Source organism: Mesorhizobium sp. RSR565B (genome assembly GCF_054719465.1).
Window position 1 is genome coordinate 443,011 of record NZ_JBTTIE010000001.1, and the last position, 54,869, is coordinate 497,879.

Genomic DNA, 54,869 nt, shown 5'->3' on the forward strand with positions numbered 1-54,869 from the left:
CCTGCGAGGCCTGCTGCATGGCGGCAGAGATTTCGGTCTTCACCTTCTGGCTGCGGCCCGACAGAAAATCCTTCGCCTCGCTGACCAGCTCGGCATAGTCGCTATGCGAGATCTCCCCGGTACATGGACCGGCACAGCGCTTGATCTGGTAGAGCAGGCACGGCCGGGTGCGGTTTTCGTAAAAGGAGTTGGTGCAGCTCCTGAGCAGGAAGGCGCGCTGCAGCGAATTGATGGTGCGCCCGACCGCGCCGGCCGACGCAAAAGGTCCGAAATAGTCGCCCTTGCGCGAGCGCGCACCGCGATGCTTGTAGATGCCGGGCGAGACGTGATCGCCGGTCAACAGGATGTAAGGGAACGACTTGTCGTCCCGCATCAGCACATTGAAACGCGGCCGCAAACGCTTGATGAGATTGGCCTCGAGCAGCAGCGCTTCGATTTCGGTGCGGGTGACGACGAACTCCATCGTCGATGTCTCGCGCACCATGCGGCCGATGCGGGCGGTGTGGAACCGGCCTTGCGCGTAGTTGGTCACCCGCTTCTTCAGGCTGCGCGCCTTGCCGACATAAAGCACGTCGCCGGCGGCGTTCATCATGCGGTAGACGCCGGGCGCATTGGGCAGCCGCTTGACCAGTGTCTGGATGACCTCGGCGCCGACCATGCCGTCGGCGTCGCCGGCATGCGGCGCCCAGTCTATCGCGGTGAAGGCGACATCGGGCCCGGTGGCCTCGGGCTCGACGATCTCCTCGACCGCCTCATCCTCAAGGTCGATGTCGGGCGGCATATCGTCAGCGGCGCCGGCGCGCGTCTTGTGTTTCTGGTCTGCGGGACTCATTCCACCATGCCTGTCACATCCGGCGTCTGCCATGCAAGATGCTGGCCGCCGTCGAGCGCGATCATCTGGCCGGTCACCGAGCGCGCCTCCCAGAGATAGCGGATGGTGGCGCCGAATTCGGCCAATTGCGGGCCGCGCTTCAGAATCAGGCCATCGACCTGCTTTTGGAAATCATCATCGTCCTGGCGGGCATTCTTCAGCGCCGGACCGGGACCGATGGCGTTGACGCGGATGCGCGGACCGAGCGCCTGTGCCAGCATTTCGGTCTGCGTCCACAAGGCCGACTTCGACAGCGCATAGGAGAAATAGCGCGGCGTCGGTCGCCAGACGCGCTGGTCGATGATGTTGACGATCAGCCCCTCCTGCCCCAACGGCAAGGCGCGGGCGAAGTTTTGCGCCAACAGCGCCGGCGTCTTCACATGGATGGCGAAGTGAAGGTCCCATGCCGCCCAGTCGAAGTCCTCGACGCTATCGTCGACGAACAGCGACGCATTGTTGACCAGAAGCGTGACCGGGCCGAGCGCTGCCTCGGCGCGGCCGACGAGATCGCCAACCGCATCCATGTTGGTCAGATCGGCGGCTACCACGCCGGCGCGGCCGCCTCCGTCCCTGATGCGCGCAGCCAGCGCGTCGGCCTCGGCGGTCGAGCGGTTGGCATGGATGGCGACGGCAAAACCGTGCGCGGCCAGATCCTCGACGATCGCCTTGCCGATCCGCTTCGCCCCGCCCGTCACCAGCGCCGTTCCGGCGGCTTCGATCATCTGTCAATCCTCAATCTGCGCCTCAATTCGGCTAGCGGCACATTGTGACGCGTCCAGGGGTTAAATGCCGTTTCCACCTGGGGCAGGAATGTGGCGAAACGGCTTTTTCGCCGCCGGCACCGCCCCGGATTCGGGTCGGCAGGACCGCAATATAGGACGCTGAACCCGTTGCACCAAGCCGAGTGCAGTGCAGCATCGCCTGCGTACTGACATTTCGCTGTTGCGAAGATGCAACGTCAAGCTTCGGCCTCATTCGTGCCGGGGAATGACCCATTTTCAGGTTCGCTGCCGCCGCATTTTGACACGACATTCGGAACCGTTGAGTGCCAGATCCGTTTCACCCCCCGGACGGGTTGATGGCGCTCAGGACAAACAAGCCTACGTGTCTTGTGGCTTAAGGAGTAAACAACAATGCAAACCAATCTCAAATTCGCGCCGCTCGCGGTTGCGCTCGGGCTCTTCGCCCTCAGCGGTACCGCTTTTGCTGCCGATGTCGTCTCGGAAGAGCCCCCGGCGCCAGCCCCGATCGCCGAGCTCCCCGTCGCTTCCTGGGCCGGCCCGTATGCCGGTCTCAGCGCCGGCTACGGCTTCAGCGGTCATGCCAAAGTCCAGGACGGCGGCCCCGACATCAAGACCAAGGGCTTTGTCGGCGGCGTTTTCGGCGGCTACCAGTGGCAGCAGGAAAACTTCGTGTACGGTGCTGAAGCCGATCTCGGCTACAATGGCGTCAAGGGTGACAGCGGCGGCGTCAATTCCAAGGGCGGCTTCGAAGGCTCGCTGCGCGCCCGTCTGGGTTACGCCGTGACCCCGGAAATCCTGCTCTACGGCACCGGCGGCGGCGCCCTGAAGAACCAGAAGGTCTCGGTCCCCGGCGACAGCGACAGCAACACCATGCTCGGCTGGACGGCCGGCGTCGGCACCGACATCAAGATCACCGACAATGTGTTCGGCCGTGTCGAGTACCGCTATACCGACTTCGGTTCCAAGAGCTTCGACAGTGTCGGCACCAAGGTCAAAGAGAGCGACAACCGCGTCACCTTCGGCGTCGGTATGAAGTTCTAACTGTCGTTCAAGCCACGACACAAGAAAGCCGGGCCTCGCGCCCGGCTTTTTTTGTTTCGCCCGTCAGGCCGGCACAGCCACCTTCAGCCCCGGAAACTTCTCATCGAAACGCGCTGCCCAGCGGGTCAGGCGGCCGCGGCCCTTTTCCCATTTGCCGGCGAAGCGCAGAGAGAGGTAGCCGAGGCAGGCACGCAACGCCAGTTGGCCAAGCGTGATCTTCTTCGGCAGCTTCGGCGGATTGGCGTTGAGGAAATCGAGTGCGGCGGTGATCTTGGTCCACTGGCGATCGAGCCAGGGTTGATAGACCATCTCCTCCGGACGCGTGCGCCGCTCATAGACCATCGACAGCGCGCAGTCGCATATGCCGTCGGCCAGCGCCTCCAGCACTTCGGCCTCGAGGCGCTTGTCGGCATTGCGCGGCAACAACAGGCTCTTCGAAGCGCGGTTGAGATGCTGGGTGATCGCGCGGCTGTCGTGGATCGAGCGGCCGTCGTCGAGCACCAGCACCGGAATCTTGCCGAGAGGATTGGCTGACATCAGTTCAGCAGGCTTGTCCTCGGTCTTGACCGGCACCAGCTCGACGGCAATGCCGGCATGGAGTGCTGCCATGCGCACCTTGGAACTGTAGGGGGATGAGGACGCGTAGAGCAGCTTCGGCATGATCGGTTCCCTGTTTTCGGACGGCCAGTGCATGTCGCTCAAAAATGCGATTCCGGTCTTGAGAACGACGCGCGTAAAACAAAGGTCTAGAGCGTGTCGCCTGAACCCCATCGAATGCGACCGCCTTAGTGTTGGCCGATCTTCCCTGAGGGAGCAACTGCCAGAAGGGCAAAACCAGGCGGCCAATCCGCCGACAATGAAATCGCCATGCATGTCTCACAGAAGTGGCGCCAATTTCGAGAGAACGACATGCATCAAAACAAGACCTAAATCACAACAAAAAAGCTCCCGGGAATCTGCCAGTCGGCAAAGTTCCCGGGAGCTTTGAGATGGACCGCTGTTACTTCTTCTTGGCGGCTGGCTTTTTGGCCGGTGCAGCCTTCTTCACAGCGGCCGTCGACTTGGCGGCGGCGGCCTTCATCGGAGCCTTGGCGGCGGGTTTTGCCGCTGCCTTGGCTGCCGGCTTCTTGGCGGCGGGCTTGGCTGCTGCCTTCGCAGCAGGCTTCGCCACAGCCTTGGCGGCCGGCTTCTTGGCGGCGGGTTTCGCTGCTGCCTTGGCGGCGGGTTTCGCTGCTGCCTTGGCGGCGGGTTTTGCTACTGCCTTAGCTGCCGGCTTTGCCGCTGCCTTGGCAGCCGGCTTTGCCGCTGCCTTCGGTGCTGCCTTCTTTACTGCTGCAGGTTTCGCGGCAGCTTTCGGTGCCGCTTTCTTTGCCGGCGCTTTCGCCGCCGGCGCCTTCGTCGTGGTCTTTGCCATGCGATGCCCCTTGCGTTTGTGCCGATGGCCGTGAGTGACCCGGCGAGCTAATGCATATCTGACTCGTGCGTATCTAGCCAGCGAAGCATTACATAGAATTTCGCAAATTAAGTTTCGGTTACGCTGAGAGCATTATCGCAATGATCGGCACAGAAATCGGCAAAGAATCTTCCCGCTTCGCAGCGAACTGTTGCGAGAGAAATCTCTGATATCGAGACTCACACGATCTTCTCGTCAAGCTCACATTCTCTTGCAACGCCGTCGATCTCACGCGGTCATCGGCGACCTATCGGATGGCAACAATCATCGCACCGCAGAGGCTGATCTTGCTTCATCCCAGCGGTCGCAGGAACAGCACTAAATTGAACGCGAGCTTTTTACTCGTATATTGCGAGTGGGTGGACGGAATCCAGGAAAGACAGCACTTGAAGGGACAGCCTGTTGTGTCGGACGTCTCCCCGACGAGAAGGGAGATCGCCAGCTTCGGCGCAAGAGATGCCAAACGGAAATGGGAAACGAAAGATCGGGAAATCCTCCTCCCGGGAAGCCGCGATCCCTTGGAAGCCAAGGGGTGCAGGCCCCTAAGCGCCAACCCGCTCGCGCACCTGCAGCCGGCGCAAGGCTCGGCGTGGTGGAGGTGGACGGCAAACGTATCCCACGGCGGCGCAATGCCGATCCGCATCAGGATCCGCCCGATCTCGCCGCGGTGATAGCCGCCATGCGTGACGATATGTGTCAGCATTTCCTGGCGTGACATCATCGCCCTGTCGCCGTCGGTGAAGGTGAAAGGCACAGGCTCTGACATGAGCTTTGGCGAGACGGCTTCGATATAGTCGAGATACCAACGATCCATCGCAGCGACATCAGCGCTCAATTAATCGAGTGCCGGTGTGTCCTCGGTGTTGTCGGACGCATAGCCATGACGCGTGCCGGAAAGATGCGCGGCGAATATCTTCGATACGACGAGGTTGTGGTTGATGAGACGGGTCGCTGTGTGACGCTGATCGACATGCTCCTGCTGGTCGAGGCCCGCAAGCTTCTCCAGCAATTCACCATTCGCCCAGGTTTGATAAACGTAGAGGCTGCGGAGCAAATCCAGCGCGTCCATGGTCTGTATCCTTTCCAAAAAATGTGAGTATGTTATCTATATTCTTGGCTGCTGGAGCAGACATGTCTACTCGCATTGCAAAGCCGCGCTCACGCATGCGCAAGCAGCCGCGCCAGGCGCGTTCGAGAGCGACGGTCGAGGCGCTCATCGAAGCCGGTGCTCATGTTCTGAGCGCGCTCGGCTGGGCCGGCTTCACCACCAACAAGGTGGCCGATGCGGCCGGCGTCAGCATCGGCTCGCTCTATCAATATTTTCCCGACAAGCTGTCGCTGGTCGAAGCAATTCGCCGGCGACATTTCGATCAGGTGCTGTCGGTGATCGCCGAATCAGCAGAAGGCGACAAGCCGCTCAAGCGATTCGCGCAGGAGCTGGTGCGCGGCATGATCGATGCGCACAGCATCCATCCGACGCTGCATCAGGTGCTGCTCGACGAGGCGCCGGGCGATCGCGGCTCACGCGCCGCCCATGCCTCGTTCCAATCGCGCTATCTCGATCACTACACGGCGGCGGTGGCGCAATATCGCAGGCGCAGAAAGGACAATGAGACCGTGGCCCGGGTGCTGTCCTCAGCGGTCGAGGGCGTCATCCACAATGCCGCGCGGCGAGACATGCTCGACGCGCCGGAACTGCAGAAGCAGTTGGTCGAGCTGATCTGCGCTTACGTATCTGGTGGGAAGGCGATGTGAGGCAGCGGCAGCAGTTCGGAGATTGGCGAAACCGGAGCGACATCAGATCTCCCCCTTGCAGGAGATGGCAGGTGCAACGGCGGTTCTTATCCGACCTTAGCGCAGGACGCGGCAGCGGCCGTTGTAGACCATCCAGCGGTCGAAGCCCGAGACGCAGAATTCGACATTGTCGCCGATCGAGGCAAAACCCTGGCCTTCCTCGATCAAGTACCAGATGGTGCGGGCGCGGCCGTCGGAAAGGCTGACGGTGGCGCCGCAATAGCGGCGGCCGATCGGCCATTCTTCGCTGGCCGGGAGATAGCGATGCTGGTGGATGCGTTGGAAATCGGTGATCGAAACATCCGGCAGATGCGGCACGTGATGCACCTGGTAGGAGAAGCGGCTGGAGATTTTGCTTAGCACCCAGGCCTCGCCGCAAACGCCGCTGTCCTCGTCGGAATAGACGGAAAGATCGGCGGCCTGCGCTGGCTGGCCAAAGGGTGCGGCCAGCGGCGTGCAAAGCGAAATCAGGGCAGCAACAGCGGATTTGGCAAAGCGAGTCATGGCAGCCTCTCAAAGGTCGACTGCGCCCACTTTGCGGATTCGGCGGCGCGCGGTCAAGCGGTCGCCCTGACGATGGTTTCCCGCTCCGCAACCGGTTTTGCCGGTGCGAAGCTGCGAAACCACGTCCTGACCTTCGAAAAAGCTCGCCTTGCCCATTAGGAAAAGCGGCCTGCCCATGGCCGGCGGGCCGCCGAAACCCGGTTCAGCCTTGCCAGGCTGCGATTGTACATGAAGCCATAATCCTGTTGGGCGTTGATGTCGGCGGCGCCGCCATTTTTAGCCGCCGCCTCATTCATCGCATCGACCGCCGCGCGGCTGTCGCAGGACACGGCCAGCATGACCTCGCTCGAGGTGGCCGGTGGGATGGGGCGATCGGTGAACTGACGCCATTTGGCATGGGTGAGCAGCATGACGTTGATCGTTTCGCTCAGCACCATGCAGGCTGCGGTGTCGTCGGTGAAGTGCGGGTTGTTGTCGAAACCGAGAGCTTTGTAGAAGGCCATCGACGCAGCGAGGTCGGCGACGGGCAAGTTGACGAAGATCATACGGGGCATAGGGTCTCCTTGACAGTACACAGTTGAAACCGGACCGGCGTTGCGCCGGACCATCCTCCGATGCCTTCTCTCAACGCACCGGTTTTGCTTTGCCGCGCAGCCTCTCGGTCTACGCCTTCTGCATCGCTTCGACCTCTTCGATGAAGCCGAGCAAAAACTGCATCTCGGCCACCGTGTATTTCTCCAGCAATGCGGCGCCTGCCTCGAAGATCGGATGGTAGCAGCGCCGGACGAGTTCCTCGGTCTTCTTGCCCGCCGCTGCCATGACCTTGCGCCTGTCATCGGGATCCGGCTGGCGGCTGACGAAGCCGCGCTTTTCCAGCCGGTCAATCAACGTCGTGACCGCCGCCGGCGTGAGATTTGTCTCCCTCGCTACGACGTTTGCCGGCCGCGGGCCGTGACTGATCGCGCCGAGACAGCGGCGCCCGGCAGCGCTCAGCACATAGATTTCGGCGACGGTCCCATCGAACGTTTCGACGGCATCCTGCCAGCGCGACATCGCGAAGCCTATCGCGTTGACCAGTTCCTCTTCTGTCGATCTTGGCATTCGATTCGAAATCTAATAATTAGATGTCTATCTATCTGATTTTGGGATTAGCGTCAACGCCGAGCCGATTAGATGTGCATCTCCATGGTTTCGGTTCGTTGAACACAGCTGAGCATTCGCGGATGGCGCCACCGTCAAAACCTCTAGCGACTTTGTGTCTTTGCCGCGGGCGTCGCCCGCTGCGAAGCGTCGCTACTCCCCGGCCAGCCATTCCAGCGACCAGTGCGCCGGCTTTTCGACCGCCAGCAATCTGTGCAGGACCGGCAGCACGATGCGCAGTTCGCGCTCCAGCGTGAAGGGCGGGTTGACCACCACCATGCCGCTGCCGTCGAGGCTTGGTTCACGCGATGCCGGCCGGATCTCGAACTCGATGTCGAGCAACTTTGGGACGCCGGATTGCTTGAGCGCCTTGCGGAAGGCGATGATCGCTTTGCGATCCTTGATCGGATACCACAGCGCGTAGATGCCACCCGGCCAGCGCCTGTGCGCTTTCTGCATGCCGTCGACCAGGCGGTCGAATTCGCCGGCTTCCTCGAACGGCGGATCGATCAGCACCAGGCCGCGCTTTTCCTTTGGCGGCAGATGCGCGCCAAGCGCCAGCCAGCCGTCGAGTTCGATCACCCTTGTCTGGAAATCGCCGGCAAACAGCGTCTTCAGCCTGGCGACATCTGCGCCGTGCAGTTCGATCGCCGACAACCGGTCCTGCTTTCGCATGAGGTGCCTGGCGATCAATGGCGAGCCCGGATATTTCTTCACCCCGCCATCGGGATTGAGCGAACGCACCGCTTCAAGATAGGGGGCAAGCAGCGCAGCCGCCGATTTTTCGATCGGGGCGTCGATGAGGCGGCCGATGCCGCCTTGCCATTCGCCGGTCTTTTGCGCTTCCGCCGACGAAAGATCGTAGCGGCCAAGGCCGGCATGAGTGTCGAGGACACGGAACGCCTTGTCCTTCTGCTTCAGATAGTCGAGCAGAAGGCTGAGCACGACATGCTTGACGACGTCGGCGAAATTGCCGGCGTGATAGGCGTGACGGTAGTTCATGCCGCGCTCATGTCGAGGAGCCTCTGCCCCAACGCGGCGGTGGCGGCTTCGAGTTCGGGTTCTCCGGCCGGCGACCGCCGAAAGCCAGAGTAAGCAGGAAGCCGATCAGGCCGACGGCCATCAGCCCATAGCCAACCGGCCGTGCGCGTTGATCGATCTCACCGGCGCCGGAGCGCAGTATCAGATCCACTGCGCGTATCGGGATATCGTCGGCGTCGCCCGGGCCGGCGGTGAAGAGATAGGCGCCGGGACTGACGGTTTCGATCACGCCGGCCTCGTCGCGAAAGATCTTGTCGGGCAGTTGCGGGCTGACCTGGCGCGGATTGTCGGCGTGGTTGAATTGCAGCGTCGAGGCAAGCACCGTGCGGCCGGCTGTGGCGGCAGTCAGCGTCAGCACAGTGCGCTGCTGCGAGACAATGCGCTCGGCCCTCGCCGTCAGGTCGACCAGCACTCTGACCGGCGCGTCGCCAGCTTTCAGCGTCACCGTCACAGGCCTAAACCGTCCCTGGTCGTAGACGCGCCAGGCGCCGATCTCGTGGCCGGAGAAATTGCTCATGGCCCAGGGATACACGAAGCCAATGGCGGCGCCGGCAAGCAGTATCAGGACAAACAGAAAGCGCATTGAGGAGATCCGGGTGTTCGACAGATTGCCAATAACGCCCCGAAGGCCAAAAAGCGATGGCTGACGCAGCGGAGCCACCTTTGTGGAGTGCGTTGGCGGCACGCAAGCCATGTGGCACTTATGGCGAATGAAGCCTTCCGCAGAAGCATCGACTCGTCTTTTCCAACCGATGCCGGTGGCTCATGCCCAATAGCACCGTGCTGATCACCGGTGCCCGCGCGCCGGTGGCGCTGCACCTGGCGCGGCTGCTGCATGGCGCCGGTCGCCGGGTGATCCTGGCCGACAGCCCGGCCCGGCCGATCGCCGCAGCGAGCACGGCCTGCGCCGCCTACCATCGCCTGCCGCCGCCGCGCTTTGCCGCCGACGCCTATGCCAAGGCGGTGGAAGCGCTTGTCCGCGCGGAAGGCATCGAACTCGTTATCCCGACCTGCGAGGAAGTCTTTTATCTCGGTCGTCTCTGGCAGCACCGCGCCATGCCGGCCCGCCTCTTCGCACCCGAGATGGCGATGCTCGCCCGCGTTCACGACAAGCATGCCTTCATCCGGCTGGCGCAGAGCCTTGGGCTCGACGTGCCGGAAACGATACTGCTGCAAAGCGAGGCCGATCTCGACGGCGTTCGTGGCCAATCGCGCGAATTGGTGTTCAAACCTGTGTGGTCACGTTTTGCCCGTGACGTACTGCTGCGGCCATCGCCGGACGAACTCGACGCCGTCCGCCCCTCGCCCGCCGCTCCTTGGGTGGCGCAGCGCTACGTCGCCGGTGAAGAGATCAGCGCCTATGCGGTGGCGATCGAGGGTGAACTCAAAGCGCTGGCGCTCTACCGTTCGCTCTATCGCGCCGGCAAGGGCGCCGGCATCTGTTTCGAGCCGGTCGAGGATATCGCGGCGCGGCGCTTCGTCGAAACCTTCGTCGCCGGCGCCGGCTGGACCGGCCAGATATCCTTCGACCTGATGCGCGAGAACAACGGCAGGGTGCTGCCACTGGAGTGCAATCCGCGCGCCGTGAGCGGCCTGCACTTCTTTCGCGATCCGCGGCGCTTCGCCGACGCGGTCCTGGAGGATGGCGCCGAGGTGAAGCCCGACGTGACGGCGCCGCAGACGGTGAGGCTTGCGATGTGGATCTACGGGATGCCGGCGGCACTGCGCTCCGGTGGTCTCGGCAGCTTTCGCCAGGCGATGCACGATGCCGATGAGCTGCTCGACTGGCCGGGCGACCCCGCGCCGAAGCGGGCGCAGTGGCGCACGCTGGCCGAGATCGCCGGCACAGCACTGCGCCAGCGCATCAGCCTTCAGGCTGCGTCGACGCGCGATATCGAGTGGAATGGGCCGGAGCAGGACTAGTCGAGTTGAAGCGGAACTTCCCGTTTTCAGCTGAGTGCGTAAGTCCTGCTAAGGTTGCCTAAACGGGATTAACTGGCTTTGCGGACAATTGCAGGCCAAGCGCCTTGGTTACGCCCAGCAATGTACTGAGGCGCGGATCGCCCTTTTCGCTCAGCGCCTTGTAGAGTGCCTCTCGGGTCACGCCGGCGTCCTTCGCTATGCTTGTCATGCCGCGGGCGCGCGCGACAATGCCGAGGGCGTGCGCAATATAAGTCGCGTCCCCGGTCTCGAACGCATCAGCGAGCAGTTCGGCTTGAGACTCAGCATCATCAAGATATTCGGCGGCGTCGAATGGTGTGGTTCTGAGGGTCATATCAAACTTCCTTTGCCATTTTCCTGGCTTTTCCGATGTCCCTGTCCTGCGAGCCTTTGTCACCGCCGCAGAGCAGGATAATGACCGTGTTGCCGCGCCGGACGAAGTACACGCGGTATCCCGGACCGTAATCTACGCGCAATTCTCCTATGCCATCGAAGAACTTGGCGTCTCCCGCCAGCCCAGCCTGAACGCGGACAATCCGTTGGGTGATCTTCTTTACGGCGCGAATGTCCGTGAGCCCTCTGAGCCATTTTCGGAATTCGTCAGTGGATCGAACTTCGATCATCCGTGAACTATAATTTACAGCAGAACTGGAATCAAGTGCCGTGAACTTTAGATTACAGCTCGATTTGGTGCACCCGCGGCTCTGCCGCCGCCGGTGGCATCTTGCCGTCGATGATCGCCGCTATGTCGCGGCGCAGGAAATCCAGCGGGCCGATCGCCGGCTGAACCTGCGGCGATATACGGGCGTTGTCGCTGGCCGATTTCAGCACACGGCGATCCTGCTGCAGGGCAAAGGCAAAGAGCGGCCGGAAAGCAAGCGCCTTGAGTTCGCCGAACAGGCCCTGTCGCGGGCCGATCAGCCAGCCGACGCCTTCGACGGTCCGTTCGTCCGCCTGACGCAAATGGAAAGTGGTCGCCAGCGCCAAGCCGCCCTTGCCCCAATATTCGAGTTCGACGATGCCGGGATGGCGGTAGCGGCCGATGGTCCTGGCGCGCTCGCCTTCCAGCAGCCGGCTGACCAGCCCCTGTTGGCGGTCCTCGCCGGTGTAGCAGCTTTCGACCCAGCCCTTGCCGCCGGTCACCTCGACGCGCACGAGATGGCGCTTTGCGGTCAGGCCGCGCAGCACACCCTTGTGGGTGAAGTGGGTGTGAGTGGCGTCGAGAATGTTCTCGGCGGCGTCGAGCACCGTCGATCGCGCCGAGCTTCGCACCCGCTTCACGACGACATCCTTGCCTTGCATGCAATGGAGATAGGGCTCGCCCTCAGGCGTGCCTGCCGAGACGAAGACGACGCCGTCGCGCTCGATCGCGCTGTAGCGGCGGACACGGTAATGCGGGACGTCGCCGACATGGCCGGGAATGGCGGTGCAGCGCCCTTCCCCATTGTAGCGCCAGCCATGATAGGGACATTCGATCTCGCCACCGACGACCTTGCCGGTCGAGAGTTCGACCAGGCGGTGAGCGCAGCGGTCGAAGAGGGCTGCAATCCCCTGCGCCGAGCGGAACAGCACCAGTGGCGCGCCGTCGAACAGGATGCGCTTCGGCTTGGCTTTGATATCGGCAGACCGCATCACCGCCTGCCAATAGTCTTTGTCTTTCTGCTGCCGGGTGTCGCTCAAAGTTCAAATCTCCTGAGCAGGGGAATGCCGATCTTCGCGAGCACAAATTCCATGATCCGCACCGCCATGCGTTGGCGGCGCGGCAGATGGGCAGCATAGACGGCGTTGTATTCCACCGTCGCCACGGCGCCGCGCAAGCGTTTGAAGGCGGCGGCACCGGCGCTCATGTTGAAGAACAGGCTGTGCGCCATCGCATGATCCTGCGCCAGCGCCATCATCATGCGGTAAAGGCCTTCGCTCACCCGGAGGCCGGTGTCGTAGCCGACGATGGGCTGCGTCAATGTCCTGCCGTTCTGAGACAAAGCGGCGACGGCGACCAGTTCACCGCCGGGACGACGCAGGCCTGCCAGTTGCAGGATGCCGCGACGGTGCGTCTCGCCGATATAGCGGGCCGTGTAGTGCGGGTTGAGCGGCGTGTATTTGTCGAGATAGAGCATCCGGTAGAGCGCTTCGGCGCGCGCATAGTCGGCCTCGGTGAAGTCGCCATTGCCGACCTGCTCGAAAGGCGTCGTGGGCAGCCGCTTGCGGTCGCGCTTCATGTCGTTGGTCATGGCCGAACCGTCGCCTGCGAAGATGTAGATCTGCCGCGCCGCCAGCATTCGAAAACCCTCCGCCTTCAGCGCTGCGATTGTCGAGGGATCGGCGATCTCGTTCAGGGAGCGGATGAGAACAGCGCGATCGGGAAAACGCGCGGTGAGATCGTCGCGCATCGCCGCGACCGCGTTGCGATCGAGCAGCGGCACCGGATTGGTCGAATAGAGCCAGTTGTTGACCTGAACCTGATGGTCGAGGCCGCTCATCCTGACCAGCGGCGCGCACAGGCCGATCAGCATCCGCATCGTTTTTTGCAGCAAGGGCGAGGAGACGAAATTGCGGGTCTCGTCGATGGCATAGTCGATATAGGCGCTGGACGGGCAGCAGATGTAGCAGTTCGGCGCTTCGCTTCTGTCGTTCAGCGTCAGCGGAAAGGAGCGGCCGGCGATCTCGAAGGTTTCGACAGCCACTGTCAGATTGCGCACGAGGTCGCGCACCGGCACCTCGTTGAATAGCTGAACGAAGGCTTCGACCTCACGCGGGTTGTTTTCAACCTGGTCCACTTGAGCGACCGGCAATGCGGCAGGCCGATTCACGTCCTCATCCCCAGTCGGCATTCTACACGGCGCAGTTTACGGCTGGTCTCCAGCGGCAGGCTCTTGCGCAGGAGGCTGACTCTCACCGTCGCCTGGCGCGCGGCCAGTAGCGTTCGCACGGCTGCATGCGCGGCAGTGGCGGCTTCGTCGGCGAGCTCGGGCGCAAGGCTAAGTTCGATGACGTCGGCAGCGGTCTGGACCAGGCGGAAATCGTCGATGCGCCGGTCGGCCTTGAGCACCGCATTGCGTAGTATGTCGGGCGTGACGAGGAGCTGCCCGTGCGGCGAGGCGAGCCGGAAAGCGTCGTCCATGCGGCCGACGATCTCGTCCAGCGTGCGCAGCGGCGAGCCGCAGCGGCATGGCTTTTCGGACAGCCGCAGCAGATCGTTCATCCGGTAGCGCGCCATGATCTGGGTCCGGCGGCGAAAGGCGGTGATCAGCGGCATGGCCAGGCCGTCGCCGGCCGGTTCGAACTCGAAGAACACCGAATCCTCGGCCAGATGCAGCCCGCCCTGGCGGCAGGTGACGGCGAACAGCCCTTCGGTCGCCATGTAGATCTGGTCGAGCTGACGACCAAAGAATGCCTGGATGACCGGCCGGTCAACCGGGTCGAGCGTTTCGGCGGCGCTGAAGACACGCTGCGGCTTGAGCCTAAAGCCCTCGACCGCGAAGTGCCGCAGCATCTTCGGCGGCGCGATGATCACCGTCGGCGCGAAACCTTCGAGAGCGCCGCGCCAGCTCTCCGGACCGCGCGTCAGATCGAAGAAGCGCAGGTCGATACGCCGCGATTTGCGCGCGCTATCGTAGAGCCCGGTGTTTTGCGGCAGGATCACCGCAACGCGCTGCCGGCGCCAGAGCAGATCGGGCACTGCTTTGGCCAGGATGGTGCCCAGCCAGCGGTATTTTTCCGCTTCGGAAATGATGAACAGGCCACGATTGCCCGACGTGCCGGTGCTGGCGCCGACTGTCAGTTCACCAATGCGGCCATCGCCTGCCTGCGCCTTCCAGGCCTCGGCGGCCGAGACGCCGCGGATGTTGAAGCGCTCGAAATTGCCCATCAGCGTCGCCTTGTCGGTCACCGGCAGATCGCCGAGATGACGCGGCGTCTTGCCGTAGAACGGCGCGCGCGGCAGGTCGCGGTCGAGAAAGCGGCGCAAGGCATGACCTTGCCAGCGTTCGAAATTCTCACGGCTCTTGCGCGAGAGCCATTGCGTCAACACAAACGAACGGGCCGCTTCCGTCGGCCCGTTCATGCGCTCTCTCCGGCCAGATCGTAGGCCGTCACCGCCGGATCATGACAAAGAACAACCTCGCCGCCGGTCGCCAGAAACCGGCGCAACATTACGCTGGTCGGCTCGATCGCGGCGGCATCCTCGGCCAGCAGGGTTGCCGGCAGACCGGGAGTTCGGTTTTCGACAAGGGCCGCGAACAACCATTGCGCGTCGACGGCGTAGAGCAGCGGCCGCTCGAGATTTGGGAACGAAAGGCCGAACTGGCCATCGGCATGGCCGGGCAGACCGACTGCGATGACGCTGCCGTCGCCGAACAGATCGGCGCCGCCTGGCACGCCGCCGCGAGGTTCGATCCGCCGCTTCGACGACAGCCCGTCGAGCCGGCTCTCGAAATCGGCCGGGAACAGTTCCTTGAAGACGCCATGGCGCAGATTCTGCCGGGAAGTCTTGGCCTTCGCCCGCGCCCAGGCGGTGTCATTGGCGATAAGCCGAGCGTTGGGAAACAGCGACAGGCCCGACATGTGGTCGGCATGGAAATGCGTGACAATGACGGTGCGCACATCCTGCAAAGACAGGCCGAAGCGCGCCAGTACCGCGAGCGGCTGCTCGGCTTCGTTGAGCTGGGGCCGGAGGATCGCACTGTAAAGACGCAGCGCCGTGCTGCGCTCGCTGCCTTGTGTCACATGCGGCGTGTAGCCGGTATCGATCAGTACGGGGCCGGCCTGCGGATGCATGATCAGGCCGTAGCGGACACGTAGCCTGACCTTCGCCCAGCTGCCGCCGCGCAGGATCAGGCGCTCGGCTGCGCTGACAGAGGCGCTGTTGGCGAAGACGATCTTCACGCAGCCTCCCTGCTTTCCGTCGCCTTGCCGAATGTGCGATCGAGCCCTTCCTCGAACGACACTTTCGGCGCCCAGCCGAGGATGCGGCCTGCCTTGGAAAGATCGAGGCTCTGCGCATAGGCGAACAGGCCAAGACCGTAGCGCGTCACCGGCGGTTCCGGGCGGCCGGGCAATATATTCGCTACCGTCTCCGCTATCCCGGCCGCCAGCATGGCGGGCCAGAGCGGCATTCTGCGCCAGCGCGGCTGCACGCCGGCGCGGGCGCAGGCCGCCTCGGCAATGCGGCGGACCGGCACCACTTCGCCGCCGGAGACGTTGAATATCTGTCCCTCGGCAGCGCTGCCAGCGGAGAGCGCGGCAAGCACGGCATCGACGACATCCTCTACATAAGTGAGATCGATGCGCGCCTTGCCGTCGCGAAACAGCGGCAGCGGGCGCTGCCGTGCCACCTGCAGCAGGCGCGGCAGCAGCGTGCGGTCGCCGGGACCGTAGAGGCCGCGCGGCCGCAGCACCACCGGGCTGATCTCAGGCGCCGCCAGCACGATCTCCTCGGCCTGCCGCTTGGTGCGGGCATAGTGGTTGACCGGAGGGGGCAAGGCCGCATTCTCGGAAACTCCGAGCTGGTCGCGATAGGCGAAACAGACCGTCGGGCTGGAGATATGGACGAAGCGGCGCACGCCTTGCCCGCGCGCGAAATCGCTGAGGTTGCGGGTAGCTGTGACATTTGCCGTCTGGAAATCCGCCAACCTGCCGAAGGGCGCGGAAAGTGCCGCGCAGTGGATGATCGCATCGACGCCGTCGAGAGCGCGCGCGGCAGCTGCATCGAATGGTTGAGACAAATCGAGCCGAACGACCCGATGACCAGCGGCTTCGAGCGCCGCGCAGCGTTTGGCGTCCCTGCCAAGACCCAGCGCCGGTGTGCCCACTGCCGCCAGCCGCGCCATGATATGCGCGCCGAGGAAGCCGCTGGCGCCGGTGACGAGGACGCGTCCCACGGTCATGCTTCCAGCGCCATGCCGCCGAACGACACGCCGGCCGAGGTGCCGAGGAACAGCACCTTGGCGCCCGGCCCAATGCGTTGTTCGCGGCGTGCGACATCGAGCGCAAACGGGATGGAAGCGGCGATCTGATTGCCGTAGCGCGCCGCGATGTCGACGAGCTTTTCCCTGGCGAAGCCGGTCTGGCGCGCCATGTGGGCGAGCGCCAAAGGGCTCGCCTGATGCGGCACGACGAGGTCAACATCGTCGTGCCGCCAGCCGGCGCGATCGAGCAACTCCGCTACAAAGCCGTTGAAATGGCGTGACGTGACGCGAAACAGTTCCTTACCCTCCATGTGGAACAGGCTGTGGCGGGCGAATTCCTCAGGCTCACGATGAAAGTCGAACCGGGTGCCACCGGAGCCGATGCTGCAGGCCTCATAGGCGGAAGGGTAGGTGCGCATCAGGTTGGCCGCGACCCGACCCTCGCTTGGGGCCTGTTGCAGCACGGCGGCCGCCGCGCCATCGCCGAAGAGGGCCGCAATTTCCGGCTGGTCCTGCCACGGCAGGGCGCGCGAGGCGATTTCAGACGAGAACACCAGCGCGGTGCGGCATTGCCCGGCCTCGATCAGGCGCGACGCGGTCTCGAAGGCTGTGAGGAAGCCGAGGCAGGTGCTGTTGACGTCGAAAGCGGCCGCCGACCCATCGGCAAGGCCGAGGCGCTGCATGACCAGCGGCGCCGTCGACGGCAACGGCTGGTAAGGCACGCCGCAACCGCCGATGACCAGATCGACACTGCCTGCCTCAAGTTCGGCATCGGCAAGCGCCAGACGGGCTGCGGCACAAGCAAGGTCGACCTGCGATTCGGCCTCGCAGACATAGCGTTCGATGACGCCGGTCGCGGCCTCGAAATGTCCATCGCCAAACCCCAGCCGCGCATCGAGGGCGCGCGACGTCACGCATCGAGCCGGCACGGCCCGCCCCGTTCCGATGATCCTGATCCGCATTCTCAGCCCGCCGCTTGAGTTGCGCTTTTCGCAATCCTTAGATCGGATCGTTCGGCGATAACAGCGTCGTTTTCAAGACGCGCCGGCAAAGCGCTTACGCCTTGCGTTCCCAGCGCCGGTCGGGCGTCTGCTGCCAGTAGGTGACCGCGTGGCCGGCCTCTTTCAACGTCTTCCAATGCATCCGCGCGCCTTCGACCTGGGCCGCATCGTGGCCGTCGAACAGGAACACGGCGCGTTCGTAGCCGGCGAGAGCGGCGGGAGCGGCGCCATCGACAAGGAAGCGTATCTGCGCCTGGTTGGGGTTGCCGTCGCTTGTGGTGAGCAGGATTGGCTGTTCGGCCGGATGGGCTTCACGGTCGGTCGCGTGCGCGAGGAACGAATCGTCCCTGAATGTCCACAGATGCAGGTCGAGGGCGTCGCGCCGCTCCTCGGTCCCGGTCTGCACCACGGCGCGCCAGCCGCGATCGATGCTGCGCTCGAGCAGGCCGGGCAGCGCATCCTCCAGCGTCGATTCGGTCAGGTGGTAGAACAGGACATCGGCCATTCCCTGCCTTATCCCTCGTAATTGTCGCGGACCAGCCGGTCGAGCAGCCTGACGCCGAAACCCGAGCCCCAGGACTGGTTGATCTCGCTCGGCGGCGAGCCCATCGCGGTGCCGGCGATGTCGAGATGCGCCCACGGGGTTTCCTTGACGAACCGCTGCAGGAACTGCGCGGCGATGATGGCGCCACCATAGCGGCCGCCGATGTTCTTCATGTCGGCGTTCTTGGAATCGATCAGCTTGTCGTATTCGGGCCCAAGCGGCATGCGCCAGAGCCGCTCCTGCGTCGCCTGGCCGGCCGCCGTCAACCTGTCCGACAGTTCGTCATTGTTGGAGAACAGGCCGGCATAGTGCTGGCCGAGCGCGACCATGATGGCGCCGGTCAGCGTCGCCAGATTGACCATGAATTTCGGCTGGAAGCGGTCGTTGCAGTACCACAGCGCATCGGCCAGCACGAGGCGTCCTTCGGCGTCGGTGTTGAGCACCTCGATGGTCTGCCCCGACATCGAGGTGACGATGTCGCCGGGGCGCTGGGCATGGCCGTCGACGGCATTTTCCACCAGCCCGACGATGCCGACGACATTGGCCTTGGCCTTGCGCGCGGCTAGCGCCTGAATGAGCCCGATGACGGCCGCGGCGCCGCCCATGTCGCCCTTCATGTCCTCCATGCCGGAAGCCGGTTTCATCGAATTGCCGCCGGTGTCGAAGGTGACGCCCTTGCCGACGAAGGCGACCGGTGCGTCCTTGGCCTTGCCGCCCTTCCATTGCATGACAGCCATCCGGGCGCCGCGCGGCGAGCCTTGCGCGACACCGAGGAGCGAGCCCATGCCGAGCTTCTTCATTTCCTTCTCGGTGAGGATCTCGACCTCGACGCCGAGCGCCTCCAGTTCCTTGGCGCGGGCGGCGAATTCGATAGGCCCGAGCGTATTGGCCGGTTCGTTGACAAGATCGCGTGCCAGAAGCACGCCATTTATGACCGCAACCTCGTCGGCGAAGGCCTTTTTCGCCGCGGCAGGATCGGCGGTGTGGATGGTCACCTTGACCGGTTTCTTCGGCTCGGCATCGTCCTTGTCTTTCCTGGTCTTGTATTTGTCGAAGGAGTAGCTGCGCAGAATGATGCCGGCGGCAAGGTTCGCCGCTTGCCTGCCGCCAATCTTTGCGCCCGGCACATCGAGGATGACGGCCACCTCCGCTGCCTTGCGCAGGGACGCGGCGATGGTGCCGCCAAGCTTCAGCCAGGCAAAGTCATCGAGGCCGGCGACCTTGCCGGCGCCGACCGCCACCAGTCGGTCGAGCGATGTTCCCTGCGGCGCCAGTACTTCGACGACACCGGCGAATTTGCCGGAAAACTCCGCCACCGGAAACGCCCGCGCCAGCGTTCCTGCCGGGTCGCAGGCCTTTGCCGGTTCGCCAAGACCACCATCGTCGGCCGCCAGCACGAAGATGCTGCCCTTTTTGGGTGCGGCAAATTTGGCGAAGGCGATCAATGGTCTCAAAGTCATCAGGTCCTGCTTTCGGGAAACGGCTCAGATTTTCAGGAAAAATGCATTCTCAGGGAAGATGCGCGACATTTGGTCGTTTTCCTTGATTTGGCAAGACTTTGCCGGAATCAGGGCTCATATGCGCAGCGGAATCGATAACGATTCGTCGCGGCACGGCCCCGCTTTCCTGCCGCAACCTGTTGTTAACCATTGATGTTCTCCCTTTCTTATCCATTGCCGCCGACACTCCGGCCTGCGGGACGGGCGATGTGGGACGGAGAATCGGATCGAACCGCCTGAAAGAAATGGCCAAACGCACCCAGTTGTACAGCCGCAGCCGGACGACTACCTTGTCCGCGGGCATGATGCCGTTCGGCAAATCGAGAAAAGCCTTACATGAAGGTCGTTGAACGCTACATCATGCGTCGCGCACTGGCGGTGTTTCTCGCTGCGCTGATCTGGACGCTGGCCATTGTCTGGACGACGCAGGTGCTTGCCCGCATCGACCTGGTCACCGACAGTGGCCAATCGGCGCTGACTTTTTTCGAGGTCGCGGGCCTCATCATCCCCACCATCATCCCGATCGTGGTCCCGTTCGCCCTGGTGGTGGCGGTTGCCCAGACGCTCAGCGTCATGAACTCCGATTCGGAATTGGCCGTCATCAACGCCGCCGGCGCCTCGCGCTGGACGATTGTGCGGCCGGTCCTGCTGATCGCGCTGGCGGCCAGCGTCTTTTCCTTCGCGGTCGACAATGGCGTCGAACCCTATGCCAGGCAGAAGAACCGCCAGCTGATCGCGTCCTCGCGCGCCGATCTCTTGTCGCTGATCATCCAGGAAGGCACGTTCCGCAAGATCGACGACGGGCTGTTCCTGCAGATAGGCGAGCGGCTGCCGGACAACCGGCTCGGCGGCATCTTCGTGGCCGATTCGCGCGAGGAAGGCGCCAATCTGATCTATTATGCCAAGAGCGGCAGCGTCGTCGAAAAGGGTGACGAGAAGGTGCTGATGATGAATGACGGCGTCATTCATCGCAAGACGCTGACCGGCGACCTGTCGGTCATCCGCTTCACGTCCTACGCCTTCGACCTTTCCGCCTTCATGTCGGCGGCAAACGATATCATGCTCCTGCCCAAGGACCGAACGACGCAATACCTGCTCAACCCGGATCCGAACGACAAGATCTTCCAGCGCAGGCCCGGCGCCTACAAGGCCGAGCTCGACCAGCGCTTTTCCGAATGGTCCTATTCGCTGGTGTTCGCGCTGATCGCGCTGGCCGTGGCAGGCGATGCGCGCTCACACCGCGAGGCGCGCATCCACCCGCTGATCACAGCCATCGCCATTGCGCTGTTCGTGCGCTGGCTGGGCTTCTTTGCCGCCGGCAAGGCCGACAAGATCCCGCAATACGCCTATATGGTCTATGGCGTGCCGGTCATCGCCTCGGCGGTCGCCATCTGGTTCATCGTCACCTCGCGAAGCATGGAACTGCCCGGCAGCTGGGCCGACTGGATGACTAATTTCGCCGGCCGCGTCAGCGATGGCTGGACGGCGCTCAAGCTGCGCCTCAATCGGCGCTACACATCCGGCCAGGGAGCCTGACGATGGGCTGGACCCTGGGCCGCTACTTCTTCTTTCGCTACGTGTCGATCACGATCTGGTTCTTCATCGGCCTTCTGGCGCTGGTGTTCCTGATCGACTTCACCGAGCTGTCCGGCCGCATCACCGGCCTGCCGGGCTTCACCTACGGCACGGCGGTCGCGATCTCGGCGCTGAGGATGCCAATGATCATGCTGCAGACGGTGCCGTTCGTCGGCCTGTTCTCGGCGATGGCGACGCTGGTGTCGCTCAACCGCAAATACGAGCTGGTGATTGCGCGATCGGCCGGAGTGTCGGCCTGGCAGTTTCTGTTGCCCTGCTGCATAGGTGCGCTGTTATTCGGCATACTATCGGTCGGCGTGCTCAATCCGATCGCCGCGCATGGCTTCTCATGGTCGGAGCAGATGGAAAACCAGCTGCGATCCGGCAATTCGAACGTGGTGGCGGCCGATGCCACGCCGTGGATCCGCCAGAAAACCAACTCGGGCGACACCATCATCGGCGCCCGCGCCATCCTGAACCAGGGCCTGGAAATGGCCGACACCGTGTTCTTCGTCCTCGATCCGCAGGGCAACATCGTCGAGCGCAAGGACGCCGCGCGGGCCTTTCTGCGCGACGGCTACTGGGAATTGCAGGACGTCAAGGTGTTCAAGGACGGCAACATCCGTTCCGAAACGACCGACCAGTTGCCGACCAACCTCAAGCCGGAATTCGTGCAGGAACGGCTGGCGCGCCCCGAAACCATCCCGTTTTACGACCTTCCCGGCAAGATTGAGGTTGCCCGCTCCTTCGGCCTCAAGGCAAATGCCTTCGCCATGCAGTTCGATTCGCTGGTGGCGTTACCGTTCCTGCTTGTGGCCATGACGCTGATTGCGGCAACAGTTTCAATGCGATTTGCGAGGATGGGGCAGTCGGCAACGATGATTCTGGGTGGCGTCCTCGCCGGCTTTCTGCTTTATGTCGTTTCGGTATTGGTCAAGGCATTCGGCGTGGCGGGATTCGTGCCCACAGCCGTGGCTGCATGGGTTCCGGTTGTCGTGGCTATGTTCTTTGGGGTGACATTCCTGCTATACAAGGAAGACGGCTAGTGAGGGAGGCGGCTTTGCGCAGCCATAGGCAGGCCGGTTTGGCGCGCCTCTATTCGGCGAGCGCCTTGGCATGCCTGCTCGCCTGCGGCGTGCTGACGGCTCCTGCGCTGGCGCAGGACGTCACCGACGTGGCAACGAAGGTTCCTTCCGGCTCCCAGATGCTGCTGGCGGCAGACACGCTCGTCTATAACAACGACAACCAGACGGTCACCGCCATCGGCGGCGTCCAGATCGACTATGGCGGCAACAAGCTCGTCGCCCAACGCGTCGTCTATGATCGAAACACCAAGCGGCTGGTTGCCAGCGGCAATGTCGAGATCGTCAACAGCGACGGCACCAAGATCAACTCGCAGCATATCGATATTACCGACGATTTCGCTGACGGTTTCGTCAATGCGCTGCGCGTCGAAACGCCCGAAAAAGCCTATTTCGCCGCCGAAAGCGCCGAGCGCATGGGCGGCGTGCTGACAACGTTCCACAACGGCGTCTATACGGCCTGCGAGCCTTGCGAAGACAAGCCGGACAAGGCGCCGACCTGGCGGATCAAAGCCAGGAAGATCATTTGGAACGGCGAAAAGAAGACGGTTCGCTTCGAGAACGCGAATTTCGAATTCTTCGGCTTCCCGCTGGCTTATCTGCCGGCGTTCGAGATCGCCGACCCTACGGTCAAGCGCAAAAGCGGCTTCCTGATCCCCAGCATCGGCTACAACAACCGTCTCGGCGTCGGCGTCAAAGTCCCCTACTATTTTGCCCTGTCGCCGACCTATGACCTCACCGTTACCGGCAGCGGCTACACCAAGCAGGGTTTCCTCGGCGAGGCCGAGTGGCGCCAGCGCTTCAACAATGGCCAATACACGCTGAAGCTTGCCGGAATCAACCAGCAGGACCCTGGCGCTTTCCGTGATTTCGCGGCTTTCCCCGGCGGCTACAATGTCAATTCGGGGCCAGCAGGCGATCCGAACAAATTCCGCGGGATGATGGGCACCAAAGGCCAGTTCGCCATCAATCCGCGCTGGGACTTCGGCTGGGATATCCTGCTTCAGACCGACAAGAATTTTTCGCGTACCTACACGATCGAAGGCTACAACGACGCCGTGCATCAATCGTCGGTCTACCTGACCGGCCTAAACGACCGCAATTATTTCGATGTGCGCGCCATGCGCTTCCAGGTTCAGGAAAACACACCGGACGGCAACGTCGCATCGCGCAGCGACAAGCAGCCCTGGGTGTTGCCGTCGCTCGACTATGCCTACATCCCCGACATGTCGGTGGCCGGCGGCCGGCTGTCGTTCAACGTCAATGCACGAGTCATTCGCCGCGACGATCTCGATCAGGCCTATTTTACCCCCTACGTGCCGGGCTCCGGCGTCCAGCGCGTGCGCGGCATCGAGGGCGAATCCGGTCGCCTCACCGCCGAAGCCGAATGGAAGCGTACCTTCACCACGGACGGCGGATTGCAGTTGACGCCCCTTCTGGCTCTGCAGGGCGACGTCGACTATCTCAACGCTTCTTCGGCTTCGCTGACTGCGGTAAACCAGATGGCAACGAATGTCGGTGCCGCCGACGACATGCGGTCTTCCTTCGCCCGTTACATGGCGACCGCCGGCCTTGAGATGCGCTGGCCGGTGCTGTTTTCGATGGCCGGCTCCAGCCATATCGTCGAGCCGATGGCGCAGGTCTTCATGCGCCCGAACGAGCAGTATGTCGGCGGGCTCGCCGTTCCCAACGAGGATGCACAGAGCTTCGTCTTCGATGCCACGACGCTGTTCGAGCGCGACAAGTTCTCCGGCTACGACCGCGTCGAAGGCGGCAGCCGCGCCAATGTCGGATTCCGCTATTCCGGCGCCTATGACAATGGCTGGGGCACCAATGCCATCTTCGGCCAATCCTACCAGCTGGGCGGCCGCAACTCCTTCAATTCGCCGGATCTGGTCAATGTCGGCGCCAATGTCGATGGCGCTGCTAATTCGGGCCTGGAGACTTCGACCTCCGACTATGTCGGCCTTGTCGGCTTCAGCAGCCCGAGCGGCTTCTCCGGTTCGCTCAGCGGCCGCTTCGACGAGCAGACCTTCGAAGTTCGCCGTGCCGAGGTGAAGGCCGCCTATTCCGGGCTGCCGGTTTCGCTGAGCGCCAAATACGCCTTCATCCAGGCGCAGCCGCTCTATGGTTTCACCACCGATCGCCACGAAGTCACGCTCGGCGCCTCGACGCACCTGGCCGAAAACTGGCGCGTCTTCGGCACCGGCACCTACGACCTGCAACAAAGCGTGCTGGTCAAGGACGGCGTCGGCTTTGCCTACAATGATTCCTGCTTCACCTACCTGATGACGTACTCGGAATCACGCGACATCAACACCAAGGAAGTGTCGCAGAATGTCGGCTTCAACCTGTCGTTCCGCACGCTCGGCGATTTCGGCTCGTCCCAAAGCTCGATCGACTCCATCCAGTAGAGCCGGCTGACGACATCGTTTTGCCGCATAAAGCGGGCACGGATTTCGCCAATATCGGGCTGGAATCGGCCAAAACCGGGCTAGAATTGGGATGCTTTCGATGAGGAAATACCTGTTTTCGGCAGGATTCGCGCTCCTGTTCGCGGCGACCTCGGTCTCTGTCACCACGATGGTACCGCCGGCCTTCGCCAGTGAAATCAAGTATGTCGTCAACAACATGCCGATCACCACCGGCGACATCGCGCACCGGGCTGCCTTCCTGAAACTGCAGCGCAAGAAGGGTGACGCGGGTCAGGAAATGATCGACCAGACGCTGCGTATGGCGGAGGCCAGGCGTCTCGGCATCCGCATCTCCGACGCCCAGGTAGAGGCTGCCTATCAGCGCTTTGCCTCGAGCAACAAGATGCAGCTCAAGCAGCTCGACGGTGTCATGGCGCAGTCCGGCGTGACCAAGGAGCATTTCAAGGAATTCATCCGCTCCCAGATGGCGTGGAACCAGGCGCTGAGCGCACGCTACAGCGGCGGCGGCGGGGAGGTGAGCGAACAGGATCTGGTCAAGCGCATGCTCGAAAAAGGCGGCGCCAAGCCAAGCGCCACCGAGTACATGCTGCAGCAGGTGATCTTCGTGGTGCCGAAGGCCGAGCGCAGTGCCACACTCGCCAAACGCAAGCGCGAGGCTGAAGCCATGCGCGCCCGCTTCAATGGCTGCAACACCACGCGTGAATTCGCCAAGGGCCTGATCGACGTCACCGTTCGCGACCTCCCCCGATTGCTGGCGCCGCAACTGCCGCCGGACTGGGCCGAGCAGATCAAGGCCACCAAGCTGGGCGGCGCCACGGCCGTGCGCGAGACCGATCGCGGCATTGAATTCATCGGCATCTGCTCGTCGCGCGAGGTTTCCGACGACAAGGCGGCCCAGATGGTGTTCCAGAGCGAAGGCAGCGGCGACAAGAACGCCGACGAGCTCTCGGCCAAATATGTCGAAGAGCTGAAGGCGAAAGCCAAGATCGTTACGCGCTGAACCGGCCGAGCCGTGCGTGAGACAGAGCTTCCGCTGGCGCTGAGCGTCGGCGATCCATCCGGCGTCGGTCCGGAAATCGCCATTGCCGCGTGGCAGAGCGCCCGCGGTTCCGGTGCCGCGCCCTTCTATCTTCTCGCCGATCCGGCGCTGATTGCCGCGCGGGCGCGCCGGCTCGGCGCGGCGGTGGCAATCGCCGAGACGGTGCCGGCCCAAGCGGCTGGTGTCTTTCAACACGCCTTGCCCGTGGTGCCGCTGGCGGCCCACTTCACCGATGATCCCGGCCGGCCCGACCCGGCCAATGCCGCCGGCATCATCGAGGCCATCGATCGCGCCGTCGCCGACTGCCTTGACGGTCACGCGGCCGCGGTCGTCACCTGTCCGATCGCGAAGAAGCCGCTTTACGATGCCGGCTTCGGCTTTCCCGGTCACACCGAATATCTGGCGCATCTGGCCTCGCTCCACACCGGCGGCACGGTGACGCCGGTGATGCTGCTCGCCGGCCCCGAATTGCGCACCGTTCCGGTCACCATCCACATCGGGCTGGCCGAGGTGCCGAAGACGCTGACGACGGAGCTGATCGTTGCCATCGCGCGCATCACCGCCGGCGATCTTGCACGCCGTTTCGGCATCGCCAGGCCGAGGCTCGCGCTTGCCGGCCTCAATCCGCATGCCGGCGAAAGCGGCGCCATGGGGACAGAGGACGAGCGCATCATTCGTCCTGCGGTCGACATGTTGCGGGCGCAAGGCATCGATGCCTTCGGACCGCTGCCGGCCGATACGATGTTTCATGCGCGCGCTCGCGCCGGCTACGACGTGGCGGTCTGCATGTATCATGACCAGGCGTTGATCCCGGCCAAGGCGCTGGCCTTCGACGAGGCCGTCAACGTCACGCTTGGCCTGCCGTTCATCCGCACCTCGCCCGATCACGGCACAGCCTTCGACATCGCCGGCAAGGGCATCGCACGTCCCGACAGCCTGATCGCGGCGCTGAAGCTGGCCCGCCGGCTGGCCGATACCGGCGCAAAGCCCGCAGCTGCATGAGCCCAAAATCATGAGCCCAAAATCATGAGCATTGACGGGCTGCCGCCGCTGCGCGAGGTGATCGAGCGCCATGGACTGCAGGCAAAGAAGGCGCTTGGCCAGAATTTCCTGCTCGACCTCAATTTGACCGGCAAGATCGCGCGGGTCGCCGGCGACCTCAGCGACAGCACGGTGATCGAGGTCGGCCCCGGCCCCGGCGGGCTGACCAGGGCGCTGCTCGCTGCCGGTGCCGGCCGCGTCGTCGCCATCGAGCGCGACGAACGCTGCCTTGCGGCCTTGGCCGAGGTCTCCAACCACTATCCGGGCCGGCTCGAGGTGATCAGCGGCGATGCGCTGAAGACGGATTTTGCCGCTCTTGCCAAGACCGCGTCACAAGACGGCCCGGTGAGGATTGCCGCCAACCTGCCCTACAATATCGGCACCGAGCTGTTGATCCGTTGGCTGACCGTGGCGGACTGGCCACCCTTCTATCAATCGATGACGCTGATGTTCCAGCGCGAGGTGGCCGAGCGCATTGTCGCCGGTGCCGGCAGCGATGCTTATGGCCGGCTCGGCGTGCTGGCGGGCTGGCGGACCGAGGCGAGGATCGCCTTCGACGTGCCGCCGCAAGCGTTCACGCCGCCACCCAAGGTAACGTCCTCGGTGGTGCATCTGGTGCCGCGCGCCAGCCCTTTGTCAACCGACGTGAAAAAACTCGGTCGCGTCACCGAAGCCGCTTTCGGCCAGCGCCGGAAAATGCTGCGGCAGAGCGTGAAGAGCCTGGGTGGCGAGGCACTGCTGACGCGCGCCGGCATCGATCCGACCCGGCGTGCGGAGACGCTCAGCGTCGAGGAATTCGTGCGGCTGACAAACGCGGTTTGACCGGCGGCGCTAGCGCCGCCTAGCAATCGTCATTCAAACGCATTACATTGACGTCGAAGGAGATTGCCATGCCAGCAAATGCACTGGTCCAGACGCGTATCGACGCCGACATCCGGGATCGAGCTTCGGCGGTGCTCGAAAGCATGGGGCTGACGGTCTCGGATGCGGTGCGGATATTGCTCACCCGAACCGCCAACGAGGGTGCGCTGCCCATCGATCTCGTCACAAACAACGAGGCGTATGATTTATGGTTTCGCGCCAAGGTTCGCGAAGCGCTCGACGACACCCGACAAGACATTCCTGATGATCAAGTCGAGGCGCATTTTGCCGAGAGACGCGCCGCGGCGCGGCGTTCGGGTGAACCTAAATCTTGAAGATCGTCTGGTCGCCATTCGCGCTTTCAGATCGCGACGGCATCTTCGCGCATATCGAGGCCGACAATCCTGCGGCCGCGATCGCCACCGATGAGCGGATCGTCGCCGCAATCAACCGTCTTCGGGACCTTCCCCAAAGCGGCCGGATCGGCAGGCTTGCAGGGACACGAGAGATCGTCATCGTCGGCACGCCATATCAGCTGACCAACAGCACGATTCGAATCCTGCGCGTGCTTCACGGAGCGCAGCGTTGGCCGGACGATCTGCCAGGCAGCTGATGCTGCTAATTTAGATTGCCAGCGGTGGACGAGCTATTCCGTCTTCTCGTCCAGCAACCCCGAGACGAAATCGAACAGCCCGGGCCGGCGGTCGCGCCGCAGCCTTTCCGCCGTCACGATGCCACGCACTTCGGCGAAGGCGCGGTCGAGATCGTCGTTGACGATGACAAAGTCATATTCCTTCCAGTGCTCGATCTCGTTGCGGGCGTTCTTCAGCCTGGTCTCGATCACGTGCTCCTGGTCCTCGGCGCGGCGCTTGAGGCGCGACTTCAATTCCTTCATCGACGGCGGCAGGATGAAGATCGAGACGATGTCGGCGCGCATCTTCTCCTTGAGCTGCTGGGCGCCTTGCCAGTCGATGTCGAAGAGCATGTCACGGCCCTGCGCCAGCGCCAGTTCGGCCGGCTCGCGCGGCGTCGCGTAGCAATTGCCGTGCACCTCGGCCCATTCGAGCAATGCGTCGGAATCGCGCAGCCGCTCGAACTCGCGCGTGGTGCGGAAGTGATAGTGGACGCCCTCGATCTCCGAGCCGCGGCGTGGCCTGGTAGTGACCGAGACCGATAATTCCAGGCTGCCGTCGCTTTCCAGCAGGTTGCGCGCGATCGTCGACTTGCCGGCGCCCGACGGCGACGACAGGACCAGCATCAGCCCGCGGCGGCGAATGCGGGATCCGAGATCCCTGGCAACCATCGGCTCCTTGCCACCCATTCGGGTTTACTCCAGATTCTGGACCTGTTCGCGAAACTGGTCGACCACCGCCTTCAGTTCCAGCCCGATGGCGGTGACAGTGGCGGCGTTCGACTTGGAACACAGCGTATTCGATTCGCGGTTGAATTCCTGCGCCAGAAAATCGAGCTTGCGGCCGATGGCGCCGCCATTTGCCAGCAGCGCTCTGCCCGACGCCACATGCGTCTTCAGCCGATCGATCTCTTCACGGATATCGGCCTTGGTGGCCAGGAACGCCGCTTCCATGTGCAGCCGGCCGGCATCGAGATTGGCCGACGCATCCATCAGCAGCCGCACCTGTTCGGCGATCCGCTCGCGGATCGCCGCCGGTTCGCGCGACGGGTCGGCCTCGGCTTGAAGCGTCAGCGCCTCAATGGCGTCGATATGGCCGGAAAGCAGCGAACGCAGCGCTTCGCCCTCGTTCTGGCGTGCCTGCTCGAGACCTGTAAGCGCCCTTTCCAGCGCGGACAGGATTGACGCGTCGAGTGCTGCCCGCACCTCCTCGGTTTCGCTGGTTTCAGGGATATCGAGCACGCCGCGCAGGGAAAGCAGACCGTCGGCAGTTGCCGGACCAACACCGAACTGGTCCTGCAGCCGCTTGGCCATGCCCGCCAGATCCCTGAGGAAGGCTTCGTTGACCACCGGCTGCGCCTGCTGGCCGGCGGCGCGGCCGACGGTCAGCGTCGCTTGGAAATTGCCACGCGAAAAGCGCTTCTGCAGCGTCTGCCGCACAGTCGGTTCGAGCCGCTCGAAACCTTGCGGCAACCGCAACCTGACCTCGACGCTCTTGCCGTTGACCGACTTGACCTCCCAGGCGATCGAGGCGCCGTCATGTTCGGCAACAGTGCGTGCAAATCCGGTCATGCTCTGCAAATTCATGATGCGGCTCGTGTCTCCCTGATGGTCCGATTCTAACAATTGCGCATGCGTTCGATATCACGGGCAGCGCGAATGTCAGAATCGCAATACCGGCAAGATGTTGATTGCCGCTGTCGTTTCGATCTCGCAGGGCTGAAATCGAGATTCAGAGGCACCCGAGCAAGACCGAAAACGCTTCGAACCCCGCTGTTCGTTCAAAGCAGCAGCGCGTCCGCCTCTGTCCGCGTCGCTTAAGGTCGATCCCTCTGAAAGCGCCGGCCTGCTACTGGGCGGCACCCGTATCGCCGGCATCACCGCTGTCACCGGCGGCATCGCCACTTGCGTCACCGTTGTCGTCGCCATCCGCCGGCGCATCGGTCTGGCCCGGAGTCTTGGCGCCCTTGGCGGCGTCTTCAGCCTGCTTCTTCTGCAGTGCCCGGTAGCGGGCAACGTTCTCATTGTGCTCGGCAAGCGTGGTGGCAAAGACGTGGCCGCCGGTGCCGTCGGCGACGAAATAGAGATCATCGGTCTTCGACGGGTTGGCGACGGCTTCGAGCGCGGCGCGGCCGGGATTGGCGATCGGCGTCGGCGGCAGGCCATTGATCAGATAGGTGTTGTAAGGCGTCTGTTTCTGGATGTCAGATTGATAAATCGGCCGGTCGGCGGGTTTGCCCTTGCCGCCGAACAGGCCGTAAATGATGGTCGGATCGGATTGCAGCCGCATGCCCTTGGCCAGACGGTTGAGGAAGACGGCGGCAACGCGCGAGCGCTCGTCGCCCCGGCCGGTTTCCTTTTCGACGATCGAGGCCAAGGTGACGAAGTCGTCGACATTGGCCAGAGGCAGGTCGGGCGCGCGCCGCTGCCAGACCTCGTCGACCAGCTTCTTCTGGTCGGCGAGCAGCTTGTCGACCATCTGTTGGCGCGTGGCGCCGCGGGTAAAGCGCAGCGTGTCGGTGGCGAGGCTGCCCTCAGCCGGCTTGGCGGCCGGCATGTCGCCGGTCAGCGCATCCTGCTCGGCGATGCGCTGCAGCGCCTGCTCGACCGTCAGGCCCTCGGGAATGGTCAGCGAATACATCACCGATTTGCCGCTCTTCAGAAGCTCCATGATGTCGCGCATGGAGGCGCGCGGCTTTATCTCGTATTCGCCTGCCTTCAGCGCTGAATCATTGCCATAGACCCGCACGGCGATGCGGAAGATGCGGGCATCGCTGATCAGCCCACGCCGTTCGAGCTGGTCGGCAATATCCTGGACGCCGGTGCTCGGCTTGACCAGGAAGGTGTCGCCGGCCACCGACGGGCCCGGTTCGTTGAATGCCTGCTTGCCGAAATAGAGCGAAACGCCGGCGGCGAGGATCATCAACATCACCGCGGAGATGACGAAGTTCATGAACACCACGACTTGGCTGCGCGAGGCGCGCGAGCGCTTTGGTGGTGGTGTGCCGGCTTCCGGGCGCAAAGCTTCGGCCGCGGTCTTCGGCACGATCGGGCCGGTCTGCTGGTTTTGTCCGAATTGTCCGCTGCCGCCCGGATTGGTGTTCATTAGCGCCCTACCATCTGATCTCTTAGAGCGACCATGCGCCCGATTGGACGCACAGCGTGCCCTAACATTTCAAGCCTACGCATCGTGCTTTTAAAAAAAGCGCCTTCGGTTTCAGGCCGATGCGACGAATCCCCAGCGGCAGAGTAGGCTTGAATATGGCAAAATTGACGACAGACCGCTGGCGCGCCGGTCGATACCGCAATCAGCCTGTATAACGCTGGAATACCAGCGAAGCGTTGGTGCCGCCGAAGCCGAAGGAGTTGGACAGCGCCACGTCGACCTGGCGATGCCGTGGCGTGTTCGGAACAAGATCGATCGCGGTTTCGCGTTCCGGGTTGTCAAGATTGATGGTGGCTGGCGCGATGTTGTCTCTGATAGCGAGGATCGAAAAGATCGCCTCGGCGGCACCCGCCGCACCCAGGAGATGGCCGATCGACGACTTGGTCGACGACATCGAGATTTTCGAGGCGGCGTTGCCGACCAGCCGCTCGACGGCGCCGAGTTCGATCGTGTCGGCCATGGTCGAGGTGCCGTGCGCGTTGATGTAGTCGACGTCGGCGGGCGTCAGCTTGGCCCGGTTCAGCGCCGCCGTCATGCATCGGAAGGCGCCGTCGCCGTCTTCGGCCGGTGCAGTGATGTGATAGGCATCGCCGGTCAGGCCGTAGCCGGTGACCTCGGCATAGATCTTGGCGCCGCGCGCCTTGGCGTGTTCGAGTTCTTCCAGCACGACGACCCCGGCGCCCTCGCCCATGACGAAGCCGTCACGGTCGCGGTCATAGGGACGCGAGGCCTTCTCAGGCGTGTCATTGCGGTCGGTGGACAGTGCCCGGCAAGCAGCGAAGCCGGCAAGCGATAGTCTGGTCACCGGCGATTCCGCGCCGCCGGCCAGCATCACGTCGGCATCGCCGAAGATGATCAGCCGGGCGGCATCGCCAATGGCGTGCGCGCCGGTCGAGCAGGCGGTGACGACGGCGTGGTTGGGGCCTTTCAGCCCATGCCGGATCGATACCTGGCCAGATACCAGGTTGATAATGTTGCCGGGAATGAAGAATGGACTGATACGGCGCGGTCCGCGCTCTTTCAGGATGATAGCGTTCTCGGCGATGCCCTCGAGGCCGCCAATGCCGGAGCCGATCATGACGCCGGTGGCGCAGCGCTCGGCTTCGGTGCTGGGCTCCCAGCCGGAATCCTTCAGCGCTTCGTCGGCGGCCGCAATCCCGTAAAGGATGAAGTCGCCGATCTTGCGCAGTTCCTTGGGCTCGAGCACGGCTTCGGGATTGAGCGTGCCGTTGGTGCCGTCACCGCGCGGAATGACGTGGGCGATCTTGCAGGCAAGATCTCCCACTTCGAACTCGGTGACGCGCTTGGCGGCGCTGCGGCCGGTCAGAAGTTCCTTCCAGCTGTGCTCGAAGCCCATGCCGAACGGCGAAACCAGGCCAAGGCCCGTGACGACGACACGCCTCATCGCAGGTCCTCCCCGGTGATGACTGCGGATAGTGTCAGGCTGAAGCCTTGTCGATGTACTTCACGGCATCGCCGACGGTCAGGATGGTCTCGGCCGCATCGTCCGGAATCTCGACGCCGAACTCTTCTTCGAAGGCCATGACGAGTTCGACCGTGTCGAGGCTGTCCGCGCCCAGATCATCGATGAAGCTCGCCTGCTCCGTCACCTTGTCGGCATCGACGCCAAGATGTTCGATGACGATCTTCTTGACGCGCTCTGCGGTGTCACTCATTTGGGGCATCCTCGTCTTTTGTTTGTCTGTCTTCGTTAGCGGGCAGAATGCCGCTAATCAAGCTGAAAGATGGTCCTGCCGGAAACGCAACGATGCCGGACCGGTTTTTGCCCGAACCGCCGGGTTGCGGGCCGCATTACACGAAAAATGGCTGAGGTCCAAGGCGAAATGGTCTCTTTTCACAAGCCGGCCATGTCTTCTTATCACCCGGCAATATCCTGTCAGATCATGGCCATGCCACCGTTGACATGGATGGTCTGGCCGGTGACGTAGGCTGCCTCGTTGGAGGCGAGATAGGCGACGGCCGACGCCACTTCAACACTCGTGCCCATGCGGCGCGTCGGGATCGCGGCCATTATCGCGTCTTTCTGCTTGTCGTTGAGCTTGTCGGTCATGGCCGATTCGATAAAGCCCGGGGCGACGCAGTTGACGGTGATGTTGCGGGTGGCGATCTCCTGCGCCAGCGACTTGGAAAAGCCGATCATGCCGGCCTTGGAGGCGCAATAATTGGTCTGGCCAGGATTGCCGGTGACGCCGACCACCGAGGTGATGTTGATGATGCGGCCATGGCGGCGGCGCATCATCGGATGGGTCAGCTCGCGGGTCAGCCGGAACACGGCGGTGAGGTTCACCTCCAGCACGCTGTCCCAATCCGCGTCCGCCATGCGCACGAACAGGCCGTCCTTGGTGATGCCGGCATTGTTGACCAGTATGTCGACGCCTTCGAGTTCGGCTTCGGCCTTCTGGCCAAGCGCCTTGACCTCGTCACGGTCGGCAAGATTGGCCGGGAACAGCTTTACCCGGTCGCCGAGTTCGCCGGCCAGGGTCTCCAGTTTCTCGATGCGGGTGCCGTGCAGGCCGACAATGGCGCCTTGCGCATGCAGCACCCGGGCAATCGCCTCGCCAATGCCGCCCGATGCGCCGGTGACGAGCGCCTTGCGGCCGGTCAGTTCGAACATTTTCGTCTCCTGATCTTAAGAGAACACCCTTCCCACGGGAGGGGTTGAATCGCCAGTGGATTATGCAAGCGCGGCCAGCGCCGCCTCGACTTCGGCCGGCGTGCCGACGGCCGATGTGGCGATGTCGCGGTTGATCCGCCGCGCCAGGCCGGAAAGCACCTTGCCGGCGCCGATCTCATAGAGCGTGGCGACGCCATTGGCGCCGAACCACTCCACCGTTTCGCGCCAGCGCACGCGCCCGGTGATCTGCTCGACCAGGCGGCGCGCGATCTCGTCGGGGTCGCTGGTCGGGGCTACAGTGACGTTGGAGACGACGGGCACGACCGGTGCATTCTTGGTCACGCCGGCCAGCGCCTCGCGCATGACATCGGCCGCCGGCGCCATCAGCGCCGAATGGAAGGGTGCGGAGACCTGCAGCATCAGCGCCCGCTTGGCGCCCTTTTCGGTGCACAGTTTCGCGGCGAGTTCCACCGCCGCCCTGGCGCCGGAGATCACCAGCTGGCCGCCGCCATTGTCGTTGGCGATCTGGCAGACCTTGCCGGATCCCGTTGCGGCCTCGGTGCAAGCGGCTTCGACGTCGGGCTGTTCCAGTCCGATGATCGCCGCCATGGCGCCCTCGCCGGCCGGCACCGCCGCCTGCATGGCGTTGCCGCGGATGCGCAGCAGCCGGGCAGCATCGGCGACCGAAACGAAACCGGCCGCGGCAAGGGCGGAATATTCGCCGAGCGAATGACCGGCAACGTAGGCAACCTTGTCCTTCAGCGAAAAGCCGCGCGCTTCCAGCGAGCGGATTCCCGCCAGCGAGACCGCCATCAGCGCCGGCTGGGCATTGGCAGTCAGGGTCAGCGCCTCTTCCGGGCCTTCCCAGATCAGTTTCGACAGCTTTTCGCCCAGCGCATCATCGACTTCCTCGAACACCCTGCGTGCCTCGGGGAAGGCGTCGGCGAGGTCCTTGCCCATGCCGACAGCCTGGCTGCCCTGTCCCGGAAAGGTGAATGCGACGGCCATTTGGGCGCTCTCCAGCGGCTGATTTTTACTGCCTGTGACGCAAGGCGGACCGCCAAGTCAAGCCCGGAGGGGGTATTTCGGCTCTCGCTTGAACCGGAGCTGACCCCGAGTCCCTGTTCCCAAAGGCTTTTTGCCGATCACACCTGATGAAAACCGCTCACGAATCGTTTGCTGGCTCTTCTTATTTTCGCCACAGGCGCTAGCTTTTGCATGACAGTTCTATGACAGAACGGTGGCGCGAGTGGAAATACGCGTTGCTTGGGCCGGGGGAAGAGACGTGGCTAGGATCAGGAAGGGCGCGGCCGTACCCGCGCCACAGTTCTTGGAAGACGATCCGTCCACCGGCTACCTGCCGGGGCGCAGATGGCCGGTCATCCGCTACGGTCTGGTCACGCTGCTTGCCTCCGCCATCCTTGTGTTCGCCATCGAATGGATCGTGCGCGGCGACTTCTTCGGCACGGTCGACTTCTTCCTGCAGCCATTCAAGCCGGGCTGGACCACCATCATTGTCTTTGCATTGGTGCTGATGGGACTGGACGCCGTGCTTGGCCGCAGTCACCAGAGCCTGATGATCGTGGCGCCGCTGACGCTGGCGCTGGCCTTTGTCGGGCATCAGAAGTCGCATTATCTCGGCGATCCGCTCTACCCAACCGATTTTCTTTATTCGCGCCAGATCATGGCACTGATGCCGCTCCTGGTGCGCGAACGGCCTTGGACGGCGCTCGCCATGGCGGTCGGCATCGTCGCCGGCCTGTCGCTGCTGATCTATGGCTGGCGGTTGTGGCGCCGCAAGGTTCCGATCCTCAGCCGCAAAGGGCGGCTGGCGCGGCTGACGCTGGCAGTGCCGCTGCTCGCCTTCTTCGTCTCAATCATGGACTACGCCACCTTCTCGTGGACCCGCGACCGGCTGCAGATCATCCCGATCATGTGGGACCAGAAGGAGAACTACGCCTCCAACGGGTTTGCGCTGGCCTTCGCGCTCAACGTGCCGATGGCGCATGTCTCGGCGCCGGCGGGCTATTCCGACAAGGCGATCGACGCGATCGACAGGCCTGCTGTGGCGGCCTCGGTACCGGATGAGAAACCCGACATCATCGTGGTGATGAGCGAATCTTTCTGGGATCCGACCAAGCTGCCCGGCGTCACAATCACGCCTGACCCGATCCCCAATGTGCGGGCGCTGCGTTCCGGCTATATGTTTTCGCCGGAATTCGGCGGCATGACCGCCAACATCGAATTCGAGGCGCTGACCGGCTTTTCCAATGCCTTCCTGCCGGCGGGCTCGATCCCCTACCAGCAATATGTGCGCACACCGACGCCGTCGCTGGCGACCTTCCTGAAAAGCGAGGGATACCGGGCGCGCGCCATCCATCCGGGCACCAACTGGTTCTGGAACAGGGGCGCCGTCTATGCCGATTTCGGCTTCAACGATTTCCGCTCGGAAGAGACGCTGCCGCCACTGGAAAAGCGCGGGCCGCTGGCTTCCGATGCGTCGATGACCGACGAGATCATCGCAGAGGCCGACGCCAGCGAGCGGCCGGTGTTCTTCTTCGCCGTCAGCCTGCAGAACCACGGTCCCTACGAGCCGTACCGCTATTACAATCCGACCCACAAGGTCGCGGCACCGATCAGCACATGGGCGCGGGAATCGCTGCTCAGCTACGCCGAAGGCTCCGCCGATGCCGACCGTGGCCTCGAACGATTGATCGAATGGGCGAAGAAGCGCGAGCGGCCGACGGTCATCGCCTTCTTCGGCGACCATCTGCCGCCGCTCGGCCCCGTCTATGTCGAAACCGGTTACCTGAAGGACAATGTCGCGCCGCGCAAGGAACCGACGCCGGAGGCGGCACTGGAGCATCATCAGACGCCGCTGGTCATCTGGTCTAACCGCACCGGTCCGGCGCAGGATATGGGCGCGGTGAGCCCGGCCTTCCTGCCCTACCACATCCTGACAACGGCCGGGATCACGCACCCCTACTACACCGGCTTCCTGGGCGCGCTGCGCGAACGCTATCGCGTCGTCGACCGCAATCTGCTTTTGACACCGTCAGGTGAGGCCACGCCGGACTGGGCGCGGCAGAAGGACGTTGATCCGGCGATCAACGACTTCCGCCTGCTGCAATACGACATGATGTTCGGCAAGCGTAAGGCGGCTCCGGACTTCTTCCCCGAAACGATCAACGGTGGTACCCCGCATACGAGTTGATGCCTGGTATTTTTCCAACCCTGCGACGCCAGGACGCTGTCCGGAGCATGCGTTACCCTTGCCTTCCAGCCAATTTGCTTTATAGACGCCCGCAATCTGCCGGTCCTTGCTGGGGGCTGAACGGAGGGCCGGAGGTTTTACCCAAAACCTTCGTGTGAAGCCAGAAGCGCTTCCGCCTCCCGTGTCTCCGCTCTCGACCGTCTCGAAATGCTCCTTTCTTCCCCGCCCCCTCGGGATCAGCGGGTCAGAGAAGTTGCAGAGGCTTTTGCCGCGAGGATCCGGGAGAGAAACGAAGAAAGGCACTGAACCACTATGGCTCTATACGAACATGTGTTCCTTGCCCGGCAGGACCTCTCGCAGCAGCAGGTCGATGCGCTTGTCGAACAGTACAAGGGCGTCATCTCCGCAAATGGCGGGTCCGTCGGCCGGGTCGAGAACTGGGGACTGAAGTCCCTCACCTACCGGGTCAACAAGAACCGGAAGGCTTACTACACGCTTATGGACCTCAACTGCCCGCCGGCAGCGCTCAACGAGATGGAGCGCCAGATGGGCCTGTCCGAGGACGTGCTGCGTTTCCTGACCGTCAAGGTCGAGGCGCATGAGGAAGGCCCGTCGGCCATGATGCAGAAGCGCGAAGAGCGCTCGGAACGCGGCGGCTTCGGCGACCGCGACCGTGGCGATCGTGGTCCGCGCTCGTTCGGCGACCGTGATCGCGGCGACCGTGGCGATCGTCCGCCGCGCTCATTTGGCGATGCCGGTGGCGATCGTGGTCCGCGCCGTCCGCGCGAAGGCGTTGAAGGAGGTGCAGAATAATGGTCGACATCAATCAGATCCCGACCCGGCGCCCGTTCCATCGCCGCCGCAAGACCTGCCCGTTCTCTGGCGCCAATGCGCCCAAGATCGACTACAAGGACGTGCGTCTTCTGCAGCGCTACATTTCCGAGCGCGGCAAGATCGTGCCGTCGCGCATCACCGCCGTCAGCCAGAAGAAGCAGCGCGAACTCGCCAAGGCGATCAAGCGCGCCCGCTTCCTCGGCCTGCTGCCCTACGTGGTTCGCTAAGATCTCCGAAGCAGGCGGTTCGCCGCCTGCTTCCTTCTCCCACGGCGACGGGCGCCGCAGGGGTAATTTGATGATGCATGTCGTTGTCCCAAAACCGGGCCCACTCTTGGCGACGTGCATTGAAATCCCGAGTTGAGGTGAAAAGCCTCTAACTGCCGCGACAGGCAGGACAGCGACACCGGCGCCAAGGCGCTCAGAGCTTCCTGACCTGTTCCATTCAATTCGGCGCCGATCCCGCGGTCGGTGCCCAGACGAAGGAACAAGACCATGCAAGTGATTCTTCTCGAACGCGTTTCCCGCCTCGGCCAGATGGGCGATACCGTCAAGGTCAAGGACGGCTTTGCCCGCAACTTCCTCTTGCCGCAGGGCAAGGCGCTGCGCGCCAACGAAGCCAACAAGAAGAAGTTCGAAGGGCAGCGCGCGCAGCTCGAAGCGCGCAACCTCGAGCGCAAGTCGGAAGCCAGCCAGGTTGCCGAAAAGCTCGACGGCAAGAGCTTCATCGCCGTGCGTTCCGCAGGCGAGACCGGCCAGCTCTACGGTTCGGTGTCGACCCGCGACATCGCCGACCTGCTGACCGCCGAAGGGTTCTCGGTCAACCGCAACCAGATCCAGCTCAACCAGCCGATCAAGACCATCGGCGTCACCAATGTGGCGATTGCGCTGCATCCGGAAGTCGAGGTCACCATCAGCCTCAACATCGCCCGCACGGCCGACGAAGCCGAGCGCCAGGCCAAGGGCGAGACGCTGACCACCGCCGAAGCCATCTATGGCGATGACATCAACGACAACGCACGGCCGGAGAACTTCTTCGACCCGAACACCGAGTTCGAAGGCGGCGAAGAAGACAACGCCTGATCCCGCACGGGGCCTGATCGGGAAGCGAGGGGAGCAGCGCTCCAATCACTTCCTCGTCATCCAGCCTTTCTGGACCAATGGCCGGGCCTCTCGCCCGGGCATTTTTGTGCCAAATGGAACTTTTCGAACCCCTATATATTGTTGCAGAATTGGTCCGCCAGTCTGACCGTGAGGGGACATTTGGTGATGAATATTCTGTTGAAGCGCGTTCTCGACCGCCTGGTGCGTACGGGCAATCTGAAAGTCACCGGGCCGAAGGGCTCGACAGTGGTTTTCGGCGACGGCAGCGGCGAGCCGGTGCATATGCACATCAAGACCGCGCATGCCGAGCGCGCCATTACCTTCGATCCGATGCTGGCCGTGCCGGAAGCCTATATGGACGGCGAACTCGACATCATCGAGGGCGGCGTACTGGGTATGATGCGCATCGCCTTCCAGAACATGGGCAGCGGCGGTATCGACGCCACCTGGTCGAAGGCCATCGAGGGTCTGCGCCACGCCTTTCGCCGCCTGCAGCAGATCAACACCGCATCACGGGCGCGCCGCAACGTGCAGCGCCACTATGATTTGTCGGGTGACCTCTACCGGCTCTTCCTCGACGACGACATGCAGTATTCCTGCGCCTATTTCGAACAGCCGGACATGACGCTCGACGAGGCGCAGATGGCCAAGAAACGCCATATCGCCGCCAAGCTCAGGCTGAAGGCCGGCCAGACCGTGCTCGATATTGGCTCCGGCTGGGGTGGGCTCGGCCTCTATCTCGCCAAGGCTTTCGATGTCGACGTCCAAGGCGTGACGCTGTCGACCGAGCAGCACGGCGTCGCCACCGACCGGGCGCATGCGCAAGGCTTGCAGGACCGCGTGCATTTCGACCTCAAGGACTACCGCGAACTCAACGAACGCTTCGACCGCATCGTCTCGGTCGGCATGTTCGAGCATGTCGGCGTCAACCACTTCCGCACCTTCTTCGACAAGTCGGCGACGCTGTTGAAGCCCGACGGCGTCATGCTCTTGCACACGATCGGCCGCTCCGGCGTGCCGTGGGCGACCAGCGCCTTTATCCGCAAGTACATTTTTCCGGGCGGCTACATTCCCTCGCTGTCGGAGGTGATGCCGGCGATCGAGAAGTCGGGGCTTGTGGTCACCGACATCGAGATTCTGCGGCTGCACTATGCCGATACGCTGAAGCATTGGGGCCAGCGCTTTGCCGCCAACCGGGACAAGGCCAAGGCCATCTACGACGAGCGCTTCTGCAGGATGTGGGAGTTCTATCTGGCGGCTTCGGAAGCCGCCTTCCGCTGGCAGGATCTGGTGATCTTCCAGATCCAGATCGCCAAGAAGAACGACACGCTGCCGATGACGCGCGACTACATGGCCAAATGTGAAAAGGCGCTCGAAATGCGCGAAATGGGGCATCGTCAGGAGGCGGCGGCCGCCGAGCCTGCTGTCGCCAGGTCCGTGCCTGCCAGGTCCGTTGCTGTCAGGTCCGTTGCGGCCAAGCCAGCGCGCCGTCGCAAGGTGGCGGATCGCGAATAACGCCTCGATTGCGTATTGCCGCTTGCCATCGACGGCTCTGACACTGAAAAAGGTCTCGTTCTCGCGAGACCTTTTTTAATGATCTGCCTGCCCACCATCGCCACCACCCTTGTCGAGTTCGCCGGCGCCTCGGTGCTCTCGCCACGCGGAGCCTGAGCGTGGAACTCCCCGCTTCGCTGCGACAAGGCGTCGAGCGCCTGCTCGAAACGACACCGCTGGCGGTGCTGCGCCAGGCGGCGAAGACGCTGTCTGACCGCTACCGCGCCGAATTGCGCGACGGCCGCCCGCACATGGCCGAAGAGATGGCGGTAAAAGCCTATCTGGCGACGCGGCTGCCGGCGACCTACGCGGCGGTACGGGCCGGTCTCGACGAACTCGCCTATGCGCGGCCCGATTTCCAGCCAACGAGCTTGCTCGATGTCGGCGCCGGTCCTGGCACGGTGCTTTGGGCCACTACAGATCTGTGGCCCGACCTCGAAGAGGCGGTTCTGGTTGAAGCAAGCGCCGCGGTGCGCAAGGTTGGCCAGTCGCTCGCCCTTGATACCATCGCCACCAGGATGGACTGGCGGGCCGGCGACGTGACCATCGACCTTGCCGATCTCAAGCCTGCCGACCTCGTCACCTGCGCCTATGTGCTGGACGAGATCGCGCCGGCATCGCTGCCGAAGCTTGTCGTCCGGCTCTGGCATTTGACCGGCGACACACTGCTGATCGTGGAGCCCGGCACGCCGGCAGGCTGGCAGCGCATCCTGGCAGTGCGCAGGCAATTGCTGGAGGCCGGGGCGCATGTGCTGGCGCCTTGTCCGCATGAGGCGCCCTGCCCGCTTGAGCCGCCCGACTGGTGCCATTTTTCGCGCCGCGTCGCCCGCTCGCGCCTTCATCGCCTGGCCAAAGACGCGGACGTGCCGTGGGAGGACGAGAAATTCATCTACGTCGCGGCGTCGCGGCAACCCGCGCCTGTACATCCGCCCCGCGTGATTGCGCCGCCGAAATCGGGCTCCGGCAAGGTGCTGCTCAAACTGTGCCAGCCGGATGGCGGCGCCGGCGAGACACTTTTCACCAAGCGCGAGGGCGAGCTGTTCAAGGCAGCGCGGCGGCTGGACTGGGGCGATACATTGGACGGAAGAAGCGGGTAATCACCGAGATTGTTCTTGCTCTGTTCCAACGACTCGGATAGAAGTCAGCGCCTTTCTGAGTCAACCGGAATCGGGGCGCGGAAACACTCTTCTGTGGACGGTTTGCCGCCCCTGTGAACAACGGGGCATCGAGGTTGATTGGTCGTGCGGTGATGCAGAAAGGTCAGCACCGATTTATCTCGTTCTGATATCGAGAAGCCGGGATCAAAATCGGGGACATCATGGCAGAGGCAGCGCGAAAATTCGGCGTGGCGGAGCAGCAACCGCTTTATCGTGAAGCGCCGAACAACATCGAGGCCGAGCAGGCGCTGCTCGGCGCCATCCTCGTCAACAACGATGCCTTCTACCGCGTCTCCGACTTCCTCAAGGCCGGCCATTTCTACGAGCCGCTGCACCGGAAAATCTTCGAGGTCGCAGCCGAGCTCATCCGCATGGGCAAGGTGGCGACGCCGATCACGCTGAAAACCTTCCTGCCGGCCGACGAGAAGGTCGGCGACATGACGGTGGCGCAATATGTGGTTCGTCTGGCGGTCGAAGCCGTCACCGTCGTCAATGCCACCGATTATGGCCGCGCCATCTACGATCTGGCCACGCGCCGGGCACTGATTACCGTCGGCGAGGACATGGTCAACATCGCCTATGACGCGCCGGTCGACATGGCGCCGTCCGAACAGATCGAGGATGCCGAGCGGCGGCTGTTCGAACTGGCCGAAACCGGCCGTTACGACGGCGGCTTCGAGAGCTTCACCGACGCGGTCAAGACCGCCGTCGACATGGCCAACGCCGCCTATATGCGCGACGGCCATTTGTCGGGCCTCGCCACCGGCATGCGCGATCTCGACCGCCGCATGGGTGGCCTGCAGGCGTCGGATCTGATCATCATTGCCGGCCGTCCGGGCATGGGCAAGACGTCGCTCGCCACCAACATCGCCTTCAACATCGCCGAGATGTATGAGCCGGCGCAGCAGGCCGACGGCTCGTTCAAGGCAGCCAATGGAGGCGTCGTCGGCTTCTTCTCGCTGGAAATGTCGTCCGAGCAGCTCGCCACCCGCATCATTTCCGAACAGACGGAAATTTCGTCGTCAAAAATCCGCCGCGGCGAGATTTCGGAGATGGATTTCGAAAAGCTGGTCGCCTGCTCGCAGACCATGCAGAAGATCCCGCTGTTCATCGACCAGACCGGCGGTATCTCGATCGCGCAGCTGTCGGCGCGGGCGCGGCGGCTGAAGCGTCAGCGCGGCCTCGACCTCATCGTCATCGACTATATCCAGCTGATGCAGGGATCGAGCGCGAAGTCCTCACAGAACCGGGTGCAGGAAATCACCGAGATCACCACCGGCCTCAAGGCGCTGGCCAAGGAACTCTCCGTTCCGATCATCGCGCTGTCGCAGCTGTCGCGTCAGGTCGAAAGCCGCGAAGACAAACGCCCGCAGCTGTCCGATCTTCGCGAATCCGGCTCGATCGAGCAGGACGCCGACGTGGTGATGTTCGTCTACCGCGAGGAATATTATCTGAAGAACCGCGAACCGAAGCCCGGCACCGACGAATACATCAAGTGGGAACACGAGATGAACGAGATGCGCGGCAAGGCCGAAGTCATCGTCGCCAAGCAGCGCCACGGCCCGACAGGTTCGGTCAGCCTCGCCTTCCAGGGCGAGTTCACACGGTTTTCCGACCTCGCCGAAGAGCATCATATTGCGGAGAGGTTCGAGTAGTCTGTTGAGAAAGGCCTCATTCCTCCGCACCCCCCTCTGTCCTGCCGGACATCTCCCCCTCAAGGGGGGAGATTGGATGTCATGTCGGCTTTCGCCAATTATCAACGTGGCACGGTGGGCGCCGAGACCAAAGCTGCTGATCTCCCCCCTTGAGGGGGAGATGGCCGGCAGGCCAGAGGGGGGTGGTGCCCCACCAGCCTTTCTAGCAACGCTCGAAGCAGGCCGCGCCTGATGGCTAAATCGCGCGTCCAGTTCATCTGCCAGAATTGCGGCTCGGTGCATCAGCGCTGGGCCGGTAAATGCGATGCTTGCGGCGAGTGGAACACGCTGGTCGAGGAAGGCACCTCGGGCGGCATCGGCTCGGGACCGGCCAACACGCGAAATGCGCGCAAGGGCCGCGCCGTGGTGCTGACCAGCCTGTCCGGTGACATCGAGGATGCGCCGCGGATCATCTCCGGCATTGGCGAACTCGACCGCGCCACCGGCGGCGGTTTCGTGCGCGGCTCGGCGCTGCTGGTCGGCGGCGATCCCGGCATCGGCAAGTCGACGCTGCTTACCCAGGCCGCAGCAGCATTGGCGTCAAAAGGCCACCGCATCGTCTATGTCTCGGGCGAGGAGGCGGTCGCACAGATCCGGCTGCGGGCGCAGCGGCTTGGCGTCGCCGACACGCCGGTCGAACTTGCCGCCGAGACCAATGTCGAGGATATCCTGGCAACAATAGCCGACGGCAGAAGGCCGGACCTCGTCATCCTCGATTCCATCCAGACGCTGTGGACCGACATGGCCGACTCGGCGCCCGGCACCGTCACCCAGGTGCGCGCCTCGGCGCAAGCGATGATCCGCTACGCCAAATCCACCGGTGCTGCCATCGTGCTGGTCGGCCATGTCACCAAGGAAGGCCAGATCGCCGGTCCGCGCGTCGTCGAGCACATGGTCGACGCCGTTCTCTATTTCGAAGGCGAAGGCGGCCATCACTACCGCATCCTGCGCACGGTGAAGAACCGTTTTGGGCCGACCGACGAGATCGGCGTCTTCGAGATGTCGGACAAGGGCTTGCGCGAGGTCGCCAATCCGTCGGAGCTGTTCCTCGGCGAACGCCACGCAAAATCGCCGGGTGCCGCGGTATTTGCCGGCATGGAAGGGACACGTCCGGTGCTGGTCGAGATCCAGGCACTGGTGGCGCCGTCCACATTGGGCACGCCGCGCCGTGCCGTCGTCGGCTGGGACGGCGCACGGCTGTCGATGATCCTTGCCGTGCTCGAAGCCCATTGCGGCGTGCGCTTCGGCACCCACGATGTCTACCTCAACGTCGCCGGCGGCTACCGGATTTCCGAGCCGGCGGCCGATCTGGCGGTTGCCGCTGCACTGGTTTCGTCGCTCACCGGTCTTGCCCTTCCCGCCGATTGCGTCTATTTCGGCGAAATCAGCCTGTCGGGCGCAGTGAGGCCGGTTGCGCATGCGCAGCAGCGCCTTAAAGAGGCCGAAAAGCTGGGTTTTGGAAGTGCGGTTCTGCCCTTGGGCAGCGAGGAGGTTGTCGGGGGGATAGGGGCCGGCGCTTTCCAGCCGACCGAACTTGCCGATCTCGTCGCACGCATAGCCGGCTCACGGCGCAGCCGTGTCGACGTGGAAGATTGACGCGGCTCGCCCGAGCCGTGAAAAGACAATCTGAGTGGGGCGAAAGACATGCCGATTACGCTGCTGGACGGAATTCTCGTCGGCTTCACCCTGGTCTCGGCGATGCTCGCCATGGTTCGCGGCCTGTCACGCGAAATCCTGTCCGTCGTGTCCTGGGCGGCTGCCGCCGCGGCGGCATTCTTCTTCTACAAGCCGGTGCTGCCTTACGTTCAGCCCTATGTCGAAAGCGACAAGATCGCCATGGCGGCATCCGCCGGCATCGTCTTCCTCATCGCGCTGATCGTCGTTTCCGTCATCACCATGAAGCTTGCCGACTGGATCATCGATTCCAGGATCGGCGCGCTCGACCGTACGCTGGGCTTCCTCTATGGCGCCGCGCGCGGCGTCCTCGTTGTCGCCGTGGCGCTGCTGTTCTTCAACTGGCTGGCCGGCGCCAAGGCGCCCGCCTGGATCGCCAACGCCAAGTCGAAGCCGCTGCTCGAGACCATCGGCGCCAAGCTGGAAAGCCTGCTGCCCGAAGATCCGGAAAACGCCATCCTGAAGAAGCTCAATCCGAATCAGCCGGCAGCCGAGACGCCTCCGGCGGCCGATGCACCGGCGGCGGATGCTCCGGCAACCGGTGACGATACGCCGGCGCCCGACGACGAGACCGACGCTCCGGCCGATAACGCACCCGCGCCCGCTGCTCCGGCTCCGGCCGCGCCGGCAAACTGATACGGACGGATGGTGCCTGACAGGCGCCATCCCGGCAGTTCCGGCCTGACTACGTTGCTTTCGCGGCGCTATCGCACTATATGGCCATTTTAGCGGAGCTTGAGCCCCATGGCAGTTTCGAAGGCAGACGCGGACGACGTGCTTTCCGCCGAAGCAGACGATCATTTCCACGACGAATGCGGCGTGTTCGGCATTTTCGGCCGGCAGGACGCTGCGGCCATCGTAACGCTAGGCCTGCATGCGCTGCAGCATCGCGGCCAGGAAGCGGCCGGCATCGTCTCCTATGACGGCACGCAGTTCCATGTCGAACGCCATGTCGGCCTGATCGGCGACACCTTCACCAAGCAGCACGTCATCGACAGCCTGCAAGGCAACCGTGCCATCGGCCACACGCGCTATGCCACGACCGGCGGCGCCGGCATGCGCAACATCCAGCCCTTCTTCGCCGAACTCGCCGATGGCGGCTTTGCCGTCGCCCATAACGGCAATCTCACCAACGCCATGACCGTGCAGCGCGCGCTGCAGAAGCAGGGCGCGATCTTCTCGTCGACCTCCGACACCGAGACGCTGCTGCATCTCGTTGCCACCAGCAAGGAACGCGATTTGAATTCGCGCTTCATCGACGCCGTGCGTCAGGTCGAAGGCGCTTTCTCGCTGGTCGCGATGACCTCCAAGAAGATGATCGGCTGCCGCGATCCGCTCGGCATCCGCCCGCTGGTGCTCGGCGACCTCGACGGCGCCTGGATCCTGGCCTCCGAAACCTGCGCGCTCGACATTATCGGCGCCCGCTTCGTGCGCGACCTGAAGCCCGGCGAAATGGTCGTGGTGACCTCGAAGGGCATCGAGAGCCTGTTCCCCTTCGAGCCGCAGAAGACCCGCTTCTGCATCTTCGAATATGTCTATTTCGCCCGCCCGGACTCCTCGGTCGAAGGCCGCAATGTCTACGAAGTGCGCAAGCGTATCGGCGCCGAATTGGCGCAGGAAAGCCCGGTCGAGGCCGATATCGTCGTGCCGGTGCCGGATTCCGGCACGCCGGCGGCAATCGGCTTCTCCCAGGCGGCAGGCATCCCCTTCGAACTCGGTATCATCCGCAACCACTATGTTGGCCGAACCTTCATCCAGCCCGGCGATTCGATCCGCCATATGGGCGTCAAGCTCAAGCACAACGCCAACCGCCGGATGATCGAGGGCAAGCGCGTGGTGTTGGTCGACGATTCGATCGTGCGCGGCACCACCAGCCAGAAAATCGTGCAGATGGTGCGCGACGCCGGCGCCAAGGAAGTGCATATGCGCATCGCCTCGCCGCCGACCAGCGCGTCGTGCTTCTACGGCGTCGACACGCCGGAGAAGTCGAAGCTTTTGGCATCGCGCATGTCGATCGAGGAAATGGCCGAGTTCATCCGTGTCGATTCGCTCGGCTTCCTCACCATTGACGGGCTCTACCGCGCCGTCGGCGAAGCCAGCCGCGACAATGAGCAGCCGCAATTCTGCGACGCCTGTTTCACCGGCCAGTACCCGACCCGCCTGCTCGACTTCGAAGGCCACGACAATGTGCGCACGCTGTCGCTGCTGGCGAACAACGGGGCGTAAAGCCCAACTGCTATCCTTGAAAGCGCTCGCATGACCCTCGACCTCTCCGGCCGCGTCGCGGTCGTTACCGGCGCCTCGCGCGGCATCGGCTACTTCATCGCCAGGGAACTTGCCGCCGCCGGCGCGCATGTCATTGCGGTTGCCCGGACCGTCGGCGGGCTGGAAGAACTCGATGACCAGATCAAGGCCGAGCGCGCGAAAACCGGCAAGGGCGAAGCGACGCTGGTGCCACTCGACCTCTCAGACATGGCCGGCATCGACCGGCTGGGCGGGGCCATTCACCAGCGTTGGGGCAAGCTCGACATTCTGGTGGCCAATGCCGGCGTGCTCGGCGTCATCTCGCCGATCGGCCATGTCGAGGCCAAAACCTTCGAGAAGGTAATGACCATCAATGTCACCTCGACCTGGCGGCTGATCCGCTCGGTCGACCCGCTGCTCAGGCTGTCCGACGCCGGCCGCGCCATTCTCATGTCCTCCAGCTCCGCGCATTCGGCGCGCGCCTTCTGGGCGCCCTATGCGGCGTCGAAGGCGGCGGTGGAAGCCATGACGCGTTCCTGGGCGCATGAGACGCAGAGCCTGGCGCTCCGCATCAATGCCGTCGACCCCGGCGCCACCCGCACCGCCATGCGTGCACAGGCCGCGCCCGGCGAGGATCCGGAAACGCTGCCGCATCCCTCAGAGGTGGCAAAACGCATCGTGCCGCTGGCGAGCCCCGAGCTGAAAGAGACGGGGCTGATCTTCCAGGTCAAGAACAACCGCTTCGTCGCCTACCGGCAGCCGGAATAAACCGGGTTGTAGCGGGATTAAACAGGCCTCCAGTTACGTTTCTTCGAATGTAGGACATTCGAAACCGGAGGACCGACATGCGTAGACTTCTTCTCGTTGCCGCCGCCGCGATTGCCGCCACAGCCGGCGTGGCGCTGGCGCAAGACGCCAAGATGAGTTTCTTCGTCACCAGCGTCGGTTCCGGCAAGGGCGCCGATCTCGGCGGTCTCAAGGGTGCCGACGCGCATTGCGCCTCGCTGGCGGAAGCGGCTGGGGTTACCGGCAAGGAATGGCACGCCTATCTCTCGAGCGCCAATGTCGATGCGCGCGACCGTATCGGCAAGGGTCCCTGGGTCAACGCCAAGGGCGAGAAGATCGCCGATGACGTCGCCTCGCTGCACAGCGACGCCAACGCCATCACCAAGCAGTCGGCGCTGACCGAGAAGGGCCAAGTGGTCAATGGCCGCGGCGACAAGCCGAACCGGCACGACATATTGACCGGCTCGAAGCCTGACGGCACCAAGATCGCCGACCAGACCTGCGGCGACTGGACCTTGAGCGGGGCGGAGGGCGCGGCGATGATGGGCCATCACGACCGCACCGGCCTTGATGAGTCGGCGGCGGCGAAATCCTGGAACTCCTCGCATGCCTCGCGCGGCGGCTGCAGCCAGGAGGCGCTGAAAGGCACCGGCGGCGATGGCCTGTTCTACTGCTTTGCCGCGAACTGAGAGAAGTCTGGGGGAGCGGTTCGTTCACGGGTCTGTGATGATCCGGCAGGCCCCCTCCCCCCTCGCCCTGCTTTCGCCATCAGCCGGGAGTTGCTAGGGTCGGCCCGACTCCGACACCCAGCAAAGCGAGGAATTCCCATGGCTGCTCCCAGCGTAGCATTGGTCTGGTACCTGGTGATCGCCGGCCCGCAAGGCGGCATGGTGGTGCTGCCCAGCACCTTCGACACCCGCGAACAGTGCACAAACGCGATTACCGAATATCAGAAGCAGCCGACGCCGGCCGGCTGGGCGGTCAACTGCGTGCCGAGCGCCTCCCCGTTTACCGATGAGGGCGACGCGGAAGAGCCTGCGGCGCAGTAGCGTGATCTCCCCCCTTGAGGGGGGGAGATCAGGCGCGCGCCTTCACCGTCAGCTCCGGCTTGCTGTTGATGGTCTGGAAGACCACGCAATAGCGTTCCGTCAGCTTGATCAGCGCGTCGATGCGATCCTGCGGCTCATCCGTGTCGAGGTTGAAATTCAACCGGATGGCGCGAAAGCCCACGGGGGCGTCCTTGGCCACGCCCAGCGTGCCGCGAAAGTCGAGATCGCCTTCGGCCTCGACGGTGGCTGCGCCGAGTTTGAACTCTAGTGCGGTGGCCACCGCCTTCAGCGTCACCCCGGCGCACGCCACCAGCGCCTCGAGCAGCATGTCGCCCGAACACAATTCGAGCCCGGAACCGCCGGTCGCCGGATGCAGGCCGGCGACCGCCAGCGCCCTGCCCGTCTCGACCTTGCAGGCAATCGACTGGTCGTCGATGGAGCCTTTGGCGCGAAGCGTGATCAGCGCTTGCGAGGAATCGTCGCGATAAGCCTCCTTGATCGGTGCCTGCATGGCCTTGAGTGCGGTGGCGTCCATGTTGCATTCCTTTTCGAGTCCGTCGCGCTTTGATAGCACTGATATGCCAGCGAGACAGCGCCCCCCTCTGGCCCGGCCACCTCCCCACAGGGGGGAGATCTGCAGCTTCGCCGATGGCGCTTTCTACGCCGGCGATTAGCGAAGGCGGTCGCGACATCCAATCTCCACCCCTGTGGGGGGAGATGTCCGGCAGGACAGAGGGGGCTGAAGGAATGCTACCTCACGAAGAGTTACTTTGACTTCGACCGCCCCGGCCATACCTAAGCAGAGTCATTCCCGCGGAGACATCATGCCGTTCAAGCTGAAACTGATCTCGCTTACCCTGTTGGTGCTTGCAGCCTTCGCGCAGCCAGTCCTCGCCGAAACGCCCGAGCGCCCCGCACCGGCAGGCGGCGTGCTGTCGCTGCTGCCGGCACCGCAGACGACCAGCCATTCAATCACCATTGCCGGGCGCAAGCTGGACTATCAGGCAAAGGCCGGCACGCTGTCGCTGCTATCCGGCAAGGGCGAGGTCACCGCGGAAATCTTCTATGTCGCCTACACGCTGCCGCCACTGGCGGGCGCGGAGAAGGCTCGCCCCATCACCTTCGTCTTCAATGGCGGCCCGGGCGCGGCATCCGCCTATCTGCATCTCGGCGCACTCGGCCCGCGTGTCGTCGCGACCGGCGCCGATGGCCAATTCCTGCCGCCGCCGCAAAAGCTGATCGACAATCCCGACAGTTGGCTCGACATGACCGACCTCGTCTTCGTCGATCCGGTCGGCACCGGCTACAGCCGCGAGGCCCCCGGCCAGGACACGAAAGATTTTTGGGGCGTCAGCCAGGACGCCAGTTCGATCGGCGCTTTCATCCGGCTCTATCTCGCCCAGAACGGCCGCACCGGATCGCCGCTCTTCCTCGCCGGCGAAAGCTATGGCGGGTTCCGCGCGGCACTTCTCGCCAGGACCCTGCAGGAAGATGTCGGCCTGAGCCCCAACGGCATCGTGCTGATCTCGCCTGCACTGGAGTTCACGCTGGTGCTGCCCGACGAATTCCAGCCACTGCATTGGGCGCTGGAACTGCCCTCGCTGGCGGCGGTGCGCCTGCGCAGCGAAGGCCTCAGCGGCGAAGCACTGCGCGAAAAGCTCGCCGAGGTCGAAAAGTATGCGCTGGGCGACTACCTCACGGCTCTGACCGGCGGGCTGGAACAGGGCGGGCGGCTGGCCAGCCAGCGCGTGGCCGAGATCACCGGCCTGCCGCTCGACCTCGTGCAGCGCAATTTCGCCCGCATCCCGACCGGCCTGTTCGCGCGCGAATTCCAGCGCGCCAGTGGCAAAGTGCTCAGCCCGTATGACGGCACCATCGCCACCAGCGACATCGCCCCGGAAAGCGCCCGCAGCGCCGGCCCGGATCCGGTGCTCGACCGCAGCGTGCCGGCGCTGACCTCGGCCTTTGTCGGTTATGCGCGCGACGAGCTGAATTTTCGCACCGATGTCAGCTACAGGTTGCTCAATGGCGATGTGACCCACGCCTGGGACTATGGCGGCTCGCGGCAAGGCTATGCCGGGGTGATGGACGATCTGCAGCGGGCGCGCTCGCTCAACCCAGGGCTCGGCGTGGTGATCGTCAACGGTGACACCGATCTGGTCACGCCCTATCTGGCCTCACGCTATCTGGTGAGCCAAATCCCGACGCTGGGCGGGGCAAAACCCATCCGTCTCGACGTCGTCGAAGGCGGCCACATGATGTATCTCAGGCCGGGCGGCCGGCGCGCCCTGAAGGAGGCCGCTTCGGAGCTCTACCAGGCAACACAGTGAACGGCGTGCCCACGCTGTCGGCCAGGCTGCGCCAACGCAAGCTTGCCACTGGCGTAGCGCCCCGCAGGCTTTCGCCCGTATAGCCTGCAATGGGAGCCTGATTGGGGCAGGCTTCTTCTTCGTCCTCTTGACAGCGCCGGACACGCCGCATGGCCGATATTGCCATTCTGGAAACCCGCGAAAGGGTGCTTGCCGGCATCCTGTTCACCGGCTGCGCCTATTTCCTGTTTTCGACGCAGGACGCCGCGATCAAGCTTCTGGTCGTCGGCATCAGCGTCTGGCAGATCATGTTCTTCCGCTCGATCGCTGTGCTTATCGGCTGTGCTGCAATCGGCGGACCGCCCATCTTTGCCGACACAATGCGCTCGCCCATCGTGCGGCCGATGCTGGTGCGCAGCGCCTTCACGCTCGGCGCCTGGCTCTGCTACTACAACGCCGCCCGCTCCCTGCAGCTGGCCGAACTCACCACCATCTATTACGCCGCCCCGATCATCGTCACCGTGCTGTCGGTGGTGATGCTTGGCGAAAAGGTGCCGCTGTTGCGCTGGCTGGCGGTGTTCATCGGCTTCGTCGGCGTCTTCATCGCCTGTGATCCCACTCGTCTCGGCTTGTCCGTGCCGATGCTCTTGGTACTGGCTGCGGCAGTGCTGTGGGGCATTGCCGTGGTGCTTTTGCGCAAGACGGCGCTGGCCGAGCGCACGCTGATCCAGCTTGTGCTCAACAATTTCTACTTCCTGGTGTTTTCCACGGTGCCGGCGCTGTTGGTCTGGCAGATGCCGGACTGGCGCCAGTTGCTGCTTTTGATCAGCGTCGGCGCGCTCGGCGGCGTGGCGCAATTTATGCTGTTCGAAGGCATGAAGCGGGCGCCGGTGTCGATCGTGGCGCCGTTCGAATACACCTCATTGGTCTGGGCCTTCGGGCTCGGCTTTGCGATCTGGGGCGACGTGCCGCGTCGCGAGGTGTTTCTGGGGGCGGCGTTGATCGTCGGCGCCGGCCTGCTGATCATCGGCAACGAGCATTTCCGCAAGCGGCTATGAGTACCCCGTGCTGACAGCATGGTGGCAGGAGAAGACGGATAGGCTGCTGAGATGACGGAAGCGCTCGACGGCCCAGGCACCACAGATACCGCTGCCGAGCGTACGCTCGGCATCATGCTGGTGGCGGCCTCGGCGGCTTTCTTCGCCCTCACCGGCGTGCTGACCAAATCGATCCACGCCGACCCGCTGATCATCACTTGCTGGCGCGGCTTTGTCGGCGCGATCCTGATCACCTTCTATGTGCTGTGGCGCCGGCGCCGCTCCGGCGGGCGGGAAAGCTTGCGGCTTGGCTGGCGCGGCTGGTTGCTGGCCCTCGAGGGCGCCGCGGCCAGCATCGCCTTCATCTCGGCGTTCAAATTCACCTATGTCGCCAATGTCGCGGTCATCTACGCCACCGCGCCCTTCATCACCGCGCTGCTCGCCTTCGTGCTGGTGCGCGAGCCGTTCCGGGCGCAGACGCTTGCCGCCGCCGCCGTTTCGCTGTGCGGCGTGGCGATCATGGTCGGCTCCGGCTTCGGCAGCGGTCATCTGTTTGGCGATGGGCTCGCGCTGCTGATGACCGCCGGCAGCGCGCTCTACATGATCATGGTGCGCGCCTTCCGCGACACGCCGGTGGTGTGGGCGGGCGCAGTCTCGGCGCTTCTGCTGTTCGTGCTCGGCTGGTTCGTCACCGACCCCCTGGCGATTTCTGCTCGCGACGCCGTGCTGCTCGTCGCCTTCGGAGGATCGTTTGCGGCGGCGTCGATCCTGTGGACGGAAGGCTCGCGGCTGATCCCTGCGCCTGAGTCCGGCCTTCTCGGTGCCGCCGAAGTGCCGTTTGCGATCCTGTTCGCCTTCCTGTTCCTCGGCGAGATCGCGCCGGCCGCCAGCCTGATCGGCGGCGCCATAGTACTGTGCGCGGTTTTCGCCCATGCGGGCCGCGACTGGCTGGCCGCGAGAAAAAGTGCGGCAACCCAATAATTATTTTCCAAATCATGGAACCATCATGCGGATCAGGCAGTTTTATGTGCGACGGGTCACCCCCCAAGTCCCCCCAAACCCCTCGACCCGTCCTCCTCAAAGCCGACCGTAAAGGTCGGCTTTTTCTTTGGACATCAGCCGGCAAAGCCGGGCAAGGCGAGGTTGTCGCTGAGCAGGATGGCAAGATCGCGCGCCGGCCGCTCGGCGCCCTGGCCGAGTTTTATCGCGAATTGCGCTGTCGGCACCGGCGGCAGCGCGAAGTCGCGCGGCGCTTCGACGATGCCGGAATGGGCAAAGCGGGCCGTTCGCAAGGTCAGCGCGATGCCGGCATTGACCGCCGTGCGCAAGCCGGCAAGGCTGGCGCTGCCGGCGGCGATGCGATAGCGGCGGCCAGCGGCATCGAGGGCGGCGAGTGCTGCTTCGCGAAAGCCGCAATAGGGGTCGAGCAGCGCCAGCGGCAATTCCTCTTCCCGCACGGCAAGCCCCTTTTGCGAGCACAGCCACAGCATCGGCTCGCTGAACAGCCCGACTTCGTCATTGGCCGGCGTCTTGCGCATGACAACGGCCAGATCGAGCTGCCCGGCCTGCAGCGCCTCGCCAAGCTCGGCCGAACGGCCGACGCGGAGTTCGGCCCTGACGCGCGGATGGCTGGTCGCGAAGGCACGCAGCAGCTCCGGCAGGCCGCTATCGGCGAAATCCTGTGTCGTGCCGATGGCGACGCGACCAGCGGCACGCGCGCCCTTGAGCGCCAGCCAGGCCTCGCTGTGCACGGCAAGAATGCGGCGGGCATGACCGACAAGATCCTCGCCGGCCGGCGTCAGCCCGCGCCCGCGCCCCTGCGCCACCAGCAGCGGTTCGCCGACGATCTCCTCCAGGCGCTGCATCTGCGCGGTCACCGCCGAGGGCGAGCGGCCGACAACAGACGCAGCCTGAGCCAGCGAGCCGCCATCGACAAAGGCAAGGAAGGTTTTGAGCAGATCGGGATCGAGAGCTTGCATACTTTGATAATACAGAACCTTATGTTCGAGACAATTCGATTTTTTTTGACCCAAAGATGTTGGCATTGTCTCTCCAACGCCGCTCAAACGAAGGAGAGAAAAATGCCCATCATCAACATCAGCGTCACCGGTAAGCCCGACGCCAAGCTGTCCGCCACAATCGCCAAGGAAATCACCGGCCTGACCGCAACCCATCTGCGCAAGGACCCGACGATCACCGCCGTCGCTGTCACCTATATCGACCCGCAGCACTGGTTCGCCGGCGGCAAGTCGCTGGCAGAGCATGGCGCCA

General features: G+C 63.7%; 59 protein-coding genes (2 of these 59 only partly in view). 28 read left to right on the forward strand and 31 right to left on the reverse strand.

The genetic code is table 11. From position 1 onward, the window contains the following. On the reverse strand, window positions 1–832 hold the 5' portion of the coding sequence (gene uvrC / locus ACYG9R_RS02235) for an excinuclease ABC subunit UvrC (protein WP_023824130.1). The gene continues 1,244 nt to the left of window position 1, outside the view; the window shows 832 of its 2,076 coding nt (coding positions 1–832); its start codon is at window positions 830–832; its stop codon lies beyond the left edge, outside the window. Further along, on the reverse strand, window positions 829–1,593 hold the full coding sequence (locus tag ACYG9R_RS02240; protein WP_023824131.1) for an SDR family oxidoreductase: 765 nt from the start codon (window positions 1,591–1,593) through the stop codon (window positions 829–831). Before ACYG9R_RS02240 ends, uvrC begins: the two co-directional genes overlap by 4 nt. A gap of 411 nt (window positions 1,594–2,004) precedes the next feature. On the opposite strand from ACYG9R_RS02240, the gene ACYG9R_RS02245 reads away from it, so the two are divergent. After that, entirely contained in the window at window positions 2,005–2,655 is a 651-nt protein-coding gene (locus ACYG9R_RS02245; protein WP_023673452.1) for an outer membrane protein, read from the forward strand. Between the two features lie 63 nt (window positions 2,656–2,718). Here the strand turns inward: ACYG9R_RS02245 and ACYG9R_RS02250 are convergent, their stop codons facing one another. From ACYG9R_RS02250 to ACYG9R_RS02265, 4 genes are all read right to left on the reverse strand, one after another. Beyond that, window positions 2,719–3,315, reverse strand: a complete 597-nt coding sequence (locus tag ACYG9R_RS02250) for a glutathione S-transferase family protein (RefSeq protein ID WP_023689091.1) — start codon at window positions 3,313–3,315, stop codon at window positions 2,719–2,721. Window positions 3,316–3,655: 340 nt separating this feature from the next. Further along, window positions 3,656–4,069 (reverse strand): hypothetical protein, encoded by a 414-nt coding sequence (locus ACYG9R_RS02255; protein ID WP_023824132.1) that lies wholly within the window; start codon window positions 4,067–4,069, stop codon window positions 3,656–3,658. A 331-nt stretch (window positions 4,070–4,400) separates the two neighbouring features. Further along, entirely contained in the window at window positions 4,401–4,943 is a 543-nt protein-coding gene (locus tag ACYG9R_RS02260; RefSeq protein WP_348528140.1) for a DinB family protein, read from the reverse strand. After that, complete coding sequence (locus ACYG9R_RS02265; protein ID WP_348528141.1) at window positions 4,944–5,177, reverse strand: hypothetical protein; 234 nt, start codon at window positions 5,175–5,177, stop codon at window positions 4,944–4,946. 62 nt (window positions 5,178–5,239) lie between these two features. Here ACYG9R_RS02265 and ACYG9R_RS02270 point away from each other — a divergent pair, with 62 nt between their 5' ends. Continuing rightward, window positions 5,240–5,863, forward strand: coding sequence for a TetR family transcriptional regulator (locus ACYG9R_RS02270; protein WP_031193538.1), 624 nt, complete (start codon window positions 5,240–5,242; stop codon window positions 5,861–5,863). 96 nt (window positions 5,864–5,959) lie between these two features. Here ACYG9R_RS02270 and ACYG9R_RS02275 read toward each other — a convergent pair whose 3' ends face one another. The 5 genes from ACYG9R_RS02275 to ACYG9R_RS02295 form a co-directional block, all read right to left on the reverse strand. Further along, on the reverse strand, window positions 5,960–6,406 hold the full coding sequence (locus ACYG9R_RS02275; protein WP_023711921.1) for a hypothetical protein: 447 nt from the start codon (window positions 6,404–6,406) through the stop codon (window positions 5,960–5,962). 155 nt (window positions 6,407–6,561) lie between these two features. Further along, window positions 6,562–6,960 carry a VOC family protein gene (locus ACYG9R_RS02280; RefSeq protein WP_023731121.1) on the reverse strand — a complete coding sequence of 133 codons (399 nt, stop codon included), beginning with the start codon at window positions 6,958–6,960 and terminating at the stop codon, window positions 6,562–6,564. Between the two features lie 109 nt (window positions 6,961–7,069). Next, on the reverse strand, window positions 7,070–7,507 hold the full coding sequence (locus ACYG9R_RS02285; RefSeq protein WP_023731122.1) for a MarR family winged helix-turn-helix transcriptional regulator: 438 nt from the start codon (window positions 7,505–7,507) through the stop codon (window positions 7,070–7,072). Between the two features lie 192 nt (window positions 7,508–7,699). Then, window positions 7,700–8,548: a 23S rRNA (adenine(2030)-N(6))-methyltransferase RlmJ gene (locus ACYG9R_RS02290; RefSeq protein WP_023824133.1), complete on the reverse strand. Its 849-nt coding sequence runs from the start codon at window positions 8,546–8,548 to the stop codon at window positions 7,700–7,702. A gap of 7 nt (window positions 8,549–8,555) precedes the next feature. Beyond that, window positions 8,556–9,170 carry a hypothetical protein gene (locus ACYG9R_RS02295; RefSeq protein WP_023673461.1) on the reverse strand — a complete coding sequence of 205 codons (615 nt, stop codon included), beginning with the start codon at window positions 9,168–9,170 and terminating at the stop codon, window positions 8,556–8,558. 182 nt (window positions 9,171–9,352) lie between these two features. Between ACYG9R_RS02295 and ACYG9R_RS02300 the strand changes: the two genes are divergently transcribed. Then, a complete protein-coding gene (locus tag ACYG9R_RS02300; protein WP_027048820.1) occupies window positions 9,353–10,510 on the forward strand; it encodes an ATP-grasp domain-containing protein in 1,158 nt (385 codons plus the stop codon). Window positions 10,511–10,568: 58 nt separating this feature from the next. Here the strand turns inward: ACYG9R_RS02300 and ACYG9R_RS02305 are convergent, their stop codons facing one another. The 11 genes from ACYG9R_RS02305 to ACYG9R_RS02355 form a co-directional block, all read right to left on the reverse strand. After that, a complete protein-coding gene (locus tag ACYG9R_RS02305) occupies window positions 10,569–10,862 on the reverse strand; it encodes an addiction module antidote protein (RefSeq protein ID WP_023672747.1) in 294 nt (97 codons plus the stop codon). Between the two features lies 1 nt (window position 10,863). Next, window positions 10,864–11,151 carry a type II toxin-antitoxin system RelE/ParE family toxin gene (locus ACYG9R_RS02310; protein WP_023727340.1) on the reverse strand — a complete coding sequence of 96 codons (288 nt, stop codon included), beginning with the start codon at window positions 11,149–11,151 and terminating at the stop codon, window positions 10,864–10,866. Between the two features lie 52 nt (window positions 11,152–11,203). Then, window positions 11,204–12,208, reverse strand: a complete 1,005-nt coding sequence (locus ACYG9R_RS02315; protein ID WP_023824134.1) for a Rieske (2Fe-2S) protein — start codon at window positions 12,206–12,208, stop codon at window positions 11,204–11,206. Continuing rightward, the gene (locus ACYG9R_RS02320) at window positions 12,205–13,338 is read right to left on the reverse strand and encodes a GNAT family N-acetyltransferase (protein WP_050588442.1); all 1,134 of its coding nucleotides are present in this window, start codon (window positions 13,336–13,338) and stop codon (window positions 12,205–12,207) included. The genes ACYG9R_RS02315 and ACYG9R_RS02320 overlap by 4 nt, the downstream gene beginning before the upstream one ends. Next, window positions 13,335–14,591 (reverse strand): F390 synthetase-related protein, encoded by a 1,257-nt coding sequence (locus ACYG9R_RS02325; protein ID WP_023824135.1) that lies wholly within the window; start codon window positions 14,589–14,591, stop codon window positions 13,335–13,337. The genes ACYG9R_RS02320 and ACYG9R_RS02325 overlap by 4 nt, the downstream gene beginning before the upstream one ends. After that, window positions 14,588–15,412 carry an MBL fold metallo-hydrolase gene (locus tag ACYG9R_RS02330; protein WP_023819171.1) on the reverse strand — a complete coding sequence of 275 codons (825 nt, stop codon included), beginning with the start codon at window positions 15,410–15,412 and terminating at the stop codon, window positions 14,588–14,590. The genes ACYG9R_RS02325 and ACYG9R_RS02330 overlap by 4 nt, the downstream gene beginning before the upstream one ends. Continuing rightward, window positions 15,409–16,413 carry an NAD-dependent epimerase/dehydratase family protein gene (locus tag ACYG9R_RS02335; protein WP_031199461.1) on the reverse strand — a complete coding sequence of 335 codons (1,005 nt, stop codon included), beginning with the start codon at window positions 16,411–16,413 and terminating at the stop codon, window positions 15,409–15,411. The genes ACYG9R_RS02330 and ACYG9R_RS02335 overlap by 4 nt, the downstream gene beginning before the upstream one ends. Continuing rightward, window positions 16,410–17,348, reverse strand: a complete 939-nt coding sequence (locus ACYG9R_RS02340; RefSeq protein ID WP_245260075.1) for a 3-oxoacyl-ACP synthase III family protein — start codon at window positions 17,346–17,348, stop codon at window positions 16,410–16,412. Before ACYG9R_RS02340 ends, ACYG9R_RS02335 begins: the two co-directional genes overlap by 4 nt. Before the next feature lie 142 nt (window positions 17,349–17,490). Further along, window positions 17,491–17,940 (reverse strand): DNA polymerase III subunit chi, encoded by a 450-nt coding sequence (locus ACYG9R_RS02345; protein ID WP_023824138.1) that lies wholly within the window; start codon window positions 17,938–17,940, stop codon window positions 17,491–17,493. 8 nt (window positions 17,941–17,948) lie between these two features. Next, a complete protein-coding gene (locus ACYG9R_RS02350; RefSeq protein WP_023824139.1) occupies window positions 17,949–19,439 on the reverse strand; it encodes a leucyl aminopeptidase in 1,491 nt (496 codons plus the stop codon). A gap of 49 nt (window positions 19,440–19,488) precedes the next feature. Beyond that, window positions 19,489–19,782, reverse strand: a complete 294-nt coding sequence (locus ACYG9R_RS02355; RefSeq protein WP_155923279.1) for a hypothetical protein — start codon at window positions 19,780–19,782, stop codon at window positions 19,489–19,491. A 32-nt stretch (window positions 19,783–19,814) separates the two neighbouring features. Here ACYG9R_RS02355 and lptF point away from each other — a divergent pair, with 32 nt between their 5' ends. From lptF to ACYG9R_RS02395, 8 genes are all read left to right on the forward strand, one after another. Continuing rightward, window positions 19,815–21,014, forward strand: a complete 1,200-nt coding sequence (gene lptF / locus ACYG9R_RS02360) for an LPS export ABC transporter permease LptF (protein ID WP_023672737.1) — start codon at window positions 19,815–19,817, stop codon at window positions 21,012–21,014. 2 nt (window positions 21,015–21,016) lie between these two features. Next, entirely contained in the window at window positions 21,017–22,099 is a 1,083-nt protein-coding gene (lptG, locus tag ACYG9R_RS02365) for an LPS export ABC transporter permease LptG (RefSeq protein ID WP_023702945.1), read from the forward strand. Further along, entirely contained in the window at window positions 22,099–24,549 is a 2,451-nt protein-coding gene (locus tag ACYG9R_RS02370; protein ID WP_023824140.1) for an LPS-assembly protein LptD, read from the forward strand. The genes lptG and ACYG9R_RS02370 overlap by 1 nt, the downstream gene beginning before the upstream one ends. A gap of 91 nt (window positions 24,550–24,640) precedes the next feature. Next, window positions 24,641–25,570: a peptidylprolyl isomerase gene (locus ACYG9R_RS02375; protein ID WP_023685693.1), complete on the forward strand. Its 930-nt coding sequence runs from the start codon at window positions 24,641–24,643 to the stop codon at window positions 25,568–25,570. A 12-nt stretch (window positions 25,571–25,582) separates the two neighbouring features. Continuing rightward, complete coding sequence (pdxA, locus tag ACYG9R_RS02380; protein ID WP_031199462.1) at window positions 25,583–26,611, forward strand: 4-hydroxythreonine-4-phosphate dehydrogenase PdxA; 1,029 nt, start codon at window positions 25,583–25,585, stop codon at window positions 26,609–26,611. A gap of 24 nt (window positions 26,612–26,635) precedes the next feature. Beyond that, window positions 26,636–27,472 carry a 16S rRNA (adenine(1518)-N(6)/adenine(1519)-N(6))-dimethyltransferase RsmA gene (gene rsmA / locus ACYG9R_RS02385; RefSeq protein ID WP_023705356.1) on the forward strand — a complete coding sequence of 279 codons (837 nt, stop codon included), beginning with the start codon at window positions 26,636–26,638 and terminating at the stop codon, window positions 27,470–27,472. 68 nt (window positions 27,473–27,540) lie between these two features. Further along, window positions 27,541–27,846, forward strand: coding sequence for a type II toxin-antitoxin system RelB/DinJ family antitoxin (locus ACYG9R_RS02390; RefSeq protein WP_023672731.1), 306 nt, complete (start codon window positions 27,541–27,543; stop codon window positions 27,844–27,846). Beyond that, a complete protein-coding gene (locus tag ACYG9R_RS02395) occupies window positions 27,843–28,124 on the forward strand; it encodes a type II toxin-antitoxin system RelE/ParE family toxin (protein WP_023824142.1) in 282 nt (93 codons plus the stop codon). Before ACYG9R_RS02390 ends, ACYG9R_RS02395 begins: the two co-directional genes overlap by 4 nt. A 33-nt stretch (window positions 28,125–28,157) precedes the next feature. Here the strand turns inward: ACYG9R_RS02395 and gmk are convergent, their stop codons facing one another. The 7 genes from gmk to fabD form a co-directional block, all read right to left on the reverse strand. Then, window positions 28,158–28,832, reverse strand: a complete 675-nt coding sequence (gene gmk, locus ACYG9R_RS02400; RefSeq protein WP_023672729.1) for a guanylate kinase — start codon at window positions 28,830–28,832, stop codon at window positions 28,158–28,160. Between the two features lie 6 nt (window positions 28,833–28,838). Continuing rightward, window positions 28,839–29,729: a YicC/YloC family endoribonuclease gene (locus tag ACYG9R_RS02405; RefSeq protein ID WP_023824143.1), complete on the reverse strand. Its 891-nt coding sequence runs from the start codon at window positions 29,727–29,729 to the stop codon at window positions 28,839–28,841. Window positions 29,730–29,991: 262 nt separating this feature from the next. Continuing rightward, window positions 29,992–31,248, reverse strand: coding sequence for an endolytic transglycosylase MltG (gene mltG / locus ACYG9R_RS02410; RefSeq protein WP_023715070.1), 1,257 nt, complete (start codon window positions 31,246–31,248; stop codon window positions 29,992–29,994). A gap of 202 nt (window positions 31,249–31,450) precedes the next feature. Continuing rightward, a complete protein-coding gene (gene fabF / locus ACYG9R_RS02415) occupies window positions 31,451–32,713 on the reverse strand; it encodes a beta-ketoacyl-ACP synthase II (protein WP_023702951.1) in 1,263 nt (420 codons plus the stop codon). A gap of 34 nt (window positions 32,714–32,747) precedes the next feature. After that, window positions 32,748–32,984: an acyl carrier protein gene (locus ACYG9R_RS02420; protein WP_006203723.1), complete on the reverse strand. Its 237-nt coding sequence runs from the start codon at window positions 32,982–32,984 to the stop codon at window positions 32,748–32,750. A 221-nt stretch (window positions 32,985–33,205) separates the two neighbouring features. Further along, window positions 33,206–33,943, reverse strand: a complete 738-nt coding sequence (gene fabG, locus ACYG9R_RS02425) for a 3-oxoacyl-[acyl-carrier-protein] reductase (protein ID WP_023685686.1) — start codon at window positions 33,941–33,943, stop codon at window positions 33,206–33,208. A gap of 60 nt (window positions 33,944–34,003) precedes the next feature. Continuing rightward, on the reverse strand, window positions 34,004–34,951 hold the full coding sequence (gene fabD, locus ACYG9R_RS02430; protein WP_023695599.1) for an ACP S-malonyltransferase: 948 nt from the start codon (window positions 34,949–34,951) through the stop codon (window positions 34,004–34,006). Window positions 34,952–35,228: 277 nt separating this feature from the next. On the opposite strand from fabD, the gene ACYG9R_RS02435 reads away from it, so the two are divergent. The 13 genes from ACYG9R_RS02435 to ACYG9R_RS02495 all read left to right on the forward strand — a co-directional run bounded on the left by ACYG9R_RS02435 (window position 35,229) and on the right by ACYG9R_RS02495 (window position 49,252). Then, on the forward strand, window positions 35,229–37,157 hold the full coding sequence (locus tag ACYG9R_RS02435) for an LTA synthase family protein (protein WP_023695600.1): 1,929 nt from the start codon (window positions 35,229–35,231) through the stop codon (window positions 37,155–37,157). A 312-nt stretch (window positions 37,158–37,469) separates the two neighbouring features. Beyond that, window positions 37,470–37,970 carry a 30S ribosomal protein S6 gene (gene rpsF, locus ACYG9R_RS02440; protein ID WP_023672722.1) on the forward strand — a complete coding sequence of 167 codons (501 nt, stop codon included), beginning with the start codon at window positions 37,470–37,472 and terminating at the stop codon, window positions 37,968–37,970. Then, complete coding sequence (gene rpsR / locus ACYG9R_RS02445; RefSeq protein ID WP_006203718.1) at window positions 37,970–38,218, forward strand: 30S ribosomal protein S18; 249 nt, start codon at window positions 37,970–37,972, stop codon at window positions 38,216–38,218. The genes rpsF and rpsR overlap by 1 nt, the downstream gene beginning before the upstream one ends. 267 nt (window positions 38,219–38,485) lie before the next feature. Further along, window positions 38,486–39,073, forward strand: a complete 588-nt coding sequence (gene rplI, locus ACYG9R_RS02450) for a 50S ribosomal protein L9 (protein ID WP_023672721.1) — start codon at window positions 38,486–38,488, stop codon at window positions 39,071–39,073. Between the two features lie 186 nt (window positions 39,074–39,259). Further along, the gene (locus tag ACYG9R_RS02455) at window positions 39,260–40,609 is read left to right on the forward strand and encodes an SAM-dependent methyltransferase (protein WP_023672720.1); all 1,350 of its coding nucleotides are present in this window, start codon (window positions 39,260–39,262) and stop codon (window positions 40,607–40,609) included. 158 nt (window positions 40,610–40,767) lie between these two features. Then, window positions 40,768–41,745, forward strand: a complete 978-nt coding sequence (locus ACYG9R_RS02460) for a small ribosomal subunit Rsm22 family protein (protein WP_023672718.1) — start codon at window positions 40,768–40,770, stop codon at window positions 41,743–41,745. Window positions 41,746–41,966: 221 nt separating this feature from the next. Then, window positions 41,967–43,460, forward strand: coding sequence for a replicative DNA helicase (locus ACYG9R_RS02465; protein WP_023731144.1), 1,494 nt, complete (start codon window positions 41,967–41,969; stop codon window positions 43,458–43,460). 231 nt (window positions 43,461–43,691) lie between these two features. Then, window positions 43,692–45,095 (forward strand): DNA repair protein RadA, encoded by a 1,404-nt coding sequence (gene radA, locus ACYG9R_RS02470; RefSeq protein WP_023672716.1) that lies wholly within the window; start codon window positions 43,692–43,694, stop codon window positions 45,093–45,095. A 48-nt stretch (window positions 45,096–45,143) separates the two neighbouring features. Further along, entirely contained in the window at window positions 45,144–45,809 is a 666-nt protein-coding gene (locus tag ACYG9R_RS02475; protein ID WP_023672715.1) for a CvpA family protein, read from the forward strand. 108 nt (window positions 45,810–45,917) lie between these two features. After that, window positions 45,918–47,399, forward strand: coding sequence for an amidophosphoribosyltransferase (purF, locus tag ACYG9R_RS02480; RefSeq protein WP_023672714.1), 1,482 nt, complete (start codon window positions 45,918–45,920; stop codon window positions 47,397–47,399). 30 nt (window positions 47,400–47,429) lie between these two features. Continuing rightward, complete coding sequence (locus ACYG9R_RS02485; protein WP_023824144.1) at window positions 47,430–48,185, forward strand: SDR family NAD(P)-dependent oxidoreductase; 756 nt, start codon at window positions 47,430–47,432, stop codon at window positions 48,183–48,185. A gap of 77 nt (window positions 48,186–48,262) precedes the next feature. Next, complete coding sequence (locus ACYG9R_RS02490; protein ID WP_023727356.1) at window positions 48,263–48,892, forward strand: hypothetical protein; 630 nt, start codon at window positions 48,263–48,265, stop codon at window positions 48,890–48,892. Between the two features lie 138 nt (window positions 48,893–49,030). Next, entirely contained in the window at window positions 49,031–49,252 is a 222-nt protein-coding gene (locus ACYG9R_RS02495; protein WP_023689120.1) for a hypothetical protein, read from the forward strand. Between the two features lie 28 nt (window positions 49,253–49,280). On the opposite strand, the gene ACYG9R_RS02500 is transcribed toward ACYG9R_RS02495, so the two are convergent. Then, window positions 49,281–49,787: an OsmC family protein gene (locus ACYG9R_RS02500; protein WP_023824145.1), complete on the reverse strand. Its 507-nt coding sequence runs from the start codon at window positions 49,785–49,787 to the stop codon at window positions 49,281–49,283. Between the two features lie 289 nt (window positions 49,788–50,076). On the opposite strand from ACYG9R_RS02500, the gene ACYG9R_RS02505 reads away from it, so the two are divergent. The 3 genes from ACYG9R_RS02505 to ACYG9R_RS02515 all read left to right on the forward strand — a co-directional run bounded on the left by ACYG9R_RS02505 (window position 50,077) and on the right by ACYG9R_RS02515 (window position 53,579). After that, a complete protein-coding gene (locus ACYG9R_RS02505; protein WP_023735493.1) occupies window positions 50,077–51,582 on the forward strand; it encodes a S10 family peptidase in 1,506 nt (501 codons plus the stop codon). A gap of 149 nt (window positions 51,583–51,731) precedes the next feature. Next, entirely contained in the window at window positions 51,732–52,619 is an 888-nt protein-coding gene (locus tag ACYG9R_RS02510; RefSeq protein ID WP_023689123.1) for a DMT family transporter, read from the forward strand. Between the two features lie 51 nt (window positions 52,620–52,670). Continuing rightward, window positions 52,671–53,579, forward strand: a complete 909-nt coding sequence (locus tag ACYG9R_RS02515) for a DMT family transporter (RefSeq protein WP_023735495.1) — start codon at window positions 52,671–52,673, stop codon at window positions 53,577–53,579. 134 nt (window positions 53,580–53,713) lie between these two features. Here the strand turns inward: ACYG9R_RS02515 and ACYG9R_RS02520 are convergent, their stop codons facing one another. After that, on the reverse strand, window positions 53,714–54,577 hold the full coding sequence (locus ACYG9R_RS02520) for a LysR substrate-binding domain-containing protein (protein ID WP_023824146.1): 864 nt from the start codon (window positions 54,575–54,577) through the stop codon (window positions 53,714–53,716). Between the two features lie 102 nt (window positions 54,578–54,679). Between ACYG9R_RS02520 and ACYG9R_RS02525 the strand changes: the two genes are divergently transcribed. Continuing rightward, window positions 54,680–54,869: the start of a tautomerase family protein gene (locus ACYG9R_RS02525; RefSeq protein ID WP_023824147.1), read on the forward strand. The gene runs 218 nt beyond the window's last position; the window shows 190 of its 408 coding nt (coding positions 1–190); the start codon lies at window positions 54,680–54,682; the stop codon falls past the right edge of the window.

Bases quoted from the DNA above. Each gene is read 5' to 3' on its own strand.
- ACYG9R_RS02255 (WP_023824132.1), bottom strand. From the start codon at position 4,069: ATGGCAAAGACCACGACGAAGGCGCCGGCGGCGAAAGCGCCGGCAAAG.
- mltG (WP_023715070.1), bottom strand. From the start codon at position 31,248: ATGAACACCAATCCGGGCGGCAGCGGACAATTCGGACAAAACCAGCAG.
- ACYG9R_RS02265 (WP_348528141.1), bottom strand. From the start codon at position 5,177: ATGGACGCGCTGGATTTGCTCCGCAGCCTCTACGTTTATCAAACCTGG.
- ACYG9R_RS02520 (WP_023824146.1), bottom strand. From the start codon at position 54,577: ATGCAAGCTCTCGATCCCGATCTGCTCAAAACCTTCCTTGCCTTTGTC.
- ACYG9R_RS02285 (WP_023731122.1), bottom strand. From the start codon at position 7,507: ATGCCAAGATCGACAGAAGAGGAACTGGTCAACGCGATAGGCTTCGCG.
- rplI (WP_023672721.1), top strand. From the start codon at position 38,486: ATGCAAGTGATTCTTCTCGAACGCGTTTCCCGCCTCGGCCAGATGGGC.
- ACYG9R_RS02475 (WP_023672715.1), top strand. From the start codon at position 45,144: ATGCCGATTACGCTGCTGGACGGAATTCTCGTCGGCTTCACCCTGGTC.
- ACYG9R_RS02300 (WP_027048820.1), top strand. From the start codon at position 9,353: ATGCCCAATAGCACCGTGCTGATCACCGGTGCCCGCGCGCCGGTGGCG.
- ACYG9R_RS02490 (WP_023727356.1), top strand. From the start codon at position 48,263: ATGCGTAGACTTCTTCTCGTTGCCGCCGCCGCGATTGCCGCCACAGCC.
- ACYG9R_RS02500 (WP_023824145.1), bottom strand. From the start codon at position 49,787: ATGGACGCCACCGCACTCAAGGCCATGCAGGCACCGATCAAGGAGGCT.
- ACYG9R_RS02350 (WP_023824139.1), bottom strand. From the start codon at position 19,439: ATGACTTTGAGACCATTGATCGCCTTCGCCAAATTTGCCGCACCCAAA.
- lptF (WP_023672737.1), top strand. From the start codon at position 19,815: ATGAAGGTCGTTGAACGCTACATCATGCGTCGCGCACTGGCGGTGTTT.
- ACYG9R_RS02310 (WP_023727340.1), bottom strand. From the start codon at position 11,151: ATGATCGAAGTTCGATCCACTGACGAATTCCGAAAATGGCTCAGAGGG.
- ACYG9R_RS02455 (WP_023672720.1), top strand. From the start codon at position 39,260: ATGAATATTCTGTTGAAGCGCGTTCTCGACCGCCTGGTGCGTACGGGC.
- fabD (WP_023695599.1), bottom strand. From the start codon at position 34,951: ATGGCCGTCGCATTCACCTTTCCGGGACAGGGCAGCCAGGCTGTCGGC.
- gmk (WP_023672729.1), bottom strand. From the start codon at position 28,832: ATGGGTGGCAAGGAGCCGATGGTTGCCAGGGATCTCGGATCCCGCATT.
- ACYG9R_RS02335 (WP_031199461.1), bottom strand. From the start codon at position 16,413: ATGACCGTGGGACGCGTCCTCGTCACCGGCGCCAGCGGCTTCCTCGGC.
- ACYG9R_RS02495 (WP_023689120.1), top strand. From the start codon at position 49,031: ATGGCTGCTCCCAGCGTAGCATTGGTCTGGTACCTGGTGATCGCCGGC.
- ACYG9R_RS02245 (WP_023673452.1), top strand. From the start codon at position 2,005: ATGCAAACCAATCTCAAATTCGCGCCGCTCGCGGTTGCGCTCGGGCTC.
- ACYG9R_RS02325 (WP_023824135.1), bottom strand. From the start codon at position 14,591: ATGAACGGGCCGACGGAAGCGGCCCGTTCGTTTGTGTTGACGCAATGG.
- fabG (WP_023685686.1), bottom strand. From the start codon at position 33,943: ATGTTCGAACTGACCGGCCGCAAGGCGCTCGTCACCGGCGCATCGGGC.
- ACYG9R_RS02305 (WP_023672747.1), bottom strand. From the start codon at position 10,862: ATGACCCTCAGAACCACACCATTCGACGCCGCCGAATATCTTGATGAT.
- ACYG9R_RS02465 (WP_023731144.1), top strand. From the start codon at position 41,967: ATGGCAGAGGCAGCGCGAAAATTCGGCGTGGCGGAGCAGCAACCGCTT.
- ACYG9R_RS02295 (WP_023673461.1), bottom strand. From the start codon at position 9,170: ATGCGCTTTCTGTTTGTCCTGATACTGCTTGCCGGCGCCGCCATTGGC.
- ACYG9R_RS02240 (WP_023824131.1), bottom strand. From the start codon at position 1,593: ATGATCGAAGCCGCCGGAACGGCGCTGGTGACGGGCGGGGCGAAGCGG.
- ACYG9R_RS02250 (WP_023689091.1), bottom strand. From the start codon at position 3,315: ATGCCGAAGCTGCTCTACGCGTCCTCATCCCCCTACAGTTCCAAGGTG.
- ACYG9R_RS02390 (WP_023672731.1), top strand. From the start codon at position 27,541: ATGCCAGCAAATGCACTGGTCCAGACGCGTATCGACGCCGACATCCGG.
- ACYG9R_RS02290 (WP_023824133.1), bottom strand. From the start codon at position 8,548: ATGAACTACCGTCACGCCTATCACGCCGGCAATTTCGCCGACGTCGTC.
- ACYG9R_RS02510 (WP_023689123.1), top strand. From the start codon at position 51,732: ATGGCCGATATTGCCATTCTGGAAACCCGCGAAAGGGTGCTTGCCGGC.
- ACYG9R_RS02345 (WP_023824138.1), bottom strand. From the start codon at position 17,940: ATGGCCGATGTCCTGTTCTACCACCTGACCGAATCGACGCTGGAGGAT.
- ACYG9R_RS02375 (WP_023685693.1), top strand. From the start codon at position 24,641: ATGCTTTCGATGAGGAAATACCTGTTTTCGGCAGGATTCGCGCTCCTG.
- ACYG9R_RS02485 (WP_023824144.1), top strand. From the start codon at position 47,430: ATGACCCTCGACCTCTCCGGCCGCGTCGCGGTCGTTACCGGCGCCTCG.
- ACYG9R_RS02270 (WP_031193538.1), top strand. From the start codon at position 5,240: ATGTCTACTCGCATTGCAAAGCCGCGCTCACGCATGCGCAAGCAGCCG.
- ACYG9R_RS02420 (WP_006203723.1), bottom strand. From the start codon at position 32,984: ATGAGTGACACCGCAGAGCGCGTCAAGAAGATCGTCATCGAACATCTT.
- fabF (WP_023702951.1), bottom strand. From the start codon at position 32,713: ATGAGGCGTGTCGTCGTCACGGGCCTTGGCCTGGTTTCGCCGTTCGGC.
- ACYG9R_RS02505 (WP_023735493.1), top strand. From the start codon at position 50,077: ATGCCGTTCAAGCTGAAACTGATCTCGCTTACCCTGTTGGTGCTTGCA.
- ACYG9R_RS02405 (WP_023824143.1), bottom strand. From the start codon at position 29,729: ATGAATTTGCAGAGCATGACCGGATTTGCACGCACTGTTGCCGAACAT.
- rpsR (WP_006203718.1), top strand. From the start codon at position 37,970: ATGGTCGACATCAATCAGATCCCGACCCGGCGCCCGTTCCATCGCCGC.
- rsmA (WP_023705356.1), top strand. From the start codon at position 26,636: ATGAGCATTGACGGGCTGCCGCCGCTGCGCGAGGTGATCGAGCGCCAT.
- radA (WP_023672716.1), top strand. From the start codon at position 43,692: ATGGCTAAATCGCGCGTCCAGTTCATCTGCCAGAATTGCGGCTCGGTG.
- ACYG9R_RS02355 (WP_155923279.1), bottom strand. From the start codon at position 19,782: ATGCCCGCGGACAAGGTAGTCGTCCGGCTGCGGCTGTACAACTGGGTG.
- rpsF (WP_023672722.1), top strand. From the start codon at position 37,470: ATGGCTCTATACGAACATGTGTTCCTTGCCCGGCAGGACCTCTCGCAG.
- ACYG9R_RS02280 (WP_023731121.1), bottom strand. From the start codon at position 6,960: ATGCCCCGTATGATCTTCGTCAACTTGCCCGTCGCCGACCTCGCTGCG.
- lptG (WP_023702945.1), top strand. From the start codon at position 21,017: ATGGGCTGGACCCTGGGCCGCTACTTCTTCTTTCGCTACGTGTCGATC.
- ACYG9R_RS02515 (WP_023735495.1), top strand. From the start codon at position 52,671: ATGACGGAAGCGCTCGACGGCCCAGGCACCACAGATACCGCTGCCGAG.
- purF (WP_023672714.1), top strand. From the start codon at position 45,918: ATGGCAGTTTCGAAGGCAGACGCGGACGACGTGCTTTCCGCCGAAGCA.
- ACYG9R_RS02275 (WP_023711921.1), bottom strand. From the start codon at position 6,406: ATGACTCGCTTTGCCAAATCCGCTGTTGCTGCCCTGATTTCGCTTTGC.